Origin of the sequence: Shewanella sp. HL-SH8 (assembly GCF_051165765.1) — a bacterium.
In the GTDB taxonomy this organism is placed as follows: Bacteria; Pseudomonadota; Gammaproteobacteria; order Enterobacterales; family Shewanellaceae; genus Shewanella; species Shewanella glacialimarina.
This window is the reverse complement of record NZ_CP195039.1, coordinates 3,323,500-3,381,170: the sequence shown is the minus strand read 5'-3', so window position 1 is coordinate 3,381,170 and position 57,671 is coordinate 3,323,500. Positions and strand designations below refer to the sequence as shown.

Below are 57,671 nucleotides of genomic sequence, written 5' to 3'. Positions count from 1 at the left end.
ACTATTACTGTAAACAATTGCGCCAACTGCTCCGGCCGTTTTACAGGCTTTGGCTGCATTTATTTCAGGATAGCTTGTACCTTGATTGCCAACACGCTCAACTAAACAAATTTTGTTGCTCATATTGCCACAGTTAAAGCTAGTTCCACTTACGGTACATTCAGCTAAGGTGGCGGTTACTTGGCCATTAACAGGGCTAGGGGCATAGCTAGTGCCTGAAGGTGTTAAACGATTGTGTGGAACGACGCCATTATTGAAGTATGATTGTCCGCCGATAGTAATGTCAGCCAAACGCCCTTCACCTACGGTTACAGTAGATAAAATTGCTTCACCAGGACCAGATATTTCTACTTGGTTAGTATATTGAGAGAAAGCAGCGCGATCTCGATTGCTATCAACAGCAGCAACAGACATAACACCGTCATATGAAGCTGGGTAGCTGTATGTGCTGTCGCCAGCGTTACCCGCAGCTGCAATCAGTAATACGCCATTGTTGTAATGTGCATTTAATGCATTACGCTCAGTAGTGGTTGAGCCGCTTCCACCCAAGCTCATAGTCACCACATTGGCACCATTGCTAACACAGGTATCTACTGCCGCCACAAGTGATGAAGAATAACCCCAGCCAGCCTCATTAAAGACTTTAATGACATGAATATTAGCATTTTGGTTAGGCATAACCCCAACAACACCTTCATTGTTGGCTATAGCCGCAATGGTACCAGCGACATGCGTACCATGGGCGTTGTTATTACCCGGTTGATACCAGTTACCTGTACCTGAATTGTTTGTACCTGTAACATTGTTACCACTTAAATCATTGTGGCTACGGTCATACCCTGAATCGATAATACAAATGGTACGGTTACCCGTTTGGCTATCGCTAAGTGCAGTAGCACCTACAAAGGTTTGCCCCCAAGGAGTGGTTTCAGCAAGCAAACGGCGTGGCATATCTTCTTCGACATATTCAACATCAGCGCGAAGGCGAAGAGATTGTACTGACTTTGGATCTAATTTAACGGTATAGCTATTACCACGGGATATGCGCTTCATCTCTTTGGCTTGAACACCGTTTAGTGCTCTAAAATGAGAGAATATTTCGTGTGAACGTGGCTGATAGCTAGCAGCATCATCCGATTGGTTTGTTGATTGAGCATTAAATTGTTGTGGATTTGATTGTATGTCACTGCCATTTCTAAACTTAACAATATAACGTTTAGGTAATGGCGAGGTATTATCTAAGCTAGTTGCTGAAATCCCATTTTGTGATGTTAAGTTTAGGGATTGAGGTGCGGCATATAAGCTAGTAGATACAGCAAGCGCTATACCTGAGAGGCTGAGTAAAACTAAAGGTCGTTTCTTTTGCATTTTTTATCTTCCATGTGATGTTTTTATTATTTATATTATTTTTATAGTTGAACTTTCGGCTTATTACTTAAGGGTAAACTTCGTTCAACAACTAAAATGTAACAGGATGAGTACATATGTAAACAAAATGTTACCGTTCGCTGTTTTGTATAATCGTTAAGTAGCTTATGTTTGTGAGTATTTATCCGCTAAAGTTGACCTTTTATTCTTTTTTGAATGTAGCTATACAAGGTTAATATTCCTGTTACACAAGCAATTACTAATAACCGAAACATAAAGTTAGCGGCGGTATAGTGTTCAATTATGCTTAATGGAAAGTCGGTATGGCGTCTTTAGTTGTATATAAATAAAAGGAATAACTTATATATGAATGGAATATTAAGGCGAGCCCATAAAGCTGATGCATCACAAGCTTTTATAGTCCGAAATCTTGCTATATTATCCCAATGTGTTGATTGTTATGGTATTGATGCAATGACTAAATGGACTGAAGGTCAGATGCCTGAGGCATATGCTGATAAGCTATCATATGATGGTTATGTCTATGTGGTTGACGGGCAGTCAAATCTATCTGAACAACAGTTAATTATTGCCTCTGGGATGCTTGATGTTAGTAGGGGATTTATTGATGCGCTGTTCGTCCATCCTGAATACATGAATTTAGGTATCGGCAAGTTAATGTTGGCTCATCTTGAGCGCATAGCAAAAAAATCAGGATTGACTTTTATTGCATTAGAGTCGGCGTTAAATGCTGCTGCATTTTATCGAAAATGTGGTTTTGTAGGTAATGAAATCAGTGTTTATCACTCCCCTAGAGGCTTTGATTTAGACTGTATTGTGATGAAAAAACAACTGGTTTAGTTGACCTGTGGATAGTGTTTTTGAGGTTAAGTAACAGGGGACTATTGAATAAAAAATGCCTTTATTATTCACATAAAGGCATCTTGTAAGATGTGTAACCTGAACTCGGATTCTGTCGCTAACCGTTAATATTACTAACGAAATACCAAATAAATTCAGGGTTTTGACTGTATCAATGCATCAACACCACCCGCGTTAGCAGTATTGCTAAATCCTGCTTGGGTTAATGCATCATCTGCAATGCCACTTCGGCGTCCACTTCGGCAATATAAAACAATGCTTTCATCATTTTTAAGCCCTAGTTTTGCCACGCCTGCTACAATTTGTTCAAAAGGAATATTAACAGCTCCTTCAATATGTCCTTCATTAAATTCTTCAGCAGTGCGAACATCAATCACTAACGCTTGCTGATCAATCATCTGCCACGCTTGTGTTGGTGTGACATCTTTTGCAAACCCCATAGGTACAAATGAAACTAAGCTGGTTGCTAATATCGTCAACAATGCTAATTTGCTGTTTAGCTTTTTAATGGCTCTCATTAAACTTTATATTCCTTATATTTAGTGTAACTGATTGCCAGAAAATAGTATTTTTGGTGGCAATCTCTTATTTTTCGGTGGCAATCATTGCTTCAGTTTTCAAGCCTAGTTTTTTCATTACCATTGCAGCTGGGCAAAAACCGGTAAATGCGCTTTGAAATAGATTAGCACCTACAAATACGGTCAGCCAGATAAAATGATGGCTAACAATAGCGGTCAGCACTACTGATAGCAGTACCATAAAGCCAGCAAAGGCCATGATAGTACGTTCGACAGACATTGTGTTCACTTTGTTAATGGTTTTATTGGTCATGGTATTGCTCCTTTATTTTACGGTTAATCGGTTGCGCATCACTGCAAAGTACAACACAGGGATCACCACCAAGGTTAAAATGGTTGAGATAAAGATGCCAAATATAAGGCTAATAGCAAGACCGTTAAATATTGGGTCATCTAAGATAAATAAGGCGCCAATCATTGCTGCTAAAGCGGTTAACATAATTGGTTTAGCTCGAACTGCCCCCGCGTTAATAACCGCTTTATCGAGTGCTACGCCCTGGGTTAATTGCTGGTTTATAAAGTCCACCAGTAGTATCGAGTTACGCACAATAATGCCGGCTAAAGCGATCATTCCTATCATTGATGTTGCGGTAAACTGTGCTCCTAATAAAGCATGTCCTGGCATAACACCAATAATGGTCAATGGTATAGGTGCCATAATAACCAATGGCACTAAATAAGATTTAAATTGACCAACCACTAACAAGTAAATGGCTATCATGCCAACCGCATAAGCAATGCCCATATCGCGGAAAGTCTCATATGTGATCTTCCACTCCCCGTCCCACAATATCGCCACTTGCGATAATCCATCAGGCTGATTAACAAAGTGTTGTGCTATGGGGTAGGGCTTATCAATATTGGCATCATCAATTTGAGCTGAAATATCGAACATGCCATAAAGTGGACTATCTGTTGGTCCCGCCATATCCGCCACAACCATGATCATCGGCACCATATTTTTGTGCACTATTGGGGCATTAATACTGCCTTTATTAATGCTGGCGACAGAGGATAAATTAATTGACTCGCCAGCTGGATTGATTAGTTTTAGATTAAGCACTTGCTGCAAATCCACTTTTTCAGCGTCATCTAATTGCAACCTGATAGGTGTGGGATATTTATTGGTTTGGGAATGTAAATAGCTGACATCTTTGCCACCAATGCTGGTGGCAAAGGTATTAACGATTTGCGCGTACGATAGCCCAAGCAGGCTTGCTTTCGCGCGATCGATGTTAACTTGCCATTGCTGTTGTTGGGCTGGTAAATAAATATCCACATCAACCACATGTTCAGTATTTTTAAAGCGTTGCCCTAAGGCATTAGCCGTTTGCTCGCGAAGTGCTGTTGTTGGCGCGTAAACTTCCGCCAAAATTGGCGACCATACAGGCGGTCCTGGAGGCACTTCGACCACTTTTATGTTGGCGTTATAACGATTGGCAATCTCCTTTAGTGGTTCCCGCACAGCTAATGCAATACTGTGACTGTCGCGGCTACGGTGTGACTTATCAACCAAGTTAACCTGAATGTCGCCTAGCTCCTGGCTGCTGCGTAAAAAGTAGTGACGCACAAGCCCATTAAAGTTCATTGGTGCGTGGGTTCCTGCGTACCACTGCTGGTGGTTAATTTCTTCTACTGTGCTGAGGTACAGGCTCATCTCTTGTAATACGCGCTGGGTTTGTTCCACAGGCGTGCCTTCAGGTAAGTCGACAATGACCTGAAACTCGGATTTATTATCAAATGGCAGCATTTTAAGCACAACAGCCTGCATGACGGGTAATGCAAGTGCGATAGCAATCAGTGCGACAATACCAACGGCTAGGCCTTTTCGAGCTTTGGCGGCATGTTCACCAACTAAAAATGGTGACATTAGACGACTGAACAATTTAGCCAGTTTGTCATTTGCCTGATCTACTTCCGCCAAACTAGCGTGTTCAGCTTTTGGGTGGTGAGCCAGTAACTTGTAGGCTAGCCAAGGCGTTAGAATAAAGGCGATAGCCAGTGATAATAGCATGCCCATACTGGCGTTTATGGGAATTGGGCTCATGTAGGGCCCCATTAGACCAGACACGAATGCCATTGGAAGTAATGCCGCAATAACGGTGAATGTGGCTAATATGGTCGGTCCGCCAACCTCATCGACCGCTTCGGGAATAATTTCAAGTAACGGTTTATTGCTTAACGCCATGTGCCGATGAATATTTTCTACCACTACAATGGCATCATCGACCAGAATTCCGATAGAGAAAATAAGCGCAAACAGTGAGATCCGGTTTAGGGTAAATCCCCATGCCCACGAGGCAAATAAGGTTAGGGCTAAAGTGACAATAATCGCAATGCCAACTACAGCAGATTCACGCGCCCCCATGGCAAAAAGTACCAATAATACTACTGCAGAGGTAGCAAAAATTAGCTTAAAAATAAGCGTGTTAGATTTATCTCCAGCGGTTTGGCCATAATCTCGTGATATGGCAACCCCAACATTATCGGGGATCAGCAGGTTATCCACTTTTGCAATGCGGCTGAGCACTGCATCAGCAATATCAACCGCATTTTGGCCAGCTTGTTTACCAATGGCGATAGTGACAGCAGGGTAATCACCTGTGCTATCAACGTGACGAACATTGTGTTTTGGCGTATCACTTTTTAAGGTGATCTCAGCAACATCGGATAGATATACCGCAGAGGCGATACCTTGACTATTGGGGGCGGTATTGACTTTCACAAGTAAGTTTTTGACATCATCAATTGTATTGATAAATTGTCCTGCACGGACTTTAATTTCTTGGTTTTGTTGTACCAAAGACTGCAGCATAGATATTTGATTATTATCTTGTAAGCGCTGAGATATTTGATCAATAGTGACCCCAAAACTATTCATCTTGGCACTATCAAGACGGACATTTAGCACCATGTCATGACGGCCCTGGGTGTAAATTTCTTTGGTTCCGGGGATACGCTTAAGCTCGGTTTCCAATCCGTTAGCGACTTGTGTGAGTTGCTCAGCGGTCATGTCGGCGGACTTAGCATATAAGGTCAGGCTAACAATAGGGACATCATCAATGCCACGGGGTTTAATCAGTGGCTCGCCTATACCCGCAGCATGATTAAATTTGTCCCGGTTTGAGTATAGCTGGTTGTATATATTGACCACAGCTTCGTCACGGGGAATACCCACTTCAAAAATGGTAATAATTAATGCGCCATCGGGTTGAGAAAAAGAGTAAAGCGTATCAACGCCTTTAATTTCGGAAATAATCTGTTCAGCGGGTAAAGTGACTTGGTGTTCAACTTCACTTGGGCTAGCGCCGGGGTAGGGAATAAAAACGTCTGCAAAGGTGACATCAATTTGCGGGTCTTCTTCCTTTGGGGTCACGATGACAGCAAAAAGCCCTAACAATAAACCTAATATTGCTAATAAAGGCGTTATTGCACTGGCTTGGAAGGTTTTAGCAATGCTACCCGAAAGGCCAAGAGCAGGTGTATTCGATGGTTTCATCTGTTTATTCCTGTTTAGTTGGCTGTAGCTTGACCAAGGTGGAGCACATAATTGGCCGCGTTTAATACTATATTGTCCCCAGGCATAACACCGGCAAGCACCTCTACCATAGCCACACCTTGATCATCTTGATAGGCATTGCCTAAGCGAATTTGAGTTTGTAAATAGTGCTTTTGTTGCTTGCGGTAAACAGTGGTCATTTCTCCGACTTGATAAAATGCAGATTGAGGGATACTAATCACATCTTTAGTCGCAACAGGTAAGGCGACCTTTAACCATTGCCCTGCCTGCAAAGTGTTGTCGGGGTTATTGATAATAGCCCTTACCTTAAGGCTGTGGTCTTGTTGAGTACTAAATTGAAATGGATTGAGCTGTTCACTCATATATTGATAATTACCATCTAAAAAACTGAGTTGAGTCAGTAAATTAAGTTGCTTGCGATACTGTTGTGGAACATAAAAAACGGCTCTAAGCTTATCGGTAGCATAGCCTGAAAGTAGCGCTTGGCCATAGCTGATGGTTTCACCTTCTTCTATCATTTTAGCGGTTAATCGTCCGGAGAATGGAGCACTGACAACGGTGTAATTAACGCTTTCTTTGGCGCGAACTAAACGTGCTTGGGTTGCGCTGACAGCCTGTTTAGAGCTTTTAGCATTAGCAGTGGCTTCATCCATTGCACCTTTGGATACCGCTCCTTGAGGGAATAATGTTTGGTAACGTTGAAATTGAGCCTGTGCTTCCACATTCATGGCTTGTGCTTTAGCCAGATCGGCTTCAGCCGCTGCGAGTTCAGCGCCTTGCTCTTTGCTAGTTATTTCCAGTAATGCAGCGCCCTCAGGGACTAAATCATTGACATCATAATGAATCGCTAATACTCGGCCGGACGTTTGTGCTGCCACGGTTGCTGCTTTTACCGGTTCAACTTTTGCGTCAAGTTGTAAGTAACTTGTTTGCTGATTTAATTGGATCTCAATGGTGTCAAAATCAGGACTTTGTGCAACGACTATGCAGGGGGCCATGAGGCCTGCGATGAGCAATATGCTCTGACTGAATGATGTAGATAATCGAAGTATTGATGTATGCATAATAGTAGCCTTATAAAAGTCCATAAGAAAATTCTAATGGACTTTGGTGATGCTTGCAAGGTGTTTATTAGTAAAAGTTAATACATTAGACTTCACTTAAGTTACACACTCGTTACATCGAAAGCCAGACGTAAAAAAACCGCTCTAAAAAGAGCGGTTTAAGTATTCAATACCTAATATTAAAACCTATATGTATTAGAACTTATAGTTGTATTGAGCCGAATAGTAGGTCGCACCTGATTCAGTAAAGGCATTAACAGTCGAGCCCAGCCCGCTTTGTTCAATAACATGGACCTTTTCGCCAACAACCTTAGTGATACCGAAATCGAGTGAAGATTTTGGCGACAGATTATATGTGAAACCTGCTGAATACCACATGCGATCTGAGTCAGGAATAGATAATGAAGAGACTTCACCTACTACGCCATCATCACTGGCAATACCGGTTCTTACCGTCCAGTTGTTATTAATGTCATATGTTGCCCCTAAGCTAAGAAACCAAGAGTCTTTCCAATGGTATTCTTTTAAGCTATGTGACGCTGTACCTTTGTCACCTTGGTTTAGTGAGATCTGGTCAAAGCTGCTCCACTGAGTCCACTGCGCCGTATAGTGCACAGCAAACTTTTCAGTTAACTGATGAAAACCAGCAAATTGGGCTATATCAGCAATAGGGATATTAATTTCATCAAAATTTTCAGCTAAGTAACGCACATCGCCAGTGGCATTCATTTCTGGACTGAAACGATAGCTTAAACCAAATCTGTTATTTGGATTAATTTCATATGCTAGACCAACAATGCCGCCTAAAGCCCAACCATCGGCTTCAACATCAACTAATGAGCCAAGGATATTACTGTTTCTGGTTAACGTACCAGAAGCTTGGATCACGTCTAAACCTAGGCCTAGGCTAAGTGATTCATTAATGCGATATGACACACTGGCATTTAAGTTTACTGTGGTTACTTCAGTATTACCGAGTAAATCCGCTGGCGCTGGAATGGTATTTGGGCCCAGTGAGCCATGGTTATTAGCTAATGGGGTTAAATCGGTACCCGTGCCATAGTTACTGAATGCAGCAAAACCATAAGCAAAGGTGTCATTAACTGGGTTGATAAAGTAGGCATTAGGGATAACTTTTGCTTCAGCGGCGTTATCAATATGGCCTAATTCAAATGTTCGCCCCATGAAGTCCATTTGTGCATCACTAACCTCTACGTTGACATCGGCATATGACACACCAACAGAGAGTGCTTTTTGATCAAACAAAGCCATTGCGGCAGGGTTACGTGCTAAAACCGATGCGTTGTCAGCTATTATGGCATCACCCGCCATCGCACGGCCAATACCTGCAGCAGATTGGCTATTAAGCTGAAAACCAGCAGCAGTTGCCTGAGCGCTTGTAAGTACTACCGCAGCTGCTAGTAATGTCTTGTTGAATTTAGTCATTGTTTATTACCTATTTTGAGCTGTTATTATGATTGAAATTATGACTGGATAAGCCAATTTCATTGTGCAGCTTTGAATGTGCAGGCATCTTAGGTAACAGGGGAGAGGCTAACAAGTCCGACCACATGTTAGTTGTTGTTAATATTGAGTTAATTCAAAAGGCTGGGTTTTTGTGTATTAAGATTGTAGTCGGTGGTTTTTATTTAAATTTGTTGTTTAACAGTAGGTTGGATTGTATTTTGGCTGGTTGCGTTGTTAATGTTATGTTACTTTCAAACGCGGGTGTTAGATGAAGTTAAAATGTAAGAAAGCGTACACTTGTACGCTTTTTTACACAAAGGTTGTTTATTTGTTCTGTTTGATCTATTTCAGACCTAAGCTGTTATTTTAATCGATAACTATTTCTGGCTTTGTAGGTTTTGTTCAAATGCATTGAACTGGCCTTGCACTTCAGTCGATGGTGGGAATAATTTACTACATACAACCCCAAAGATAGTCGCGAAAAAGAAGCCAGGAATAATTTCATATAAATCGAAAATCCCACCTTTTAATTGCTCCCAAGCTACAACGGTTACCGCACCGACTAATATTGTTGCAATTGCACCGTTACGGCTAAATCCTTTCCAGAAAAGCGATAGAATCACCACAGGACCAAATGCAGCACCAAAACCTGCCCATGCGTAACTGACTAGGCCTAATACACTGCTTTGTGGGTCAAGGGCAATAATACCTGCGATAAGTGCGATACTAATAACGCCAATTCGACCCACTAACATTAATTCTTTACTGCTGGCTTGAGGGCGTAGCCATTTACGGTAAAAATCTTCCGTTATCACACTTGAACAAACCAATAGTTGCGAATCAATCGTGCTCATTATGGCCGATAAAATAGCCGCAATAAGTAAACCACCCACCCACGGATTAAACGCTGCACGGGCTAAGTGAATAAACACGGTTTCAGGATTTTCTAAAGGTGATTGGGCGAAATATAATGTACCTGCAATGCCGGTGGCCAGTGCACCAATTAATGCAACAATCATCCAACTCATGGCAATACGTCTTGATAAACGTAAATCTTTCGCACTGCCAATCGCCATAAAGCGAGATAGGATATGTGGTTGACCAAAATAGCCAAGTCCCCAGGCCAGTAATGACACTAGGCCAATAACTGTGGTTTTATCACCCACAAATGTCAGCATAGCAGGATCTAAACTGTCCATGTTTGCCTGAGTGTCGGCGTGATTAAATATGGCGACAGGTACAATAATTAACGCAATTAGCATTAAACAGCCCTGGAAAAAGTCTGTCCAGCTGACGGCAAAAAAACCGCCAACAAAGGTGTATGACACAATAATTACCGAGCCAATGACCAAGGCTAGGGTGTAATCAAGGCCAAAGACTTTTTCAAATAGAATGGCGCCGCCCACCATGCCAGATGATGCATAGAAGGTGAAGAATATTAAAATGGTCACCGCTGAGACCAACTTAAGGACACCATGATTATCGTTAAATCTATGTTCGAAAAAGTCGGGTAGGGTGAGGGAGTTATCTGCAAGTTCAGTATAAATTCGTAAGCGTTTTGCGACAAATAGCCAGTTAAGCCATGCGCCAAATACTAAACCAAAGCCAATCCAGGCTTCACCTAGCCCACCTAAATAAACTGCGCCTGGCAGGCCAAGTAACAGCCAACCAGACATGTCGGAAGCGCCGACACTTAATGCGGTAACTGCTGGGCCCATCTTGCGACCGCCGAGAATGTAATCATCGACAGATTCCGTTTTCTTATATGCCCAAAAACCAATCCCCATCATAACGGCTAGATAGCCTATGAAAGTGATTAAAATAGGTGCTTGAATTTCCATGATTGTTCCATATGGTTATTTTTATGGAGCAATGCTAGCAGAAGATTGATGTAGTTCACACTTTCGCGGGGGGAGGATAGGGAAAAAATACTCAGCCGCACTGTAAAGTACGGCTGAGTGCTATGTTTAGTTTGTCGTAATTACCTTAGATAAACGTTTGCTCAATTTCGCGTTTAATGTAATTTAGATCAGATTGCTGTTCACCGACAAGTAGCATATAGGTTCCGGCAAATTTGAATCCTTGTCCTTTGTATTTTGCATCGGCAAAGGCGTCATCTAAGGTTAATCTGTTCTCTGCTGGCACAATAAACAAAGTTACTTTGTGACCATTTTCATCTTGCATAACCAAATGCAAAGATTTAACCCCTTGAAAGTCGCAGTAGGCAGTATAGAAGACTCTTCCTGGCTGCTGAATAAATTTAGACTGTTGTAGGCCTGATAGACTGGCTAACTTGAAGTTTACGTCATTAAAACCGATGTTTTGTTCCATCTGTAGCGCTTTGGTTTCATGGTAAACATGGGCTAAAGCATTTTCAGATAAATCAATTGGGGTAAAACGTAGCATACTGAAGCTAACCCCAACAACAAACGCAATAGACGCCGCCATCGCCATTAAATAGCGAGTACGCTTTTGGGTTTGATGATGTTGGCTTAGCTGTTGACGCAATAATAACTTGTCCGCTAGGTCATCAGGTACCGGAACATTAAGCGCCTGTGTTAGCCTGTCATCAAGTGCTTGTAAATCTTTAACCAATTTCGCATCAGCTGAGTTATTTGCGATATGCTGCAAAAAGTCATCTGACTGAGTATTGGGATCGCCATAAGCTTGGCGGCGAAATTGTAGATCATCCATTTGATTGACCTCTTACTTCTGGGCTGTCTAATGCATCTTTTAATTGGTTTCTGGCACGAAATAATCGTGTCATTACCGTGTTGCGATTTAATTCAAGCATCTCGGCGATTTCATCTCCGCTAAATCCACCAATGAGCTGTAATAACAAAGGTTCACGATATTCTAAATCAAGTTTGCCGATTTGCCTGCGTAGCCAATATTGCTCGGTTTCATCTTCAGTGCTACTAGAGATAACATCTTCAAGTAGCTCTTGCTCTACATCACTGTAATCAAACTGCTTACGTTCAAAGCGTCTGGCATTTTCCCTACGTAAAATAGTAATAAGCCAGGCTTTTGCGGCTTTATCATCTTTCAAAGAATCTAACGCACGCCATGCCCGTAAAAAGGTTTCTTGAGTGATATCTTCAGCCACATGTTTATTACCGCATAACCAATAGGCATAACGGAAAATGTCGGTATGAAGTGCCCTGACAAGGCTATCGTAACGTCTTTGTTTATTTACCATGTCAGATAAGACCGTAGGGTCGGACTTTTTCTTTCGCAGAATTTCAAACATTTTTATATTTTTCTCATAATAATTACACTTAGCTTACTAGGTCAGCGCAAGAGTGCAACGACTATTGTGGAGGTTATTTTATTACTGGTCTTCATTATTATCAGTGATAGATCACTAGTGGCAATTATTATAAGTCGCTACAAAGTGCCAAATAACATCTCCCTTTTATGGTATTTCACAAAAGGGAGGACAACCCATTTGATAGGCCTTAAGGATTCAGTTTAGCTATAATTGAATCAGTCTGTTTATTGCTATTAGGTTGATATGATTGGATTGCATCAATAAGCTGTTTTTTATTCACAGGGGTTGTATGTTGGCTGTAGCGGCCGGATTGCAAAACGCTAATTGCTTGTGAAAGTAATGTTGAAAGCTGACTAATTTCCGCCAAAGTGACTTTACGCTTCAATATCGCTGAAAAATACTGTTGCAGCGTGCCTATCACATCGCTGACATTATTACGATCACAGGCATCCACTATGGCTGCTAAGTTAGCCATATTCGTTGTCGGACGTGCGGTGATTGTTGTGTCACCAGCCTGATTTTGATGACTTCGGCCTGCGGCTTTTCGCCATAACACTAAAGTGATTAACCATAGTGCTGCAAATAATCCGGTCAACCATGGCCAGTAATCCGCGCTATTGTTAGATTGAGCTTGAGGCGTAATCAGTAGTGCATTATCGGCCATTTGCCCTGCGATAACGGTAATGGTTTTGGCAGGTAAAATGGCATATTCCTGCTGTTTTAATTGAATATTCCACCAAGGTATTTTTATTTCTGGCAGGGTATAAGTGCCCGGTTTAGTGGGCACCATAGCGGCAGTTAAGCTGTATTGCGAAATCACTTGTCCATCACGAATGCCTGTTTGGCGTAACGGCTTCTCAGGATAAATCTTCATTCCTTCTGTGGCGGGCATTGTCAGCTCGGGGAGGCTATGTTCATCAACATTAATCGCAATTAAGCTGATGGTCCGAGTAATGGGGCTGCCTGCTTCAAAGGTAGTTTTATCATCGGGCCATACTTCGCGTAAGGACACTAAATCACTCACTAACCACTCACCTTGATAACTCGGTGGGTAGCTGTTTATTTGAATCACTTTCCGCTCGGCTTCAGTTTGCATCGGAATGCTTTCATTAAAACCAAACATGCCGCCACGGTTTTGTGTTTCAATTAATACATCACCAGAAAAAGTTGCACCGTTAATAATAATTTCACCAGGTAAGCCTGCGACAATACCGTAGTTGCGCTCAATCACTCTAAAGCGGCGACCATTGACGATTTCAGTGCTGTCGGTATCTTCACCAATTTGTTTTATTTGTGCACCTTGGACGACAGGGGCACCCAGTACACCGCGTTGCAATTCTACGGCTAAATAGAGTTTTACCTTGTAGTTAATTAACTGACCAACGTAGGCTTCATCAACATTAGTGCTGACTTCAATATACAAATTTTGAGCTTCTTGAGGCTGACTTCCTGCTGGATTAACCTGCAGGGTAATGGGCGATGAACTTACTCCGCTGATAGTGAACGCTGGAATAGTCACCTTACCGGTATATTTAGGTGATAACAGCACTTGCCATCGAGTTTCTTTGGTGGTGCTGAAGTTTATCATTTGAGTACTTCTGCCCACACTTGTGCGACCAACAATAAAGTTATCCAGTAATGAAGATGTATCTAATGCGCCGGCATTGAGATCGTCATCGGCGCTGATGTTCAACACAAAGTATTCACCTTCACTCACCGGATTTTTGTCGATACTGGCCTCTACTTGGGTGAGCGCCATAACCGAAGGGGCCAAAATAATAAGGATTAGGCTTAATAAAATTCGAATTACCACTGTTCTTTTTCCTTGACCTGTTGACGACGTTTTTGATATTCCAATTGCATTTTATTGCGGATCAATACTTGTGGATCCTCATTTATTGCTCTTAATGCTCTTTCCATATCTTCTGGCAAAGGTTGTTGGCCTATCGTTGTTGGGCTAATAACCTGATTTATAGGCTTGCCATCCTCATCTAATGTTTCTTCTAAAGGTGTTGCTGAAGTCGTTGGCTGATTTGATTGCTGAGCATTTTTAGCATCCGTACTTTGCTCAGCACTTAGCTCAGTATTGGCTTGCATACTGGCTTCATTACTTGGTGCAGGTTCATCTTTCGCGGTTGAGTTTTCTGAAGAGCCTGATTTAGACTGAGCATTATCGGCATTTTCTTCTGCTTGATCATTAGGCTTATCATTGGGTTGACTGCCAGATGATTGTTGCTGATTTTCGTCTTGGCTATCTTCAGACTGTTGTTTGTCTGGTGTTTCATTGCTTTTAGATTGTTTATCCTGCTCAGCATTCTCAGGCTGCTTGCCTTGTTGGTCCTGGTTAGACTGTTCAGAGCTTGAATCTTGAGAGTCTTGTTGCCGATCATTTGGTTGACTGCTGTTTTGCTTGTCCTGATTTTGTTGACTGTTCTGCTGGTTATTTTGATCATTTTGTTGTTGATCTTTATCCTGCGAGTCATTTTTCTGCTCACCATTTTGATCGCTATCTTGTTTATTTTGCTGTGACTCTTGTTCAAGTAATTCTTGTGCTAGGGCTAGATTTTCTTCTGCCTCAATAAAATCAGCTCGTAATCCTAAAGCTTGTTGGTAGCGCTTAATGGCTTCAGGTAAATCTCCTAACTGCATCAAACTATTGGCTTGGTTATATAAGCCTTCGGCGCTATTGTCTAATTCAAAACCTTCAAGCGCTTGTTGGTAATTTCCTGACTTATAATGGGCGCTAGCCTGCCAATTAGGTTGACTGAAATTTGCCGCCGCTTTGGCATACTCTTCTTTATCAAAAGCCTGCTGGGCTTGTTGATCCGCTGTCAGCCATAAGTCATCCCAAATATTGGCCTGTACAGGCTTGCTATAGCCAGTACTGAAGGCTAACAAACCCATTAGTCCAGCTAAAGGTAGCCAGGCTGTAGGTAACATAAGGTTAGCTAGCACACCGTGTTTAAAGCTTAATAACACAGGTAGCAATAATAATAATGCTAAATAGGGACCTAAATCTTGCCATGATTCACCTTCAAGTTCAGTGGCTTTTGCTTGGCCATCTTCAGCAAGCCATTGAATGAGTTGTTTGATATCGCTGCCATCTGACTGCGCTGCAATTAACACTCCTGAACCTTGTTTAGCCAGTTTTTGCAGCAAGTTAATATCGGTTTTAGCGACCACCACTTCATTGCTGCTATCGCGCATTAATTGGCCATCAGATAGCTTTATAGGGGCACCGGTTTTACTGCCAAAGGCTAATATGGATAAACGGTAGCGGCTATTTTTTAATTCATCATATACCTGGTTAAATTGCTGATCTGAAACCCCATCTGTCATTAGAATAATATCACCAGTAATATGGCCGCCCTGGGCTAAAAGCTGCTGTGCTAATGTGATGGCTGAGGATAAATTAGAGCCTCTTACAGGCATAATATCCGGTGATAATGTGGGCAAGAGGTTCAACAAAGTGCCATTGTCACGGGTCAAAGGACTAATGGTAAAAGCATCACCCGCGTAGGCAATTAAGCCCGTTTCGCCTTCTTTTATTTCAGACAGTAAATCCGTCGCGCGAAAGCGAGCGTGGGATAATCTATTTGGGGTTAGATCGGTCGCGTACATGGAGTAAGACATGTCCATAATCAACACTCGGCCTTGATCCGTCGCAAAAACAGGTAAGTTTTGTTTACTGATAGCAGGACCTGCTAATGCTAATACTGCAACAATCCAACAAAATGCCAGTAACCCCTTAGGTTTATTGCTTTGCTCGGCACTGTCGCTGATCAGCATGCGGGTTAGATGCGGCGCAATATACGCTTTCCAAGCAGATTGTTGCTGATGACGGCGCCAAAATAGCAAGCTTAATAAAATAAGCGGCACTAAACCTAATAGCCACTCTGGGCGGATAAAGTGGATCATTCTATTTTGCCCCCACGCTTAAATGAAGGTAATACCAGACCAGCTTGAAAGTGTTGCTGGGCACTAATTAAGATACTGAGCAATAAAGACATTAATAAAGGCCAATAGAATAATTCTTTCTTCGGGCGATAACTTAATTGATCGCGGCTAACCGGCTCTAATGTATCTATGGTCTGATAAATTTTTGCCAGATCTTCACTGTTTCTAGCGCGAAAATACTGCCCATTGGTCATATCGGCTAGCTTTTGTAACTGAGTTTCGTCTAAATCCATTGATGGGTTAATGCGCTCTTTACCAAAAATAGTACGGCGCTCAAGTAACTCGGCGCCAACACCTACCGTATAAATAGTAATGTTTCTTTTTGCAGCTATTTCTGCTGCCATTTCGGGTTCAATATTACCAGCATTGTTTGAACCGTCAGTTAACAACACCAGCACCCGATTACTTTCATCAACCATTTCAAACCGTTTTACCGCTAATGCGATGGCTTCGCCAATAGCCGTTTGTTTGCCGACTAAACCAATTTGTGCATCGGTTAAAAACTTTGCCACCGAGCGTCTATCTTGGGTCAGTGGCGCTTGTAAATAAGCGTGATCAGCAAATAATATTAATCCGAGGCGATCGCCTTTGCGGCGTTCAATAAAGTCGGCTAACACATGCTGAATTAAGGTGAAACGGTCGACGATTTTGCCATCAATCACCATATCTTCAATTTGCATACTGCCTGATAAATCAACAGCCATCATTAAATCACGACCTTTTGACGGTAGCTCAATCGGGTCGCCCAGCCATTGGGGCCTTGCTACTGCACACAATAAACATACCCACATTAGCCAATATAATTTGCGTGAGCGTTTTACCGTTTGTTGGCTTTGGTTTTTGATGGCTTGACCGACACCGGGAAGTTGCAGGTGTCCACCTTGGTCGACGATTTTTGTTTGTCTAAAAAATAACGGCAATGGCAATAAAATAAACACCAAAGGCCAAGTGACACTTAACATGCAGCCTCCTGTTTATGCTGTTTATCAGTATCTTGAATGCTGACGGGCTCAAACGGATGTTTATTGGCTAGCCACAGACTCGCCAGCATTAATAATTGCTGATTATCTTCAAGTGTGAGCCCTTTAGCCTGGTGGCGTTTGACTAATAACGTACCTATAAGCTGTTGTTTGGTTTTTGGTAAACGTTGATCTAGCCAATTAAACCACGGTTGACCATTTAAATGTGCCAGTGATTGTCTTGGTAAATAGGTCATTGCGGTACGTTTTAGTAAGCTATTGACCTCTGAGGCAAAGTTATCTGCATTACTGTCCATTGATTGTAATATTTTCAGCGCGGTTTTTCGGGGCGCATGATAACGGCGCTGCTTGAGAATTTTACCCATAATCCAGCTCAGTATTAGGATAGATAGCACAAGTAATAGCCAATAGCCTGGTGCGATTGGCATAGCTGAAACCATGTTAGGCAATAAAATGTCATGCATTTGAGCTAAAGGCGAAACACCTTGGTTAGCCACCGCGGCAGGTGCGGCTGCCGGCGCTATGATTGAGTTAATTAAAATAGGTAACATTTAGCGTAATAATTCCAATTGGTCACTCAGTGGTTTACCTGCATCGATGAATTTAGGCTGCACATTAAGCTGCTTCATTAATTGTACAAACCCTTGTTGGGCAACTTGCTGCTCTACTAACCATTTTTGATAACTGTCGCGGGTTAATGTTAATTGTTGCTTGCCATCACGTACCGGAAAAGCAAACTGCTTAGGCAAAATCAGTGTCCCCTGGCGAAGCGGATCTGTTATTACAAATGCACCTATATCACAGTGACGTTTTAGTTGTGTTAGCGGCGCAAGGCATTGCGGACTGAAATGGTGGCCATCGGTAATGATCCATACTAAAGAGCCCGGTTTTGCTATCCGCTGTAATCGCTGGCAAGCTTTGAACATATGTTCGGGGTCTTGCGGCAAATTATCAAATTGATTGAGCTGTTTTTGATGCACATCAATTAAACCTGAAGACAGTTGTAACATGCCTTGTCTACGGCTACGGGGCTTGAGCTCTAAATGGGTTGTTTCACTGGCAATTAATGCACCGAGTTTATCACCATGCTTTACCGCACTCCAGGCTATGGTTGTGGCCACGTGGGCAGCCTGAACTGCTTGTAATAGTAATTGTGAGCCAAAATATAAACTGTGGCTTAAATCGACTAATAATAGGATAGGGCGTTCGCGTTCTTCAATAAACAATTTAGTGTGAGCTACGCCGGTACGCGCGGTAACTCGCCAGTCAATAGAGCGCACATCATCACCATTTTGATAATGACGTACCTCAGCAAACTCCATACCGCGGCCCTTGACTAAACTTGCCCTATGACCAGCCATAGCCGCTTTTGTGCGTGTTTTACGGTCAGCTACAACATGCGACAAGCTTTGGCAGGCAATTAATTCCTGCTCGTTCAAGTTTATGCCATCACTAAATAACGGCAGTGATAATTCTGCTGTGCTCATTGCTTAAGGTACTGCTACTTGAGACAAAATGGTGTCAATAACGCGATCTGCCGTTATGCCTTCAGCTTGCGCTTGATAGCTTAGTAGTAGACGATGACGTAGCACATTAGGCGCGACGGCTTGAATATCTTCTGGTGATACATAATCACGGCCATAAAGCCAAGCTCTTGCACGGGCACAACGTTCTAATGAAATAGTGGCACGTGGACTAACGCCATACTCTAACCATTTAGCCAATTCAGGGCTGTATCGTTCAGGCTGACGGGTTGCCATAACGATTTCAACAATGTATTGCTCAAGGGGGTCTGCAAGATAAATTTCAAGTGCTTGATCCCGCGCGGCAAATACATCTGCCTGCGCAACAGGCTCAGTAGTGGGCAATTGATGGCTAATCGCTTCTTTACGTGACTGACGTAAAATAAGGCACTCAGTTTCTGCATTTGGGTAATCCAGATTAATGTGCATTAAGAAACGATCTAACTGAGCTTCGGGTAATGGATAAGTCCCTTCATTTTCTAACGGGTTTTGGGTTGCCATCACTAAAAACAGTTTAGGTAAAGGGTAACTGGTTTTACCTACCGTGACTTGACCTTCTGCCATGGCCTCTAATAAGGCTGATTGTACCTTAGCCGGGGCACGATTTATTTCATCAGCTAGAATCAAGTTATGAAAAATAGGACCTGCTTCAAATTCAAATGTGCCAGTTTGCTGGCGATAAATGTCAGTACCGGTTAAATCTGCTGGCAATAAATCTGGTGTAAATTGAATACGATGAAACTCACCTTCAACCCCATCACACAGAGCTTTAACTGCGCGGGTTTTAGCTAGGCCTGGAGGGCCTTCAACCAGTAAGTGACCATTAGCTACTAAGGCAATTAAAAGATTTTCAGTCAACACAGGTTGACCTAAAATAACAGTGTCGAGATAAGTTCTTAAAGAATGAAATCGGCTTAAAGGCATACGGTTACTCAATCATTTGCTAATAACATAAACACAATGCGGCTTATGTTATGAATTCTATATGGATTTAGCTAGTAGGATTAACAGATTTTAACCCTTAATGAAACCAATAAGCGTAATAAGCTACACTAAGGGGATTTTATCGGTTAGTTGTCGGTTAATAGCTAAAGTCAGTCACGGCAGATATAGTGCTATTGCAAGATATATCTAAACAGGTGTTTAAAACTAGTAAATAAAAAGTTAGAATCAAATCACACTTTGATGGTCTGACCACTATGGTCGGGCGAAACGGATATTAACAACTTGAGCTTGTGTCGCCAGGTTAACTATAAAAAGAGGGTGAAAAATGAGTGATAGACAACAGGTAACAAATGCCCGCGGAGAGCGTATTGCAATCGTCGCCGGCTTAAGAACGCCTTTTGCAAAGCAGGCTACCGCATTCCATGGCGTATCAGCATTAGATATGGGCAAAATGGTAGTTAATGAGTTGTTGTCTCGCTCAGAATTAGATCCCAAAACTATTGAACAATTAGTCTATGGCCAAGTTGTTCAAATGCCAGCGGCGCCAAACATTGCCCGTGAAATCGTGCTAGGCACAGGTATGGATGTTTCTACCGATGCTTACAGTGTTACTCGCGCGTGTGCGACATCCTTCCAATCAGCGGTTAACGTTGCTGAATCCATCATGACCGGTAATGTTGAAATCGGTATTGCTGGTGGTGCTGATTCTTCATCTGTATTGCCCATTGGCGTGTCTAAAAAGTTAGCTCATGCATTAGTTGACTTAAACAAGGCGCGTACCTTCCAGCAAAAATTTGCCATTATGCGCCGTTTAGGTTTGAAAGATTTAATGCCTGTACCGCCTGCCGTAGCAGAGTATTCAACCGGTTTATCTATGGGGCAAACCGCGGAGCAGATGGCTAAGACCTATGGTATTAGCCGTGCTGATCAAGATGCATTAGCCCACCGTTCACACACGCTTGCAACTCAAACGTGGAACTCAGGGGTGTTGCAGCAAGAAGTGATGGCGGCGCATATTCCACCTTATAAGCAGTTTATCGACCGTGATAACAATATCCGTGAAGATTCAGTACTAGAGTCTTACGCCAAGCTTCGTCCAGCTTTTGACCGTAAACACGGTACAGTCACCGCGGCTAACAGTACGCCATTAACCGATGGTGCATCAGCGATCATCTTAATGAGTGAAGGCCGAGCTAAAGCGCTTGGGTATCAGCCTATTGGTTACATTAAAAGTTACGCCTTTACTGCGATTGACGTTTGGCAAGATATGTTAATGGGCCCGTCATATGCTACACCGTTAGCGCTGAAACGCGCTGGTATGGAATTAGAAGATTTAACCTTAGTTGAAATGCATGAAGCATTTGCTGCCCAAACTCTTGCCAATATGCAGATGTTTGGTTCGAAGAAGTTTGCTCAAGAAAAGTTAGGTCGTAATCGCGCAATTGGTGAAATCGACATGAGTAAATTTAACGTGTTAGGTGGCTCATTAGCTTATGGTCATCCTTTTGCGGCAACCGGAACTCGTTTAATCACCCAAGTGTGTCAAGAACTTAAGCGCCGTGGTGGTGGAACTGGTTTGGCAACGGCGTGTGCCGCGGGTGGTTTAGGTGCTGCAATGATCGTGGAAGTGGAGTAATTACAATGGAAAAGACATTTAATTTACAACGTCGTGACGAGCGGTATCGCTATTTTGACTATGGATGTTCCTGGTGAAACCATGAACACCTTAAAAGCTGAATTTGGTGCTGAGATTTCAGAAATACTCATCGAAATAAAAACCGATGCTAGCATTAAAGGGCTAGTTGTTGTTTCTGGCAAAAAAGATTCATTTGTTGCCGGTGCTGATATCAGTATGTTGGCCGCTTGTAAAAGTGAACAAGACGCAAAAGACTTATCACAGCAAGGGCATGTGGTATTTAATGAGCTAGAAGGTTTGACTATTCCGGTAGTTGCTGCGATAAACGGCGCGTGTTTAGGCGGTGGTTTAGAGCTGGCTTTAGCGTGTCATTTACGTGTATGTAGCGATGATAGCAAAACCGTACTTGGTGTACCTGAAGTACAGCTAGGCTTGTTGCCTGGTGGTGGTGGAACACAACGTTTACCTCGTTTAGTGGGCGTAGCAACAGCCTTAGATTTAATGCTAACCGGTAAGCAAGTTCGTCCAAAACAAGCATTAAAAATGGGTTTAGTGAATGATGTAGTGCCTAACTCAATATTGCTTGCTACCGCAATTGAGCTTGCTAAAAAAGGTAAAAGCGCTGCCAAACCGATTAAGCAGTCAAAGTTAAATCAATTTTTAGAGTCAACCTCATTTACCCGTGACATCATGTTTGATCAAGCGCGTAAACAAGTCGAAAAGAAAACAGCCGGCAATTATCCAGCTCCTGGAAAAATTATTGACTGTGTTCGCCAGGGCTTAAATAAAGGTATGGCAAAAGGCTTAGAAATCGAAGCGACTCATTTTGCTAATTTAGTAATGTCCAAAGAGTCAGCTGCACTGCGCAGTATTTTCTTTGCGACCACCGAAATGAAAAAAGAAACCGGTGCTGAAGGTGCTGAGCCTCGCATCGTTAAAAAAGCCATGGTGTTAGGCGGCGGTTTAATGGGCGGCGGTATTGCTTCTGTCACCACAACTAAAGCTAAAATACCGGTACGGGTAAAAGATATTTCAGAGCAAGGGCTAAGCAATGCTTTAGCTTATGCCTATAAGCTGTTAGATAAAGGTGTTAAGCGCCGTCATATGACGCCTGCTGCCCGTGACAATGTGATGTCTCTTATGACAACTACCACTGATTATAAAGGTATTAAAGATGCTGATATCGTAGTTGAAGCTGTATTTGAAGACTTAGCATTAAAGCATCAAATGGTTAAGGATGTTGAGCGTGAATGTGGTGAAAATACTATTTTTGCTTCTAACACTTCATCATTACCTATTGGTCAAATCGCTGCTGCTGCAGCGCGTCCTGAAAATGTGATTGGTTTGCATTATTTCTCACCGGTTGAAAAAATGCCGTTAGTGGAAGTGATTGCCCACAAGACCACTTCACCTGAAACTATCGCCACTACTGTAGCATTTGCCCGTAAGCAAGGTAAAACACCTATTGTGGTTCAAGATGGGGCGGGATTTTACGTCAATCGTATTCTTGCGCTTTACATGAATGAGGCCGCGCAATTATTACTTGAAGGTCAGCGAATTGAACATCTTGACCGTTCATTAATTAAGTTTGGTTTTCCGGTCGGCCCAATGACTTTATTAGATGAAGTGGGCATTGATGTTGGGGCTAAAATATCGCCTATTTTAGAAAAAGAGTTGGGTGCGCGTTTTTCAGCACCAGCGGCATTTGATAAGTTACTTGCCGATGATCGTAAAGGGCGTAAAAACGGCAAAGGTTTTTATCAATATGGCCCTAAAGCGAAAAAAGCCAAGTTGGTTGATGAATCGGTTTATGGCGTATTAGGTATTAAAGCTTCATCTGATAAAGAAGCAAAAGAAGTTGCCGAGCGCTGTACTATTCAAATGCTTAACGAAGCGGTTCGTTGCTTAGAAGAAGGCATTATTGCTAACGCAAGAGATGGTGATATTGGTGCTATTTTTGGTATTGGTTTCCCACCATTTTTAGGCGGTCCTTTCCGTTATATTGATTCATTAGGGCCTAAAAACCTGGTTGATACCTTAAATCGTTATCAGAAACTTTATGGTGATCGTTTCGCTCCCTGTGAAATGCTAAAAAATATGGCAACTGAAGGAACTCATTTTCATACGAACTGATGAATACTGAGTCACTAGATTTAGTTGAGATTAAAAAAGCGGCAATCATTTGCCGCTTTTTATTACCTTGCCGGAATACTTTTGCCTGAATTTTAATCGAAGTGAGTGGTACTTTAGGCTATAATGCGGCTAGTTTGTAATCTTTTAGTATTATTAAGATGTATCAATTTGGGCGAAACTAAAGGATGTTTTAATAATACAGATAGCCTAGGCTGAAAATGGAATGCTGCTGTGCAGTGTTTTTAGCCATTATTATGATGGAATGCAGTTAACTGAAGATATAAAGAGGTTTCAGTGATTTTTCAATTAGATTGGTTATTACTCGCTTTATTGTTTGTATTGAGTAGCATTTTTCTTGGCTTCTCTGCTTATTATGCAGGTTTAGCGGTTAAGCGTTGGGCATTGGTTGGCGTGGTTTTAGGGCCTGTGGCATACCCATTATTCACTACTCATAAACATTTAGCTTATCGTAAAGTAGAAGGTTTAGGCGCCCATAGAGCGAGTTTTTGAGGCTTAGTGCGTACATAATATATGTTGGCTTGATTAATTAGATAGCAGAATTGGCTAGATGATTTCGCAATAAATGATTATTTAGATTGATAAAGGAGCCTGTAAATCATTATCTGCATGTTTAATAAAAGTAAATGTCTAGACAACAAAAAAGGAGCTCGCAGCTCCTTTTTTATTAATACCCGCTTAATTATTTCCACCAGGCTTTAGCTTGAGTCACTTCTAAACGTTCTAAGCCTGCAGGCAATTTTACTTTCTTACGAGCTGGTTTGGCTAAACCCAATGCAATTTTTAATGAATTAAACATAGTTATATTCCTTATGCAGTCTGAGTATTTAGTACTTTGATGCCTGGAAGCTTAGCTGTTTGAGTCTCAGTTACTTTAACGCCTGGAAGCTTAGCTGTTTGAGTCTCAATTACTTTAACGCCTGGAAGCTTAGCTGTTTGAGTCTCAAGTACTTTAACGCCTGGAAGCTTAGCTGTTTGAGTCTCAAGTACTTTAATACCTGGAAGCTTAGCTGTTTGAGTATCAAGTACTTTAATACCTGGAAGTTTGGCTATTTGAGTCTCAAGTACTTTAATACCTGGAAGTTTGGCTGTTTGAGTCTCAAGTACTTTAATACTTGGAAGTTTGGCTGTTTGAGTATCAAGTACTTTAATACCTGGAAGCTTAGCTGTTTGAGTATCGAGTACTTTAATACCTGGAAGTTTGGCTGTTTGAGTATCAAGTACTTTAATACCTGGAAGTTTGGCTATTTGAGTCTCAAGTACTTTAACGCCTGGAAGCTTAGCTATTTGAGTTTCGAGTACTTTAACATCAGAAATGTCCGCTAATTTTACAACTTGATTACTATTTTTTTCTATCGATAGTAGATCCGCAGATGCTGTAGTTGAAAGTATTGATAAAACAGATAGTGCAATTATTCCTTTAATCATTTTAGTCTCTCTTGGCTCAGGGTTATTATTGAATTGTTATTTTTGACAACTAACAATTCAATAGCAGTTCCTGTGCCAATGTTGACTAAAAGTAGTATTTTTGTATTTTTATGGTTTTTTACGCAGCCTTACTTTATTCACATCTGCAGTTAACAGAGCTTCAAAGTCTTTTTCAGGAACAGGTTTGCTAAATATATACCCTTGTATTTCCTCACAATTAAGAGCTTTTAAAATATTAAGCTGAGCGGCCTGCTCTACACCTTCGCCTACCACAGTTAACCCCATATTGTGGGCAATAGTAATAATAGAATCGACCATTTTTAAGTCGCGATCAGATTTGTCTATATCATCGACAAATGATTTGTCAATTTTTAAGCAATTGATTGGAAAGCGCTTAAGATAGGATAATGATGAATAACCCGTACCAAAGTCATCTAAAGCAAGACTAACGCCCATTTTAGCGAGTTGTTGCATCACTTTTATGGCATTTTCAGGGTTTTTAATTACGGTTCCTTCGGTGATCTCTAACTCTAAATGGTGAGCCGGTAGCTTGGTAAGCCGTAAAATTGACTCTATTCTTTGCTGTAAATCTGGGAGAGCAAATTGACGTGACGATAAATTGACGGCAACGCGGCCACTAAATAAGCCTTGCTCCAACCACCTCTGCGCAGCAAAACATGCTTTTCGCAACACAACATCACCAATCTCAACTATTAAGCCGTTTTCTTCAGCAAGTGGGATAAAATCATTAGGCGGAATAATGCCATGTTTAGGGTGGTTTAATCTGACGAGTGCTTCCATACCTGCTAAGCAATCATTTTTTAAATCGACTTTAGGCTGGTAGTAGACTTCAAAAAAATCTTCCTTTAATGCTTCACGAATTAAATTTTCAACTTCTAGTTGTCGTAATGCATTCTGATTTAGAGACTCAGAATAGAATTGATAGCGGCTACCACCGGCAGATTTCGCATGGTACATAGCAATATCAGCTTTGCGTAACAATGCTTGCTCGTTTTGCTCGTCCTCTGGATAAAGTACTATGCCAACACTAATGCTTAGCACTAGAGAATCCCCATTTATTTCGAATGCGGGTTTCAGTGACTGAATAATGTTAGAGGCAATCATGGCACTAGAGCCAATATCGGGGTTCTGGTCAATAAGTAATGCGAATTCATCACCACCCAGTCGATATAAACTGGCATGGCCTGGAATTGAGGTTTTGATGCGCTCTGCAACGGATATAAGCAACTCATCGCCCACTTGATGTCCCAGAGAGTCATTTATACGTTTAAAATTATCTAAGTCTAATACCATCAAAGTATGGTGAATATCTTTCTTCACTAGGTTGTTTAAAGTGACTTGTAAACTTGAGCGATTTGGCAAACCAGTGAGTAAGTCGTTATTGGTTAATTTACGTAATTCTTCTTCTTGTTGCTTACGGCGGGTTATATCTGAAAAAACCCCTACATAATGGCTTGTTTCACCTTGCTCGTCATACATAGCATCTATGGTCAATTCCATCAAAAAGAAGCTACCATCGCCTTTATTGGCTTCTATTTCACCATTCCAACGTCCTTGCTGGCGTAATGCGCTTCTAATTTGTTCTGAATATGAATTAGGATAACGAGTAAACTCAAGTTGCTGCTGTAAAAATTTATCGCGGCTACACTGTGCGATATCACAGCATGCTTCGTTAACTTCAACAAATACATAATCCTGGTTGAGAATGAACATCCCCTCTGAAATATTTTCAATTGCGCGGGCAAAAAGTTTAAGCTGTTCTTCAACCTGTTTAATATTATTAATGTCTTTAATTGTTCCTGTCATACGAACTGGATGATCTTTCTGGTCGCGTTCAACTATTTTTGCTCTGTCTAAAATCCACATCCATTGGTCATTGCGACCCTTTACTCGATAAGCGATTTCGAAGTGATCTGTGATACTGCTAAAATGATCATTAAGGGCTTTTTGCACTCTAGGTTGATCTATAGGATGAATATTACTTTCTTCACCTATTGTTCCTGAGCGATGTCCATCTTGAGGGAAGTCTAGTGTGCCCCAAATATTGGAGCGAAATATTTTTCCGCTTTCTATATCCCAGTCCCACATTTCATCGCCGCTTCCCCAAAGTGAAAGTTTAAGACGCTCTTCACTGAGTACAACTTTTTTCTGTATCTCTTGGCGACGCAAAATAGATTTTATTATTATTAATAATAAAATTATAAATATAAAGCTATAAACAATTTTTGCTCGAATGGATAGCCACCATGGAGGCGTTATTGCAATCTCAAGTGACTTTATCTCTGATTTTTTTCCTGTTAATTTGTCTTCTGCAAAAACATTAAATGTATACATACCATGAGGTAGGTTAGTGTAAGTCGCAGAATTATTTCTGGTAGGTAACCAATCAGCATCTATTCCATCAAGAAAATAAAAAAAACTAAATTTAGATACATCTTTTCCAATAATATTAAAGTTTAACGAAAAAGGGTAATCTGAGTTTTTTAGTGTTATTTTATCGGTATATTTAATTGGGCTATTTAGTATGTTTGATTCCAAACTTACTGCTTTGTTGAAAACAGAAAGTTCTGTGATAGAAACTTTATTTTTACCTTCATTATTAATGACACTTTTTATTTTCTCAGGTGTGATTATCGTTAAGCCTTCTACTCCGCCGATGATTAAACTGTCACCTATTTGTAATGAAGACTGAGTACTATAATCCTTCAGACTACCATGGTCACTGTTGACTTTGAGTAGTTTTTTTGTATCTAAGTTGTATACATTTATCTCCATGTTAGATGGTGATACCAAAAGGTTGTTAAATAATGAAATTGAATAGATTATTTTGTTTGTGTGAATAATAGTTTTTGTTATTCCATTGGTTAAATTAAAACTATTTATTCCGGTTCTAGTTCCGAATAGTATTTCGTTATTTTCAAGTAACAAGCTGAATACTAAGTCTTCATTGTACAGTGATTTAGTTTCATTGTTCTGGTGGGTTAACAACCCTTTTTGAGATGCTATATATATAGTGTCTTTAATGTAAAGAAAGTCATAAATAGGATGGTTAGTCCCAGTGTTTATAACGTTTGTTTGGTTCCCCTCACTATCGAAAGATATAATTTTCCCATCAAAGGTTGATGCTGAAATGTATTCGTTATTGATAGTGTTAACTCTTAATATATTTTCATTTGAAATTTTTAGCGTTTGATCTAGTATTGTATTTAAAATGTATAGGCCTGCTGACGTACCAATAAATATATTGTTATTGATTTTTGAGATGGTTTTGTGACCATCAGGCAAGTTTGAACCAATTTCATTAATAAAATCTAAGTTTTTATTTAAGACTAGTATTTTTGGGGAAGAGCTCCCTATATATATATATTCTTTATCATTAGTTATAGACCAAATATCTTCAATCTTTAATGTGCTTTTTTTTGCTAGATTATTTTTTTTACTTATTATCTTGAAGCCATCTTGTAAGTTGGAAATAAATACTTCATTGTTATTGCTGAAAACTGATAGTTGTTTGTTTCTAGGGGAAGTTAACTCGAATGCTCCAACTTTTGTGGTGCTAAGTGTTGTTGTGTTATCATGTACAATACTATTTAGTTCATAAATGTGAGTTTTAGAAAAAAATTGAATGTCAGTGTTGTTTCTATAAATAGTTGAAATGACATTTTTGTTATTTATCGTTTTTACTCTTTCTTTACCCCAATACAAACCCGATGAGTTTGAATGTAATATTTTCCCATTATAAATTTCAAAGTCAAAAGACTTTTTATTTAATATATTTATTTCTGAATTCGTTATTTCTATGATATCTCCATCATAGTTTCTAATTATTATGTCATCTCCTATGGCTCTGATTTTTTTTATTTCTTTTAGCTTGGGGTTTTCAATTTTTCTTATTTGCTTACTTAGATCGTGGTTAAATATATATAGTGTATTGTTTAAACCTACGTATAGTTGTTCATTTGCAATATGGGTAGACCAAATTGCTTGTGTCCAAATTGGATGCTTAGTAATTTTAGTTTTAAATTTTTCATTTTTATTATTATATAAAGCTAAACCGTTATCTGTACCAATTAATATTATTCCTTCTTCATTTATAAGTAGGTTTCTAATAAATGAGCTTGGTAGGCTGTCTTGTTGTGAACCATTATAATAAGTCTTAAATTCAGTTCCATCAAATCTGTTTAGCCCGTTAACGGTCCCCAGCCAAACATAGCCTTCACTGTCCTTTATAATGCTAGTTACAGTATTTTGTGATAAGCCATCAGCAACGCTATATTGTTTGTAATTAAGCGTGATATCAAATTGTTCAGGATTGATATCCGAAAAAGACATCGACATAGCGAATGATGCTTGAAAAAAAGCAAAAAGAAATAAGAGTAAAGATAAGATTTTAGGCATAATTTTTATTTTTCTTGTTCTCGTAGATGCCAAGCAGAAGCGTTGATTTGCCTACTTTTTCAGAATCCATGGGGTTTGTCAAAAGTCTGTTAACACAAATGAGACTAAGTGTTGTTTTTTTACCCTTCTTGAGGTGGTGTAATTTTATACGAGTTAGTTGTTTTGTTTAACTAGTACTAAGTAATTAGTGATTTATACTCCACATAGTAATAAAGTTAGTTTTTTGTATGGTTTAAGTTGATGTTAAACATTTACAAAGTAATTTAATGTTAACAGACATAATCTCTAAAAGTTAAATTTTTCAGCAGCTTGCTTAAATGTTCTTAGATCTAGAATCATATTTTTAGATCCGAGTTGCTGTTGAGAATGTTGCTCACCACAACTGAATAAGACTAAGCGGTCACAATGCTTGCTCCGCATCTGTTGCATCATGAATTTGATTAAGTCTGCTCTGGTGAGTGTTTCGACCTTTGCGGCAACATTTTCACGTTGATCAAATTGATAATCCCTATTACCTAGACTAACCCAATAGCGCTGTCCACGGGTTTTGAGATTAGAATCGTGTTCCATAATTTGGCTAATTAAACCCTGTTTAGTACTTTCCCATTGCTCATTGGTTATTTGCATTACCGCATAGCTAAAGTCGGCTATAAACTCATCAATGGCTTCAAGCAAAACTCGGGGACCAGTAGAAGGGGATTGGATATAAAAAATCAGCCCAGGATGTCTGTTGAGTGGCAGGTAACCTGTGCCTACCATGTAACCTAATTGCTGTTTTGTACGCAGTTCATGAAAAAAGGTTGATGACATTGTATGGTTTAATAAACTGAACAGTGCCATCTTATCTGTAGTTGCTTCACTAGATTGATAATAAACAATAATAGCACTGTCTTGATGCTGGATTGCTTTCTCACGTAGCAAGGTACCAACACCTTGTAAGTTAACTAACTCTCGTGATGATTCATGGCTAGGTTTTGTCACCAGGGATAATAAGTGTTGTAATTTCTTACCCAATGCTTGAGCTTCTGAAACTAACCAATCACCGTAGACTAGACCTTCCAGATAGATTTTTTCATAAAATTCACTTACATGATTGTGAAGTTCATCTAAGGTAATTGTTTCGAGCTCTTCTGCCATTCTTACCGGTTCAAAACTACGCTTTTGTAATGTGACTGTTAAGCTGGTAAATAATTGTGAGATAGGTTTTGCTTGAGCAACATTATTCCAGCTTCTTAAAATCTGCTTACGGATCATGTTAAAGCGTTCTTGGGTAAATTGTCGCTCACGCCCTTTATGAATAATCAACGCAAGCAAGGTTTCCTGATTGCCCGTAAACCCAGTAAGGTGGAGGGTAATGCCACCTTGATGCGGATAAATATTATAATTTAATCCAGCAACTTCAGCCTGATAGGTTGATTCAGTTAAGTAGTCTAGCAAGAGCTCAACATATAAACGGGTTAAGGTTGCATGACGCGGTGACATACTGGCTTTTTGTGAATCAAGTGATAAGTAAAGGTGCCCTTTGGGCACATTAAACTCGTCATCTTTTCTATGCCAAATTCTATAGCCTTCGCCTTCAGCCACTACCACAGGTACTGGATGTTGACTTGCTTCATTTCTTGATTGTGGATCGGGCACAATAAATGGATTAGCTTGGGGCAGTTTTAAAGCTTGTCTAATCTCAGTTTGTTGCCAATATGCTAATCGTGATAACTCAATATTCGATACCTTGTAAGGTGTGTGATACCAGGCCGCTTGCTTGTCGGTATCAAGATCTTGGGCAACAACCTGCAAGCGCATATTGAGCGGATGCATTAATTCAAGTAGCGACAGTGCTTCAGCCACATCCAAGTTATCCATTCTATAATCACCATAGACCACATCCTCAATATCATAGTGATGCATGTTAATGCTGAGGTGGCTGGCGAGATCTAATGCTTTAATTTGTTCTTGAAACCGAAAAGCGGTGTTTAATAAATTAGCGCGTTCTTGGTAACGCCAATCTTCAAGTCCATGTATTTTGATGAGTTGGATATATTCAAAAATACACTTAACGACTTCATCGATAGCATTAAAACCTTGATCAGTTAATTGAATACTGACTGAGTAATCCTTAAAGTTAAACCCATTGATGCCACCGCCAGCTGATAAGTTATTAGCTAAGCCTTGCTCTTTTAAGTAAGACAACAAACTTCCTGGACTTTCATTGCCTAACAGGTGACTTATAAAGGTTAATGGTTTGCGTTTATAGAATTGGTCAATTCCGGGTAGTGCAAAATTTACACTGATTCGTTTTTGTTGTTTTAAAGGGATAATTGAAATCTGTTTGAGGCGTTCAGTATCTGTAATCAGTGATTCAGAAGGGTAGTGTTTACTTACTCCTCGATTGACGATGCCTTCAAAATAGGTTTTAGCCCATAATTCTGATTGGTCCAGGGAAGCAGGCGAAACCAAACACAGAGTCATAATGTTTGCGCAATATTGCTGTTGATAAAACGACAGTAGTTCTTCACGTAATTCCGACTGCGGCCCAGATAATGTGGCGAGATTACCCACTGAGAATTTAGAAAAAGGGTGGGCTTGGTTAGTGGTCTCTTTTTGCACCTGATATACACGGCGAATATCGTCTTTTAGCTTTAAACTATACTCAGACTCAATAGCATGACGCTCTCTATCGACCAATTCGATATCAAATTTAGGCGCAATAAAAAACTGACTGAAGCGATCTAATGACTCTTCAAAAACATCTGCATTAATGGTGTAAAAAAAGTTTGTTTGTTCAGTGCCTGTCCAAGCATTGTTATTACCGCCATGCTGATTAATAAAAGCATGGTACTCACCTGAGTCAGGGAACTTTTCTGTTCCTAAAAATAGCATATGTTCTAAAAAGTGTGCCATACCTGGGCGATCGACAGGATCATCAAAGTGACCAACTTGAACAGCCATTGATGCCGCTGCTTGGTTGGTTTGTACATCTTCAACCAGTAATACCCGAAGTTGATTCGATAAGCGGATATAACGGTATAAACGATGATCATTTTGACTTGCATGTATTGCTGGAAAATCGGACAAGTGAAGGCTCCAAGTAACGGTTCTAGTTACATATTGATATTGTTATCGGCTTTTAGCAAATAACTCGTCAAACTTTATGACCACTATCGACTAAAGTTGAGTTAATTTTTGTTTGGTGACGGTTTCGCAAGTGCTTTAATGACGCTACAATTGACGTATTAGTAAAATAAGATTGATAATGAGTTAAGTATGCAGCTATTTTTGATGCGCCATGGTGAAGCCAGTTTTGATGCGCCATCAGATCGTGAAAGGATGTTAACGCATCACGGACGTTACCAAACTGGCCAAATGGCTAACTTACTCAATAGTCGCATTTCTCAGCTTGATTTAGTTTTAGTCAGCCCTTATTTGCGCGCCCAACAAACGTGGCAAGTCGTCAGTAAACACTTACCTAAAGTAAGAAAATGCGTTGTGTTAGACAATATTACCCCTTCAGGTGACCCTAAAATGGCCGCTGATGCTATTTTAGCTTATGCTCAGCAATACAAAGCAGACACTGTGTTAGTGATTACTCACATGCCGATAGTAGGTTTTTTGGTGAGTGAACTAGTTGCGGGATTAGAACCGCCTATTTTTGCCACCTCTGCTTTTGCACAAATTGACAAGCATTCAGAACAAGCAAGCTTTGTGGGCATGAATTACCCTAGTGGGGTGTAACGTTTATTTCTACAAAGTTTCAGTAAATGATAGGGCTATTCATCTTGTAAGATTAATAGCCGATTATCTCTCAATCTATCTTCGATGTGGCTGATCGCCAATATCAATCAAAATCAGTAGTGCTGCATCACCGCCCCATTCTTTAGGTGCTTGATGAAAAGCCTTTACTTTGGGGTGTTGTGCTAACCACATGGGCAGCTGCTGCTTTAAAATCCCCATACCATATCCATGCATTACACTGCAGCAAATGCTGTTTTGCTTTACGCATGCTTGAATAAGAGCGGCAAGCTCTAGTTTGGCTTCTGATTGTCTTAATCCATGCAAATCAAGCAATAGGTCTGGTACGTAATCGCCACGGCGTAAACGTTTTAACTCTATTTTATCAACGCCGTCGTTCGTCCAGCGCATTGGCCCTGTGACGGGCAATAACGGTTGATAGGTGTCAGAAAAGTAGCTACTTGAATGAAGCTGTAGCTCTTTTATTTCCACTTGCTGTTTGTTTTTTACGGGTTGTTTAAAGTGATGGGCTTGTTGCTTAAGGGGTTTTATCCCAGCAACTAAATCACTAAACGACTCGAAATCAGTGATATTTTTGTCATTCATGGCGATATTGTATTGAATTCTAGCCCATCTTAATAGACATCAGTTACAATGCAGCAGAACTATTTTTTAGGAGTGTGTTTTGGATAAAATTTTTGTAGATGAAGCGGTAACCGAGTTACGTACTATTGGCGATATGCTCCGTTGGGCTGTTAGCCGTTTTAATGACGCCGGAATTTTTTATGGCCATGGTACAGATAATGCTTGGGATGAAGCCATTGCATTAGTTTTTCATGCATTACACCTACCGGAAGAAATAGGCCAGCAAGTTATTCAAAGCAACCTAACCAGTAGCGAAAAACATAAAATAGTTGAGCTGATTATTCGCCGTGTTCGTGAACGATTACCGGTTCCTTATTTGACTAATAAAGCCCATTTCGCAGGATTAGAGTTTTTTGTTGATGAGCGTGTGTTAGTGCCACGTTCACCTATTGCTGAAATGATTAATAATAATTTCAGCCCTTGGTTATACAACAAACCAGTACATCGTATTATGGACTTGTGTACTGGCAGCGGCTGTATTGCCATAGCCTGTGCTTATGCTTTTGAAGATGCTGAAGTTGATGCGCTTGATATTAGTGAAGATGCCCTAGAAGTGGCGCAAATTAATATCGAGACTTTAGGCGTGTTAGATCGTGTATTCCCAATTCAGTCAGATATGTTTGCAGCAATTGAAAAAGGGCCACATTACGATTTGATCGTATCTAATCCTCCTTATGTAGATGCTGAAGATATTGATGATATGCCAAGTGAATATCATCACGAGCCAGCCATTGGTTTAGCATCGGGCCGTGATGGGTTAGATTTAACCAAGCGTATTTTAGCTAACGCAGCCGATTACTTAACCGAGAACGGTTTATTGGTGGTTGAAGTGGGTAATTCTATGGTGCATTTAATGGAGCAATTCCCTGATGTACCCTTCATGTGGGTCGAGTTTGAATTTGGTGGTGACGGGGTGTTTGTATTAACCCGTGATCAGCTAGTTGAAAATCAATCACTTTTTGCCATCTATAAAGATAGTGAATAATCATGCTGTAATAGTGTAGCATTACGCTATTCAGTTTTTTATTGGTAAAGGGATAAATGGCGCATGTCAGGAAATAGTATTGGGCAAAACTTTGTCGTCACCACCTTTGGTGAAAGTCACGGTGTGGCACTTGGGTGTATTATTGATGGTTGCCCGCCGGGGCTAGAATTAACCGTTGAAGATATGCAACATGATCTTGACCGTCGTCGTCCCGGCACATCACGCTATACAACAGCTCGTCGTGAAGCTGATGAAGTGCGTATTTTATCTGGGGTATTTGAGGGTAAAACCACAGGGACTTCGATTGGTTTATTGATTGAAAATACCGACCAACGTAGCCAAGACTACTCCAACATAAAGGACTTATTCCGCCCTGGACATGCTGATTACACTTACCAGCAAAAGTATGGTCTGCGTGATTATCGTGGCGGTGGACGTTCGTCAGCCCGTGAAACCGCGATGCGTGTTGCGGCTGGTGCTGTGGCTAAAAAGTATTTGAAAGCGGTGCATGGTATTGACATTCATGGTTATTTATCACAGCTGGGTCCGATTGCTGCTGATTCAGTTGATTTAGCACAGGTTGAGCAAAATGCCTTTTTCTTTCCTGATGCGTCAAAGCTTGATGCACTAGATGAATATATGCGCGAGCTTAAAAAGTCAGGCGACTCTGTCGGTGCAAAAATTACCGTATTAGCTACAGGTGTGCCAGTGGGTCTTGGTGAACCAGTATTTGATCGCTTAGATGCAGATATTGCCCACGCACTAATGGGTATTAATGCGGTAAAGGGTGTTGAGATTGGTGATGGATTTGGTGTGGTGACACAAAAAGGATCTGAAGGGCGTGATTTGATGTCACCGCTTGGGTTTGAGTCAAATCATGCCGGCGGCGTATTAGGTGGCATATCCTCAGGCCAACCGATTGTGGCTAATATCGCCTTAAAGCCAACATCAAGTATTAGTGTGCCAGGTAAAAGTATGACCGCTCAAGGAGAAGTGGCTGATGTTGTCACTAAAGGTCGTCATGATCCCTGTGTCGGGATCCGTGCAGTGCCTATTGCTGAAGCTATGTTAGCGATTGTATTGATGGATCATCTATTACGTCATCGTGCTCAAAATCAAGATGTTCACAGCCTAACACCTGTAATCGGAATGCGCTAAATGCCAACCAATTCTAGCCCTGAGTTTCAGCTTCGCTGGCTCAGGGCTTGTTATTTTTTCTTCTTTGCTATTCTTGGTGTTCTAGTCCCTTATCTTGGGGTGTTTTTTGACGCCCGTGGGTTTGATGCCCAAGAGATTGGTTCATTACTTGCCATACTCATGGCGACGCGGATTGTTGCGCCTAACCTTTGGGCTATGGTTGCTGATAGAACAGGGATGCGGGCAGGGTTGATCAAGCTAGGGGCTTTTTGTGCAGCACTGACTTTTATCAGCTTTTTCTTTGAAGGTGGTTTTTGGTATTTAGCGATTAGCTTGACCATCTATACCTTTTTTTGGAATGCCATTTTAGCGCAACTTGAAGTCATCACTCTTGAGACCTTAGGTGACAATGCCAATCAATATGGCGCAATTCGAAGTTGGGGCAGCGTTGGTTACATTGTTTTAGTTGTGCTTACTGGCGTGAGTATCGAACGTTTAGGGGCTGAGGTGTTGCCGTATATTGGCATGGTATTATTTATTGGATTATTAATATGTTCAATGCCGCTACCTTCAACTAAAGCCGCTGTGTTAAGCGGGTCAGAACGACCTAAATTACGACTAGATAAATCAATCATTCTGTTTCTATTGTCAGCCCTGTTATTACAAATGAGTGTTGGACCTTTCTACGGTTTTTTTGTGCTCTATCTTAAGCAAGTTGGTTATTCAGAAACCTTCGCTGGGATCATGGTGGCCTTTGGGGTATTGGCCGAGATAGGCATCTTTTTATACGCTTCAAAATTGATTGGCAAATATGGTTTACGCCTGTTGCTTATTGTTAGTATTGTGCTGACCTCTGTGCGTTGGCTAATTTTAGGGTATTATCCCGATGTGGTTATTATGCTGATTTTTAGCCAAACATTGCATGCATTTACTTTTGGTTTGACCCATGCCGTGTCTATTCAATTTATTCACCGTCACTTTGGTATCCATCATCGCAGTACTGGCCAGGCCTTATATGCTAGCTTAAGTTTTGGTGTGGGTGGTGCGTTAGGAACTTGGGTTAGCGGCTATATTTGGGGCGATGGTAGTGGCGCTGCGCAAGTTTGGTTATTCGCAGCAACTTGTGCGATAGCCTCTGCCGTGGCCGTTATGTTTATTCCCGATATGAATGGTAGAAGCCAGCACAGCTGATGTTGTGGATTCAAATATAGATTAATTGTTTCATTCAACTGCAATTTATAGAGAAGGAGCCAATGTGAAGCCGTTTCGTTTAGGTTTACTCATTAACCCACTAGCAGGTTTAGGTGGCAGTGTCGGTTTAAAAGGGTCTGACGGTGTTGCCGAAGAAGCATTGGCCAAAGGTGCTGAGCCCAAAGCGCATCTGCGTATGCAACAGGCTCTAGATGTTGTGTCCGCTTATAAAGACAGAATTGAAATCGTTACCTCGTCGGGCAATATGGGCGAGGATTTGGCGGTTAAAATGGGCTTTAATACTCAGGTTGTGCATCACTGCGGTGATAATCAAAATCAATCTGGTGCGGATCTAAGTGAAGTTAATAAAAGTACTCAAAGAGTATTAATTACCACACAGCAAGATACCCGTGACGCTGTAAAGGCATTATTAGATCAGTCACTGGATTTATTACTCTTTGCTGGTGGTGATGGTACTGCAAGAGATGTGTACTCTATTGTTGATGATGCTATTCCTGTATTAGGCGTACCTGCTGGGGTTAAAATTCATTCAGGCGTTTATGGCATAACGCCTAAGGCTTCGGGTTTAGTGGTTAAAATGCTGCTGGACGGTGAGTTAGTCAGTTTAATGACCGCTGATGTCATGGATATTGATGAAACGGCATTCAGACAAGGCACAGTTAAAGCCAAACGTTTCGGTGAAATGTTAGTTCCTGCTGAGCCGCGTTATGTACAAGCGGTAAAAATGGGTGGCAAAGAGACAGATGAATTGGTATTGGCAGATATTGCAGCCGATGTGATTGAATCTATGGATGATGAGATTTTTATCATGGGCTCTGGCAGTACTGTCGCGGCAATTATGGATGATCTTTATTTAGATAACACCTTACTTGGTGTTGATGTTATTCAAGACAAACAATTAATTGCCACAGATGTAACAGCCCAAGAGTTGCTGCAGATAACAAACGGCAAATCAGCCAAGCTTGTGATCACCTTAATTGGTGGCCAAGGTCATGTGCTTGGAAGAGGTAACCAACAATTGTCACCCGCATTGATAAAACAGCTGGGTAAAGACAATATTTTGATCGTTGCCACAAAAACTAAGCTAAAAGCACTTGAAGGACGGCCATTAATTGTGGATAGTGGCGACCCAGAATTAGATGTAGCCCTTACAGGCTATTATAAAGTAATAACTGGTTACCATGATTACGTCATGTATCAAGTGGCTAACCCAGATTTGGTGGAATAAACCCATGTTAGAAAAGTATGATGTCGCGATGGAATCTTGGATACAAGAAACCGTTAGCAATGGTGATGATGATGCATTATTTGCCAGTGGTTACTTACAAGGCCATATTGCAGTGGTTTTAGCAAAACTTGAAGTACAAGCTGATCAAGGTATTGATGCACTCGACAATCAAGTGATTCAGTGTCTTGCGCTGGCAAATGAAGAACTTAATGATGCTGATTATGTATTAGTTGCCCAAGCTTGGCAGCAATTACGCAGTCGTATTGTATCTGCAGTAGCATAGTTAATGTCACTTACTATATTAGATGATAAACAGCTCGAAACAGCATTTGAGCAAGTATCTGCTCACGTTGCAATTGGGCTGGTTAATCCCAAAACCCCAGTGAATGTGGGCGGGATTATGCGCGCATCGGGTTGCTATGGTGTCAATCAAGTATTTTATACTGGTAGACGTTATGATTTTGCGGTTAAAGCGGATACTCAATATGAAGTTGATAAAAAGCAAGCTGCCAAAACCATTCCACTGAAAGGCGTTGAATCATTATTAGCCCAAGTGCCCAAAGGCAGTAAGGTCATTTGCGTTGATCTTGTTGTGGGTGCGATTCCATTACCGCAATTTATCCATCCAGAGAATGCCTTCTACATTTTTGGCCCTGAAGATGGCACCATTCCCCAGCAGCTTATCGATGCCGCTGATGACGTAGTTTATGTGCCGACCAAAGGGTGTATGAATCTTGCTGCTTCAGTAAATGTGTTGCTCTATGACCGATTAGCCAAATCAACTGAGCATCAAACGGATGATAAGCTGATTATCAAAAATCGCGATACTAATAACCGTACCCGCGTGAAGCACTGGTTAAAGAAGTAACCAATAAGTAGGGTGTTTTGCTGTTAATCATCAAGGCACTTTGTTTCTATGTTGTTTTAATTCCACGTTTTAGTTTTCTTACTTCATCCATAAATATCTATTTTTTATCTTCCTAAAAATCCGCAACAATCATCACTAACTCATTTTCCTAGCGAAGCTTAATCAGCGGTTTTCTTTTGGCGGGCATAAAGTGATTATCCCCGATGAGTTGCTTTTAGGTTTTTGTTTTATCAGTGGGAGTGTTAAAAATAAAGAGGGTGGTGATAATAAATAGATTGCGGGAGCTGGATTACTGTTAATAACTTAAGCGACGACATTCGTTGGCTTGTATAAAGAGTCGAGCCGGACGAGTTGCTTTAAGATTTTTTACTATTGTGATAGTGAGATTTTAAAAAAAAGAAAGGGTTGTGATTATAACTAAGATTAATAAATTGGTTGCGGGAGCCGGATTACTGTTAACAACAGAAGCGGCGACCTTCGTAGGCTTGTATAAAAAGTTGAGCCGGACGAGTTGCTCTAAGGTTTTTTTACTATTGTGATAGTGAGATTTTTAAAACTGGAAAGGGTTGTGATGATAACTAAGATTAATAAATTGGTTGCGGGAGCCGGATTTGAACAGACGACTTTTGTAGGTAATAAGAGCTGAGCCCGACATATCTACAAACTAAACAACACTATTAAATTGGTTGCGGGAGCCGGATTTGAACCGGCGACCTTCGGGTTATGAGCCCGACGAGCTACCATACTGCTCCATCCCGCGACTGTATTTGTTGCTTTTGCTGGGTAAATCTATTTCTTCATTAGTTATAAATTGGTTGCGGGAGCCGGATTTGAACCGACGACCTTCGGGTTATGAGCCCGACGAGCTACCATACTGCTCCATCCCGCGACTGTATTTATCGCTTTTATTACTTGCTCATCAAATTGGTTGCGGGAGCCGGATTTGAACCGACGACCTTCGGGTTATGAGCCCGACGAGCTACCATACTGCTCCATCCCGCGACTGTATTTGAATCGCTTCGTTTATCGTAATTATTTAAAGTTCTATTAAATAATTATTGGTTGCGGGAGCCGGATTTGAACCGGCGACCTTCGGGTTATGAGCCCGACGAGCTACCATACTGCTCCATCCCGCGTCCGATAAACGCTGCTTTGTTGACTCGCATCCTTAAGAAAGTTTGCTTTGCCCTTCAAAGCGGAGCGAACTATAACGACTGACCTTTGGCTTTGCAAGCGTATTTTTAAAATATGCACCTGTTTGCAGGTAAAGTGCTCGGTTTGGTTGTTTAAATAGCGATTTTTAGGCTTAAGGGCTAAAAGATGAGGTTGTCTCATTAACGTTAGGCAATAGAAGCACTACCAAATTAGATAAGTCGTTGGGGATATCCGTTTGAGCAGGTATAATGCGCCTCAGAATTTATTGAGTAAAGATGACTAGCCAACCCATGTTTAATTTTTTTGCTGCCTCCCCGAAAGGGTTTGAATATAGCCTTGCTTGTGAACTGAAAGAATTCGGTGCGCAAGAGGTAAAAGAAAGTGTTGCAGGTGTTTATTTTTCTGCCCCCCTTGAACTCGCCTATCGGATCACTTTATGGACAAGGTTAGCAAGCCGAATTGTGTTGGTTATCTATAAAGGTCCTTGTGAATCACCGGAGCAGTTATATAACGCTGCTTACTGTATTGACTGGCCGTCGCATTTTTCTAATAAGAATACCTTTAGTATCGATTTTCACGGTACCGGCGGTTTTATTAACAACACCCAGTTTGGTGCGTTAAAAATCAAAGATGCTGTCGTTGACCGTTTCCGTGATGATGGTGACAATCGCCCCGATGTTGAAAGGGTTAACCCTGATTTTAAAATTGATGCACATTTCCGAAATGGACAAGTCACTATAGCGATGAACTTTTCAGGTTCGTCTTTGCATCAGCGTGGTTACCGCTCGACTACCGGTGAAGCGCCATTAAAAGAGAATTTAGCTGCCAATATGTTGGTCCGTTCAGGTTGGCAACAACAACCTGTTACCTTATTAGACCCATTTTGTGGTAGTGGCACCATACTAATTGAAGCGGCGTTAATGGCTTGCGATATTGCCCCAGGTCTTAAGCGTGAACGCTTTGGTTTTGAGTGTTGGCGCAGCCATAACAAAACCATGTGGGCATCTGTTCTAGAAGAAGCTCACGCACGTGCAACCTTAGGTAAAAGCCGTTGTAACATTAAGTTTTATGGCTCTGATATCGATTCTCGTATCGTGTCACTGGCACAGCGCAATGCTGAAAACGCAGGTGTCGATGATCTTATTGAGTTTAATGTTACCGGCGTGCTGCAATTAACCCCACCTGAAGCGGAAGGTTTCTTAATTTCTAACCCACCGTATGGTGAACGTCTTGGCAGTGTGACTGAGCTACTACAGCTTTACTATCAACTCGGCGACAAGTTCAAAAAAGAATTTGGTGGTTGGAAAGTGGCCATGCTGTGCAGTGATGTAGAGCTTATCTCATCACTAAAGCTTAAAGCCGATAAACAAATGAAAATGTTTAACGGTGCACTTGAGTGTGTGTTTAACCTTTATACCCTGCATGCAACAGACACCCGTCGCATCGCGCCTGAGTTACCTGAAGGCGTCGATATTGTTGATATTGCCCCCGCGTTTTCTAATCGTATTAAAAAGAATATGAAGCAGTTAGAAAAGTGGGCAAAGAAAGAAAATATCAATAGCTACCGTATCTACGATGCCGATTTGCCAGAATATAACGTTGCTATCGACAAATACGTTGATTACGTTGTGATTCAAGAATATTCAGCCCCTGCGACTATTCCAGAAGCGATTACTAAACGTCGTGTTAGTGATGTTTTACTGTCTTTACCAGGTGCACTAGGCATTAGTGCTGATAAAATTACCTTGAAAACGCGAGAGCGCCAAAAAGGCACTAATCAATATGAAAAGTTGGATGAGAAAAAGTTAGAAGTTATCACCCAAGAATATGGCGCACGTTTCAAATTAAACTTAACCGGTTATTTAGATACAGGTCTGTTCTTAGACCATAGAGTTACTCGCAAACTGGTAGGTGAAAAGTCACGAGATCGTAATGTATTAAACCTTTTTGCCTACACGGGTACCGCGTCAGTTCATGCAGCATTAGGCGGTGCTAAATCGGTTACTACCGTTGATATGTCGAACACTTATATCAGCTGGGCGAAAGAAAACTTCAGCTTAAACCGCCTAGCGGGTAGACATTACCAATTTGTACAGGCCGATTGTTTACAGTGGATTAAAGAAAGTAGCCATAATAAATATGAGCTTATATTCATAGATCCGCCAACGTTTTCTAACTCAAAACGTATGGAAGACAGCTGGGACGTTCAGCGTGACTACGTCAATATGTTAGGTGATGCAATCAAATTGTTGTCTCCAGAAGGTGAAATTATCTTCTCTAACAATAAACGTAAATTTAAAATGGATATCGATTTATTAACCAAGATGGGCATGAATGTTGTCAATATTGATGACCAGTGTTTGCCGCTTGATTTTAAACGTAATCCTCATATTCACAATGTTTGGCTAATTACCCATGCCAAATGAGAGTGAATATGTGTTGTATCACACCGAAGGCTGTCACTTGTGCGAGTTAGCATTAGCTTTGGTTGAGCAATCTAAAATCAATTTTAAGCAGGTCGATATTTGTGAAGTTGCAGAGTTAGCCGAGCGTTATGGCACTTCCATCCCCGTGTTTGCTGATGGCCAGCGTGAAATATGTTGGCCTTTCAATGCGTCTGAATTAGCGCGATTTTTAGGAGAGTAGTGTGAGTCTTGTTCGAATTAGTAATGGCTCATTAGCCTATGGTTACACGCCATTATTGCAAAATGCCGATTTTACCATTGAACCCGGAGAACGGGTGTGTATTGTTGGCCGTAATGGTGCTGGAAAATCGAGTTTAATGAAAATTTTGTCGGGTGATGTATTACTCGGCGATGGCGAATTTAACATCACTAATAATGTTAATGTCAGTCGCTTACAGCAAGACCCTCCTAAAGCAGAAACAGGCACTGTTTATGCTTATATTGCCGCAGGTTTACAGGAAGTTGGTGAAGCATTAGAGAAGTATCATCAATTGTCTCACGACATCGCCGATGCATCGCCTGACGAAATGGATCGTATGCTAAAGGAAATGCAGCCTCTTCAGGACATTCTTGATCATAATAACGGTTGGCAATTAGATTCTCGCATCATGCAAACCTGTGAACTACTTCGCCTAGATGCGGATAAGCCATTATCTGAATTGTCAGGTGGTTGGCAACGTAAAGTCGCGTTAGCGCGTGCGTTAGTTAGCGAGCCAGATTTATTGTTACTTGATGAACCAACAAACCATTTAGATATCGATACTATCGAATGGCTTGAGCAGTTCTTAATGAGTTTTAAAGGCGCTATTGTGTTTGTCAGCCATGACCGTGGTTTTATTCAACGTATGGCGACTCGTATTGTCGATTTAGATCGAGGTGTGGTGACATCTTGGCCTGGTAACTATCAAACTTATCTTGATGGCAAGATTGAATGGTTAAGAGTTGAAGCAGAGAAAAATGCTCAATTTGATAAAAAACTGGCAGAAGAAGAAGTCTGGATAAGACAAGGTGTTAAAGCACGTCGTACCCGTAATGAAGGACGAGTGAGATCACTTGAAGCATTACGCCGAGAGCGGGGAGAGCGCTTAAATCGTCAAGGCAATGCCAAAATGGCCGTGTCAGATGGTCAACGCTCAGGTAAGTTGGTGTTTGATATTCTTAATGTTGATTACAACATTCCTGAGAAAAATTTAGTTAAAAACTTCAGCTCAACTGTCATGCGTGGTGACCGTATTGCCTTAATCGGCCCTAATGGGTGCGGCAAATCAACGCTAATTAAATTGTTAATTGATCAACTGCAACCGCAATCTGGTGAAATTAAAGTCGGCACCAAGTTAGAAGTGGCTTACTTTGATCAGTACCGTGAAGCGCTTGATCCTGAAAAAACCGTTGAAGAAAACGTCGGTGAAGGTAAAAGTACAGTAACAGTAAATGGACAAGATCGTCATATTTTAAGCTACTTACAGGATTTCTTGTTCTCGCCTATGCGTGCAAGAACGCCGGTTAAAGCTTTATCTGGCGGAGAGAAAAACCGGTTATTGCTTGCTCGCTTACTCCTACGTCCAGCAAACTTAATTATCCTCGATGAACCAACAAACGATCTTGATATTGAGACCTTAGAGTTGTTAGAGTCACTACTAACTGATTTCGAAGGTACCTTATTAATCGTCAGCCACGATAGAGCATTTATCGATAACACTGTGACAAGTAGCTGGTGGTTTACTGGAAATGGCCATTGGAGTGAGTATGTTGGCGGTTACCAAGATGCGGTATCCCAAGGTGCAAAATTTTATTCTGAGGAACCTGCGGCAGAAATCGTTGTCCAAGCTCCAGCGGTTAAAGAAGTGGCTCCAGTTAAGGCTGCTGAAAAGCCTGCAAAAAAGCTATCTTATAAGATGCAACGTGAACTGGATGAGTTGCCCGCTAAGATGGAACAGTTAGAGCAAAAAATTGCATCTTTACAAGCAACGACGAACAATGCTGACTTTTATAATCAGCCTCAAGATACGGTTAATAATGCATTACAGCTATTAGCGACAACCGAACAGAATTTAGAAAAATGTTTTGAGCGTTGGGAAGAGCTTGAATCATTAAAATAAAGAATAATAAAACAGGAATAGTTTACATGAAGTTAAAGTTAGACAGAGCCTTATCATTGGTTGCTATCAGTGTATTAAGTGTTATTGGCAGTGCGCAAGCAGCACCTGTATATGAGATTGATAACCTAGATGAAGTGACTTACGATTTACGCGGTACGCTCACAGGCACTCGTTCAGGTTATGCGTTAGGTGTTGATAATAACGATGAATTAGTCGGTATTTCTAAGGGGAAAAAGAAGCTCAGCACTGAAGACATTGAAGGCGGCATCATAGATGTTGAAGATGGTATAGCACCAGCCGAACAAATTACTTATTCAATTTATACACCAATTGAAGCAAATAACTTTACCTTTACTGCTGCTGCAAATGCTGCTGAAGCATGGAAACCTGCTTTTTTTAGCATCGCAGGTACGACTGCTCCCGACACGTTAGATGCGGAAGGCGAGCAAGTCGTCAATTCAGTGGATAGCTATTTTTACGGCATGAATAGCAGCGGTATTAAAGTCGGTGCTTATAGTGCGCCAGAACAAAAAATACCTTATGAAGGTACCATAGAAGACCAAGAATATTGGTATATTCGTGATTTTGAACTGCGTGGTGTAGCGGTTCAATCGAATGAAAGTCCTGCAATTGAACTGCCTTTAATTCCGCCATATACCACCTTTACGCGTGAAGCTAGCGGTGATAAACCTGCCGCGACGGTTGAGTTAGGCGGTTGGTCATCGGCGTCAGCTGTAAATGAAAGTAATATTGCAACGGGTTACGGCAGCACTGAGCTGGCTTCATTCAGTAAAGACCGAGTCAACCTTTGTATTGATAATTATAATCCTGATGTGGATAACCCTGCACCGATCGATGTCTGTGTTCAAGCAGATCAATACCCTGTCAATAACCGCCGTAACATTCAATATCAAACCCGTGCCCTTGTGTGGGATTTAAATACTATTGATGCTGAAGGTAAGCCTTTAGTCACTGAATTACCTTTGGGGTTAACTCCAGGCGATTCAACTTTGGTATTTACTGCCCAAGGGCTAGGTATTAATAGTCAAGCAGATGTTGTTGGACGCTCCCATGTTTATCGCAATGGGGATACTAATAATTTACGGCAGGATGCCGCTTTTTGGAAAAAAGATGCAAATGGTGTGTATCAATATAATTGGGTTGATTTTAAAGATAACGATATTTTAGCCTCAATGTCATATGATATAAATGATGATGGTTTAATGGTTGGTAGTTACCAAAAGTACATTGGCGGCTATCTACGTAGTAAGTTTTTCATTTTTGACACCAATAATACAACAGAGTTACCCGTCACTCCTGATGATTTTAATATCGGACTTTCAGATCTTAGTAGCAAAGCGAAAGACATTAATAATAAAGGTCAAGTAGTGGGTCAAATTGAAGTGACTTACGATAAAGAAAAACCTAGGCCAAAAGCGGGTTTTTTATATAATCACGCAGATAAAGAGTTTTTAAACATTAACAACCTTTTGGTCTGTGAATCAAAAGGTTATGAAGCTTCTGGTGATTCGTGGGCTCGTAAGAAAATCACTATTCAAGATGGCACAGGAGAAGAGTTAACGTACGATTCAGAATTTTATGTCGTTGAAGCTAATAGTATCAATGAAGATGGTACTATTGTGGGTACCGCATTTATTCGAAAACCACAGTATCAATTTGATCTTCTGGGTAACTTAATCATCAATGAAGAAAACGGCCTACCTTATTTTGCGCTAGACGGGAATGGTAATCCGGTTACATCTTATCTTCCTCGTATGGTGGTGTTAAAACCGACTAGCGGTGAAGCGTGTAGTTACACTGATGTACCAGAAGAAAAACCTTATGTGCGTCAAGGTGCTGCAAGTTTGTCATGGTTATTTGCGCTGCCACTATTATGGTTAAGACGACGCAAAGTCAAATTAGCTAAGTAAGCGTTAATCACTCTAGCAGCTTGTTGAACTCAGTTAAACGCTGATTTACGCTATGTGCTGATACTGTTATTGAGTAGACTATGAAACATAAAAAATCGAGAAAATATTCTCGATTTTTTTTTATTTTTATTCTCAATATGTTAATTGACCTTCACTCTAATTGATGATTTTTTGTGTTGATCTTGTTTGAAAAACGAGCTATTTCTATTTGTCTGGCTTGTTTAATACAACGGGTTTTAAGTATAGCGAGTCAGTTTAATCACAAACGAGGACGCTTACATGAAAAGACAAAAAAGAGATCGTTTAGATAGGGCTTTTTCAAAAGGGTTTCAAGCAGGGATAGGAGGACGCTCTAAGGAATTGTGTCCCTATGCTGGTTTAGACCCTCGGTCGCAATGGCTTGGCGGTTGGCGTGAGGGCATTGATGGCAGGTTGAATGGGCTGTTTAATAAATGATCTGAATCATTTGTGGATTATATAGACCAAAAAATGCCCTCACTTTGAGGGCATTAACATAGTCAGGTAATTAGACTTGTTGAGATCATTAATATTCAATTCTAATTGAGTTAGAAAGTAGAAGTGTCGCTAAATACACCCACTTTTAAATCTTTCGCTGAATAGATTTGACGACCATCCACTTCTAATGTGGCATCTGCAATACCCATAACCAGTTTGCGATGAATAGTGCGTTTAATATTAAGTCTGTAGGTCACTTTTTTTGAATCGGGTAAAACTTGTCCTGTAAATTTAACTTCACCGACGCCTAATGCACGGCCTTTACCATCAGCGCCTTCCCAGCCCAAGTAAAATCCAACCAATTGCCACATAGCATCTAAGCCTAAGCAACCTGGCATAACAGGGTCAGTGATAAAATGGCAATCAAAAAACCATAAGTCTGGATTGATATCGAGTTCAGCAACGATCTCGCCTTTACCAAATTCACCGCCATTATCATTAATAGTGACAATGCGATCCATCATTAACATGTTGTCTACAGGTAAACGTGGACGATTAGGACCGAGTAAATTGCCGTGACCACATGCGATTAGTTGTTCCTTGGTAAAACTGTTTGCTCTTTCCATTTTTCTCAATACCACTAGAATGACTTTTTGATGCAGACAAGATAGCGAACACGTGTAAGCTAAACAACTCCGATCACTAAATAATGCCTAATTTTGCTAATATTTTTGCAAAAAAGTTAAGTTCGACCTCGTCTCCGTGCCCTGCAAGACGATCGAGTCGTTGTTGTACCATGCCGTATAAGGTTTCTGGTGGAAAATCATTATCTTCATTTGCTACACCGGCAGGGATCGTCATCAATAATTCAACAGCTTGATCCATGTGCTCAATGGCGTAAATATGAAACTTTTCCTCGGCAATTGCAGCTATTACCTCTGGTTCAAGGTTTAACTGCAAAATATTCGCTTTAGGAATAATCACACCTTGCTCACCTGTTAAACCTCGGCGAGAACATAAATTAAAGAAACCTTCAATTTTCTCATTCACGCCGCCGATAGCTTGTACATTACCAAATTGGTCTAATGCACCAGTGACAGCTAAAGATTGTAAAATCGGGTGTTCTGCAATGGCAGACATTAAGCAGCAGTACTCAGCTAATGAAGCACTGTCACCATCAATTTCTTGATAAGATTGTTCAAATACAATATTGGCATTTAAATGAAGCGGCGCATCACGGCCAAATATGCGATACAAACAGGACGAAAGGATCATCATGCCTTTTGTATGAATATTGCCTCCAAGCTCAGATTTTCTTTCAATATCCGCAATTTCTCCATCACCATAGTGAACTGATGCCGTAATACGGGCAGGTTCTCCATATGAGTAGTCGCTCGTATCGATAACCGTTAATGCATTGATTTGCCCAACCATAGCCCCTTCGGTAGGGAGGTTAATAAAGTTATCATCAAAACTTTGGGCTGAATAAATTTCTGAACTATTGTGACGAAATTTGAGTTGCTGTAAAGCTTTAGCCACAGCATTACTGTTAATACCATTACCCTGTTTGTTACTTGTCAGGCTAGGAATAAAAGCCTTAGCTTGAAGCATTAAAGATCGCATGCCTATCATGTTCAGACTTAATCTTTGTTGATGCTCAATGAGTCTAGAACTGTACCAAAGTAACGGTAATATGCTTGATGTTTCTAGTACTACACCTTGTTTATTGGCTAATGTCGCTAACCACTGCACATATTGCGTTTCTGAATGTTTGGTTAAATCTAACTCATAACTGATTTCAGCTAATATTGGAAAATGCTGACTAAATAATCTGTCCTCACTTTGTAAGTGACTAAAAGAGATACCCGAGCCCACTAGTATAATCTTGCAGTTTAATGGAATAGGGGCTAAATCTTGATTAATACGATACTCTCCATCAGAGAGAATTTGTAACAACAACTCCCATAGACCTTCTCGTTTCCAAATTGACTGCAAACAAATAAACACAAAATGATTAGATGCTAATGCCCCTGCTTTATATTGGCTATTTTTATCGGTCTTTTGCATTTTCCCAATAAGGTCATTACGTCTTATAGGACCTTGTAAATAACAAAACAATGATTGTTGTTTAGCGATTGTGCCAACATTTTCAGGGGGACGCTGCGGCTGCCATTTAAATTTAACCGGCTGGAGATCTTCTGTTGATTTTGTTGCAACCAGGTATTGATCCGCAGGAGTATCAGCCTGTGTACATAATGCTTCAATAAAATCGACACGGTCCACACCTGGGAAATCAGCTAGAAACAGATTTTGCCCGCTCACTTTATTCATTAATTTAAAGCTATCAACAACTCTATCCTGACCCAGCAATAAGTGACTTGGATAAAAAGTACTTGGTACCTCTTTAGGTACATGAAATTGTGGTGCCAGTTTGGCACTAGGAAGCAATGTTAGATTCATAAATTAATAAGTGGACGATATACTGGAAAATAATGACTCAAATAGTAGCATAAAGCGCTGTAAAGTCTTTAAATGAATCGTCTAGCAAGTTAACTGTTATAAAGGGATGTAAGCCCAAGTAGGGCGGTTTTATCCATTTTTGCATAAAAACACATCATAGTGGTCAAATGGTAAACATTTAGATTTTTTTTTAAAGTTTATAGTTTACAAGCACCAGAGATACTTATATTATTCAGCTCGTTCGGAGGGATGGCAGAGTGGTCGAATGCACCGGTCTTGAAAACCGGCAACGGTTTATCCCGTTCTAGGGTTCAAATCCCTATCCCTCCGCCACATTCTAAGAAGTCGCAATCATTGAGTAATCAAATGGTTGCGGCTTTTTTCGTTATAGAAGTATTCGCTGGTGTACCAACAAGGTGTACCAATGGCGACTTATCTGCATAAAAATCGAAATGGCAATTACTATTGCCGAATACCATACCCATTAAACCTAAAAAAATTAGGCTTCCCTCCAGAAGTTCGTTTCTCGTTGCATACAAAAAATAGAAAGTTAGCAATTTTGCTAAACCTTGATGTTGCATTGTATGTAAAAACGTTAATTGGAGAATATGAATTGGCACCTCTGTCAGATGCTTTACAGCGGAAAATAATTGAGAAACGATCTGTTTTGAAAGAACAAATTCGTAATGAAGAGCGTGAAATTAGAAAAGATGAGATGTTTAGGGATGTTATGAGGCAAAAGTGGGCGAGTGAGTCCTTGGTTAAAGACTTACAGACAAATTTAGATGCTGCCAGAGCAGAGTCACAACAACAACGCGCCATTTCTGAGAAACAACTTGTTGAAGTAGATGCTAAACTTGAATTAGTGAAGCAATTAAGTCAGTCTGTGGATTCTTCAAATAAGCCTGCCTTAACAGTTACTTTAGCCAAATTACATGAAGCATTTAGCCAAATTAGTAAGCTTGATTCTATACGGCCTAAATCAATTCAACAGAAATTATCTAGATCATTATCGTTAGTTGAATTTTTGGGTGGGGAAACTCTTATTAGTAATATTAACTATGAGATGGTTCAACAGTATAAAGCTTCATTTAAAGGCCGGATTGGAAGCAAAACAATAAATGAATACATAACGGCTTGCCGTCAAATGTTTCAGTTCGCGTATAAAATGAATTACGTAACTAAGAATCTTTTTGCTGACGAAAGGGTTAAACCAGCGAAAAGCGAAAAGTCTAACAAACGGTTCAGATGGACTTCTGAGCAAATGACTACATTGTTCAATACAGAATGCTTCACATCACATAAATTTAAGTATATTGAAGATTTTTGGATCCCAATAGTTATTTTGCATACAGGTGCTAGACCCGCTGAAATCTGTCAACTCGAAACAAATGATTATGTTGTGGTTGATGGTATTCATTGCCTAATGATTACAGGTGAATCTGATTACGAAGATAACAAAAAACGTTTAAAAACAGATTACTCTGAGAGAGTGGTTCCAATTCATAGCACACTTATCAAACTTGGTTTTATTCAGTATATCCAACAACGAATGGCAGACGGGCAAAGGCAAATATTTAATTGTAAGCCGGATCAAAAAGATGAGGATTGGTCTAAAGCATTTACTCGACGATTCGCTAAAGTACTAGATAGAATAGGGCTTGAGAGCAAAAATAGACCGACTGCATATAGTTTCAGGCATACGGTTCGTGATGAATATAAGCTCAGTGAAGTATCAAAAGATGTTGTTAATGAGATCTTTGGTCATGCTCCTGAGACATTCGGTGAAAGGCAATATACTCATTCAAACTATAAAATGGATAGGGTAAAAGAGGTTCTTGAAGATGGTATTAATTTCGAGTCTGAACTAACAAATGTTCTTCCTTTTGCCTATGTTAGTGGCAATTAAAATTATGTTCGCAAACACTTGGTTTATATTTGGTGTGAATTTTCAAAAAATACATCTAAAACTTTCAAACGTTCCGATACCGGTAGGTCGTTTTCTTCTAGGACTATTGCTTTCTAGAGGCTCGTTAGGGCATCAAATATAAACTGGTTTTGTTTTTTAAGTGATTGAGGCGTTCCGTATGAAGCCGGACGCCTCGTTTATGAAGTGGTTTTATTTTTTATTATTTGCTAGTGGACTTGTACTTCTGCTTGAACTCTCTTGTTGCTTGTATTCGTTCTCTTATTTTCATTCCGCGTAGGTTTCCAAAGTTAATAAAACCATACCTTTTAGCAGCTTGCTTAGTGCTTAACTCTTTTGACAAGTAATCACAGCAAGCAATGTTTACAGGTACACGTCTTTTTACCTCATTACTGTCTGGTTCGCGCCATGAGCTTAACCAATGTGGATGCTCTAACCCTTCTTCCGTGGGTAATGTCCCAAATTGCTCTTCTTCTAGCTCTATCAGTTCCGTGTATGGTTGTTTAAAGAGATAATTAGGACTGACTAATACAGCGTTTGAGCTTGTAGAGTTATCTCTCTTTAAAAGCGATTTAAGGCGCTTTAAGTCCGATTCAGGCGTTTCCCTTACGATTGTAATGATATGCGCGTGAGTGATTGTTTTAGAGCCTTTAGAGCCGCTCTCAAGCACAATAATTGTAGGTTCATGCCAGTTACGTTCTCTTAGGAGCTTTCCATACGCATAAGCAAGATCTGAGGTACTGTTAATTTTGATTCTAGTCTTGAGTGAAAAATTGACTGTACCGAATACTATCGTGGCTTGATTTTCTTTAATTTGAGCTATGTCTTGCAGAGCTAAAAAAGCTGTTTCTAAATCTCTTGAAAACCATCTGTTTGCTACCACTTTTTCATATAGATATATTTGTAATTCGCTATGCTCTTCTACTGACAATGCCTCAAACAGTTCTTCTCCCACTTTTACTGGGTATGGCTGTTTACAAACCATAACCGTCGGTTCATTCAATTTATGTTCTTTTAAGACCTTTTCATACGCGTCGGCATGATATGAGCTGCTATCAATTCGTATTTTAACCTTGCCTGACAAACTGACTGCATAAGTTACTTTCGTTGCTTCATGCTCTTTGATTTTGGCTATGTCTTGCTGTACTAACGAGGCTGTGGCCAAATCTCTTGAAAACCATTTTTTTACAACTACTTTTTCATAGAGTGGTTGTTGTAATTCTCTATGCTTTTTTACTCCTTTCTTAGAGTCAGTAAATAAGGGCTTTATATCCCCATTAAAAGCATATACTGGTTGACCGTTCATTCCGGCCGCATTTGAATACTCTATAGCCTTACAGAGCACTGGGCATGCGGGGGGGTTATCAGTAAAAAAATCACTTTTAAAAATCGTCTTTTTTGCGCCTTTTTTTATTGCTGTTTTTTGTGCCATTTCTGATGGCATTTCTAGACCAATTTTAGCCAATTTGGTATACTCTTTTTGCACTGTTACATGTTTAGTAGCGCCTCTCGCATGAGGTGCTTTTTTTTGCCTTAAGATCCTACTTTAGCGGCTCTCACTTCTAAGACTTCAATCTCTAGCATTTCCCTTACTATCAGCTCCGGTATGTCCTCATTCACATCTGGTTTATCACCAAATTTAAAGCTAGCTCTCAATGTGTCATTAGACAGCTTTAAGCTTGAAGCTATTCCGGTTAATGCTCTTGCTACTTGAACAGCTTGTTTTGTATCTGTGGGCTTATCTGGTAGCTCGTCTAGAAGACAATGAAGCTTATCTCTGAGCTTTGATGCTAACGCTAAATCATCCATAAGGAGTGATGAGGCTTGTCCTCTTATCGCATCATTTGATAGTGATATTTTAAGAGCGTTTTGGTATTTGGTTATTAGTTCTTGTTTCATCGAACCAGCTTTAACACCAACTCTCTTCTGTATAGTCCTGACTGTGTGGTAACTCAGATCAAAGTGCTTCGATACTGCAGCGAGCGTATAACCCGCTGCAATCATCGCAATAATCTCAGCCTGAACGTTTGGCAAGACTCTGTTACCCAATAGCATCACCGCTTGGATCATCCATCACTCTAGCTCTTTGCTTTAGCGTTTCGAGTCCCTCAACGAGTAGGTATTGGACTACATGGCAGTACTTTAGACCTGATTCACGGGCGATGCCCTCAATTGTTGGCTCAAGGCTTTTAGGCACTCTGATTTGCATGGTCATATTATCTAATCCCTAGCATTGGTAATGTTACTAACTTAGCCATACTGGCTTCTCTTTCTATGTGAGCGGCATAGGTTGCTTGTGATGTTCCATGCCCTCGAGCCGCAATGTTGCAGCCAACCAGTATTAAGTTTTCTAGCGTCTTCAAGTCATCTACGCCTGTGGCTGCTGCAATTTTCTTGATAACTTTATTGACCCCCTCATCACCTGTGTTCATATTGTCTAATATGTTCTTTAGTGCCTGTAGATTAGCCTTTGCAGACTGAGAGTCACCAGCTTCAACTGCTTGCATAGCGGTATCCACTAGCTTTGAGCAAAAATACATACGTTCTAACATGATTCGGTTTCCTGAACTGGATTGGCATTAGCTTGGTTTGAGGTATCTGCAATTTCAAAGGCTGCAGCCATACGATGTATACCTCCTAGATGAGCATAGCTATGGATTTGTTGTTTTCTTTTTTTAGCTAATGCTTCCTGCATTTCTTTGTTGGCAGTGTATAGCGCTGATAATGGCCTAGCTTTAGCCGTCTGAGTTTCACCTTTTAGTATCTTGAACAGCGATACATCACAGTATTGTTCTGCGACATGCCTTGGCATACCCTGATTGGCTAGTTCATCAATCATTTCTGTTCTATCTAAAACGTTGAACATTATATATTTCCCCCACCTACGTATAAGTTTCTTCACTGCTTTCAGTAGCTTACTTCATGTATTTTAACTGTAAAAAAAAGTCTTGGCGACATATTATGTCGACAAAACTTTGCTTGGAGGTTTATAACGCTGTAAATAATAGGAAAAATGGGGTAATTTATTTTTTAGTGTTATTGGCTCTTTTTAACCCTTTGCACAGTCGATACTGAACAACCAAGTTCTTCGGCTGTCTTACGGATACTCATCGTTTGTAAATGAGTTAAAATTGCTTCGTGTAGCTTAATGTCCTTGTTTTGACCGCCCCACGTTTTGCCCTCTGCTTTGGCCTTCGCAATACCTTGGGCTTGTCGCGTTCTTCTTGTCTCATAATCATCCCTTGCCATACCGGCAGCTAAGTCGATCATGAAGTTTGTAAGAGCTTTTTGAATAAACCCCGAGTGTTCATCATTGTTTGATAATGCTGTATGAGTTTGTGGTTGATCAGCGATTACGATAATGATCCCTTTACTGGCAATCTTGGCTTTGAGCGTTTGCCATATTTCCCAAGGTAACCGGCTAAGCCTGTCCATTTTCTCAATAAGTAGAATGTCACCGTCACTAGCCTCATCTATCAACCTATCAAGCTCTGGCCGGTCTGGGGTGTTACCTGATACGTTTTCTTGATAGAAGGTCGTAATCTTTACGCCCTTTGCTGTAGCGAATGAAATTAACTCCGGCTTAGCTCGAGAGCTATCTTGCTCTTTAGTCGATGCTCTTAAATATGCGCGAATGGTTAGGTAAGGTGTATTCAGCATGTGGTATCTCATTCAATGATTAATAGGTGTATTCATTTGGCTCTCTAGGCCGCATTCCTACATTCTACCAAGTGTATTCATCGAAGTATACATGCTGACTTTGTTTGTTGAGAAATATTTACTTGAAGTATTGAGTAGGCTTTTCGATAAAGACCATTATTTACTGGTTAGATTGTGCTTAACCGAATGGACTGATTTTTTCTACAGGTTTAAATAGATTTCACTTAATTAAAATCAACTATTTTCATGAAGCATGCCAAAGGCTCATGAAGTAAGCCTAAAGTCGTAATATGGATTTATTTCGAAAAGTATAATTGATTGATAATATTACAAATAAATTTCACCGCTTGTTTTTTGAACGACATTAACGTGCAACCTCGGTTTGTTTTGGGAGGTTGAGAGTGTTTTATCACTTTACATCAAAGACATAGAGAATGTAGGATGATTTAAATCAATAACTTGAACAGCCGACATTATCGGGCGAGCCGTTCAATAAGCTGTTATATTTCACGGAGGATTTGTGCGTAAATTGCTAGTAGGGCTTTTACTGCTTGTTGTCTCATTTCAGAGTATTGCTCAGTCGGATGTTAAAGAAATTGCTCTATCTGAATTAAAGGGCTTTGGTGTACTTATTACTCAGATGGGTATTAAAGAAAATCGTGAGCAATCGATCAATCTACGTTTTGGCGTGCCTAAACTTGATATCAATAACTGTAGTGTTTCTGATATCGAACTAACTATTGAGAAGGATGGCCAGTTCATTGCTCATAATTTCCTTTCAAATATGTCAGAGTCAATCGAGCATTACTCAAGTCATATTATCGCTGCAAAAACGGAAGGTTTGGCTTTAAGCATTGGCGCTAGATATAGTTGCGAAAATCAAAAAATACGCTCAACATTTTATACGTTTGGCGACTTGGTTAAAATTGAAAAGTATTTTATAAACAATGGTTTATTAAGTGAAATATAACAAGTTGCTTAATTTCGTTCCGGCCACAAAAAGCGTGGCCTCCACGGGACTGCCTACGCTTTGCTGCGGCAGCCCATTAGCAAAGCGTTATATGGCAAGGTGATTATGTGGGAATCGTTCGATCCAAATGATTGGGAAAGCTTGCCGCACTTGTCTGGTAGAGTTGCGACCGAAGATGATGTGAAAAATGGTGTTGCGGTTTTTTACATCCCCGAAGGAAGTTTTGCACTGAATGCCATGTTGCCAACATGTGTTATTCAGATTGATGAAGAAACTGGAGAGAGAACGCCAGCAGTTGTAATTCAGGCAGAACAAGCTGGGGAACAAGTCTACTTGGGTCTGCGTTATTTAACTGGCGGCAATGGAATTTGCGGTTTAGATGAAGTTGAGCAATTGGAAGAGCCAAATGAAGAGTTTGCCATATAACAAGGCCAGTCAGCAACGCCCCAACAAGTTGGGGCTGGACCTCGTTTCACTCGGCCGCTGCTGGCGGCGTTATACACCTAAGGAAAGTTTGGCATGAAGCTAACCATTATTTCACTAATCACTTTGTTTTTACTCGGCTGTGCTGCGGCAGGTGTTCCATATACAAGTGATCCTATGACTAAACTTAATTACGCATATCAACTAATGGGAACTCAGGGCAGAGGGTTAGCTGCCGAAAAACTTGGATTAGAGGCGCTCGCTGATCTTGAAAAATCAAATAATATTTATGGTATGGCTGAAGCTCATACCTTTCTAGGTTTGTTTTATAAAAATAGAAGTTACCGTGAACACAAAGACTTTTATGTGAAACACAATGAATATGATCCTACAGCATCAAAATCAATTAAGCACTTTGAATTAGCCGCAGAAGCATTTGAAGCAGACGGAGATTATTGGGGTGTTTCAAAGGCTTTGTTCTCTATGGGTAATGCCTACGGAACAGATAATGATTATGTAAATGGCTGCATTAAGTTTAAAGAATCACTATCAGTATATATAAGCGATAAAAATGTGTTTAAAGGTCGAACTCACCCACACAATCCAGCGTTTAAATCATTTGACGCAATGATTGAATCTTTTATCTCAAAGTATTGCGAAAGCGGTGTATAACTAATAAGGATAGGCCGCGCGAAGCCGCGTCCTTATCCCAAGTGTTGAACAAGCCCGAACACCTGAGACTAACATCATTCTTCTGACGATAAAAAAACAACAGTTTGGTGTAACAACCAACTAATTCAAAACTCGTACAACCCGCGTATACAGGCGTCTTAGAAATAGGGGGAGGGTTCAAATCCCTATCCCTCCGCCACATTCAACGAGAAAGCCTCATCATAAATGATGAGGCTTTTTTGTTTTGGCGAAAGATAAAACTTTAAACCCTAGGTTCCTCTTTATTACAAGCAATCCCTCCGCCACATTCTAATGAAGAGGCCTTATCGAAAGATAAGGCTTTTTTATTTGGGCTAAAAATAGGAATTTAAACCTCTGGGTTCCGATTTGTGACAAGCAAGCTATCCATTCGCTACATTCCAAGGTTGTTTCATTTTTGACTTTATTAACTTGGCAGTGATTT

At 40.6% G+C, this 57,671-nt stretch carries 46 protein-coding genes, 5 tRNA genes and 1 pseudogene (1 of these 52 running past the window's edge); 21 read left to right on the top strand and 31 right to left on the bottom strand.

The window, feature by feature from the left end; genetic code table 11:
• A protein-coding gene (locus ACRWQN_RS14855) for a S8 family serine peptidase (protein WP_434938595.1) crosses the window boundary here: on the bottom strand, positions 1-1,368 show its 5' portion. Its footprint begins 1,080 nt before the window's first position; 1,368 of the gene's 2,448 nt are visible here — the first part of the coding sequence; the start codon lies at positions 1,366-1,368; its stop codon lies beyond the left edge, outside the window.
• 366 nt (positions 1,369-1,734) lie between these two features.
• Here ACRWQN_RS14855 and ACRWQN_RS14850 point away from each other — a divergent pair, with 366 nt between their 5' ends.
• On the top strand, positions 1,735-2,229 hold the full coding sequence (locus ACRWQN_RS14850) for a GNAT family N-acetyltransferase (RefSeq protein ID WP_434938593.1): 495 nt from the start codon (positions 1,735-1,737) through the stop codon (positions 2,227-2,229).
• A 155-nt stretch (positions 2,230-2,384) separates the two neighbouring features.
• Here ACRWQN_RS14850 and ACRWQN_RS14845 read toward each other — a convergent pair whose 3' ends face one another.
• The 14 genes from ACRWQN_RS14845 to ACRWQN_RS14780 form a co-directional block, all read right to left on the bottom strand.
• Complete coding sequence (locus ACRWQN_RS14845; protein WP_434938591.1) at positions 2,385-2,768, bottom strand: rhodanese-like domain-containing protein; 384 nt, start codon at positions 2,766-2,768, stop codon at positions 2,385-2,387.
• A gap of 67 nt (positions 2,769-2,835) precedes the next feature.
• Positions 2,836-3,048, bottom strand: coding sequence for a YgaP family membrane protein (locus tag ACRWQN_RS14840; RefSeq protein WP_226415871.1), 213 nt, complete (start codon positions 3,046-3,048; stop codon positions 2,836-2,838).
• A 45-nt stretch (positions 3,049-3,093) separates the two neighbouring features.
• Positions 3,094-6,327 carry an efflux RND transporter permease subunit gene (locus tag ACRWQN_RS14835; RefSeq protein WP_434938589.1) on the bottom strand — a complete coding sequence of 1,078 codons (3,234 nt, stop codon included), beginning with the start codon at positions 6,325-6,327 and terminating at the stop codon, positions 3,094-3,096.
• 14 nt (positions 6,328-6,341) lie between these two features.
• Positions 6,342-7,412: an efflux RND transporter periplasmic adaptor subunit gene (locus ACRWQN_RS14830; RefSeq protein ID WP_434938587.1), complete on the bottom strand. Its 1,071-nt coding sequence runs from the start codon at positions 7,410-7,412 to the stop codon at positions 6,342-6,344.
• A 195-nt stretch (positions 7,413-7,607) separates the two neighbouring features.
• Positions 7,608-8,858, bottom strand: coding sequence for an OmpP1/FadL family transporter (locus ACRWQN_RS14825; protein ID WP_434938585.1), 1,251 nt, complete (start codon positions 8,856-8,858; stop codon positions 7,608-7,610).
• A gap of 398 nt (positions 8,859-9,256) precedes the next feature.
• Positions 9,257-10,720, bottom strand: a complete 1,464-nt coding sequence (putP, locus tag ACRWQN_RS14820; protein ID WP_434938583.1) for a sodium/proline symporter PutP — start codon at positions 10,718-10,720, stop codon at positions 9,257-9,259.
• 145 nt (positions 10,721-10,865) lie between these two features.
• Positions 10,866-11,573 carry a DUF3379 domain-containing protein gene (locus ACRWQN_RS14815; RefSeq protein WP_434938581.1) on the bottom strand — a complete coding sequence of 236 codons (708 nt, stop codon included), beginning with the start codon at positions 11,571-11,573 and terminating at the stop codon, positions 10,866-10,868.
• On the bottom strand, positions 11,566-12,129 hold the full coding sequence (locus tag ACRWQN_RS14810; RefSeq protein ID WP_226414235.1) for a sigma-70 family RNA polymerase sigma factor: 564 nt from the start codon (positions 12,127-12,129) through the stop codon (positions 11,566-11,568). The genes ACRWQN_RS14815 and ACRWQN_RS14810 overlap by 8 nt, the downstream gene beginning before the upstream one ends.
• A 208-nt stretch (positions 12,130-12,337) precedes the next feature.
• Positions 12,338-13,963: a BatD family protein gene (locus ACRWQN_RS14805; protein WP_434938579.1), complete on the bottom strand. Its 1,626-nt coding sequence runs from the start codon at positions 13,961-13,963 to the stop codon at positions 12,338-12,340.
• Positions 13,957-16,068, bottom strand: coding sequence for a VWA domain-containing protein (locus ACRWQN_RS14800; protein ID WP_434938577.1), 2,112 nt, complete (start codon positions 16,066-16,068; stop codon positions 13,957-13,959). The genes ACRWQN_RS14805 and ACRWQN_RS14800 overlap by 7 nt, the downstream gene beginning before the upstream one ends.
• Positions 16,065-17,069 carry a vWA domain-containing protein gene (locus ACRWQN_RS14795; protein ID WP_434938576.1) on the bottom strand — a complete coding sequence of 335 codons (1,005 nt, stop codon included), beginning with the start codon at positions 17,067-17,069 and terminating at the stop codon, positions 16,065-16,067. Before ACRWQN_RS14795 ends, ACRWQN_RS14800 begins: the two co-directional genes overlap by 4 nt.
• Entirely contained in the window at positions 17,063-17,638 is a 576-nt protein-coding gene (locus ACRWQN_RS14790) for a DUF4381 domain-containing protein (RefSeq protein WP_434938574.1), read from the bottom strand. The genes ACRWQN_RS14795 and ACRWQN_RS14790 overlap by 7 nt, the downstream gene beginning before the upstream one ends.
• Positions 17,639-18,574 (bottom strand): DUF58 domain-containing protein, encoded by a 936-nt coding sequence (locus ACRWQN_RS14785; RefSeq protein WP_434938572.1) that lies wholly within the window; start codon positions 18,572-18,574, stop codon positions 17,639-17,641.
• A 3-nt stretch (positions 18,575-18,577) separates the two neighbouring features.
• Entirely contained in the window at positions 18,578-19,534 is a 957-nt protein-coding gene (locus tag ACRWQN_RS14780) for an AAA family ATPase (protein ID WP_226414250.1), read from the bottom strand.
• Between the two features lie 346 nt (positions 19,535-19,880).
• Here ACRWQN_RS14780 and fadI point away from each other — a divergent pair, with 346 nt between their 5' ends.
• From fadI to ACRWQN_RS14765, 3 genes and pseudogenes are all read left to right on the top strand, one after another.
• Positions 19,881-21,191 carry an acetyl-CoA C-acyltransferase FadI gene (fadI, locus tag ACRWQN_RS14775; protein WP_434931468.1) on the top strand — a complete coding sequence of 437 codons (1,311 nt, stop codon included), beginning with the start codon at positions 19,881-19,883 and terminating at the stop codon, positions 21,189-21,191.
• A gap of 5 nt (positions 21,192-21,196) precedes the next feature.
• Positions 21,197-23,324 (top strand): annotated as a pseudogene (gene fadJ / locus ACRWQN_RS14770) (fatty acid oxidation complex subunit alpha FadJ).
• A 330-nt stretch (positions 23,325-23,654) separates the two neighbouring features.
• Positions 23,655-23,834 (top strand): hypothetical protein, encoded by a 180-nt coding sequence (locus tag ACRWQN_RS14765; RefSeq protein WP_404830044.1) that lies wholly within the window; start codon positions 23,655-23,657, stop codon positions 23,832-23,834.
• Between the two features lie 318 nt (positions 23,835-24,152).
• Here ACRWQN_RS14765 and ACRWQN_RS14760 read toward each other — a convergent pair whose 3' ends face one another.
• The 3 genes from ACRWQN_RS14760 to ACRWQN_RS14750 form a co-directional block, all read right to left on the bottom strand.
• Positions 24,153-24,770, bottom strand: a complete 618-nt coding sequence (locus tag ACRWQN_RS14760) for a hypothetical protein (RefSeq protein WP_434938570.1) — start codon at positions 24,768-24,770, stop codon at positions 24,153-24,155.
• Positions 24,771-24,878: 108 nt separating this feature from the next.
• Positions 24,879-29,189 carry an EAL domain-containing protein gene (locus tag ACRWQN_RS14755; RefSeq protein WP_434938569.1) on the bottom strand — a complete coding sequence of 1,437 codons (4,311 nt, stop codon included), beginning with the start codon at positions 29,187-29,189 and terminating at the stop codon, positions 24,879-24,881.
• A gap of 285 nt (positions 29,190-29,474) precedes the next feature.
• The gene (locus ACRWQN_RS14750) at positions 29,475-32,261 is read right to left on the bottom strand and encodes an insulinase family protein (protein WP_434938567.1); all 2,787 of its coding nucleotides are present in this window, start codon (positions 32,259-32,261) and stop codon (positions 29,475-29,477) included.
• Between the two features lie 189 nt (positions 32,262-32,450).
• On the opposite strand from ACRWQN_RS14750, the gene sixA reads away from it, so the two are divergent.
• A complete protein-coding gene (gene sixA, locus ACRWQN_RS14745; protein ID WP_434938565.1) occupies positions 32,451-32,918 on the top strand; it encodes a phosphohistidine phosphatase SixA in 468 nt (155 codons plus the stop codon).
• 75 nt (positions 32,919-32,993) lie between these two features.
• Here the strand turns inward: sixA and smrB are convergent, their stop codons facing one another.
• Positions 32,994-33,521 (bottom strand): endonuclease SmrB, encoded by a 528-nt coding sequence (gene smrB, locus ACRWQN_RS14740; RefSeq protein WP_226414271.1) that lies wholly within the window; start codon positions 33,519-33,521, stop codon positions 32,994-32,996.
• Positions 33,522-33,600: 79 nt separating this feature from the next.
• Here smrB and prmB point away from each other — a divergent pair, with 79 nt between their 5' ends.
• From prmB to ACRWQN_RS14710, 6 genes are all read left to right on the top strand, one after another.
• The gene (gene prmB, locus ACRWQN_RS14735; RefSeq protein WP_226414274.1) at positions 33,601-34,545 is read left to right on the top strand and encodes a 50S ribosomal protein L3 N(5)-glutamine methyltransferase; all 945 of its coding nucleotides are present in this window, start codon (positions 33,601-33,603) and stop codon (positions 34,543-34,545) included.
• Positions 34,546-34,608: 63 nt separating this feature from the next.
• Positions 34,609-35,703 carry a chorismate synthase gene (aroC, locus tag ACRWQN_RS14730; protein ID WP_434931472.1) on the top strand — a complete coding sequence of 365 codons (1,095 nt, stop codon included), beginning with the start codon at positions 34,609-34,611 and terminating at the stop codon, positions 35,701-35,703.
• Positions 35,704-36,873, top strand: coding sequence for an MFS transporter (locus ACRWQN_RS14725; protein ID WP_434938563.1), 1,170 nt, complete (start codon positions 35,704-35,706; stop codon positions 36,871-36,873).
• A gap of 64 nt (positions 36,874-36,937) precedes the next feature.
• The gene (locus ACRWQN_RS14720; RefSeq protein WP_434938561.1) at positions 36,938-38,122 is read left to right on the top strand and encodes an ATP-NAD kinase family protein; all 1,185 of its coding nucleotides are present in this window, start codon (positions 36,938-36,940) and stop codon (positions 38,120-38,122) included.
• 4 nt (positions 38,123-38,126) lie between these two features.
• Positions 38,127-38,405 carry a YfcL family protein gene (locus ACRWQN_RS14715; RefSeq protein ID WP_226414285.1) on the top strand — a complete coding sequence of 93 codons (279 nt, stop codon included), beginning with the start codon at positions 38,127-38,129 and terminating at the stop codon, positions 38,403-38,405.
• A gap of 3 nt (positions 38,406-38,408) precedes the next feature.
• A complete protein-coding gene (locus tag ACRWQN_RS14710; RefSeq protein ID WP_434926725.1) occupies positions 38,409-38,990 on the top strand; it encodes an RNA methyltransferase in 582 nt (193 codons plus the stop codon).
• Positions 38,991-39,673: 683 nt separating this feature from the next.
• On the opposite strand, the gene ACRWQN_RS14705 is transcribed toward ACRWQN_RS14710, so the two are convergent.
• The 4 genes from ACRWQN_RS14705 to ACRWQN_RS14690 all read right to left on the bottom strand — a co-directional run bounded on the left by ACRWQN_RS14705 (position 39,674) and on the right by ACRWQN_RS14690 (position 40,126).
• Positions 39,674-39,750 (bottom strand) — tRNA-Met (locus ACRWQN_RS14705).
• A 52-nt stretch (positions 39,751-39,802) separates the two neighbouring features.
• Positions 39,803-39,879, bottom strand: a tRNA-Met gene (locus tag ACRWQN_RS14700).
• A 36-nt stretch (positions 39,880-39,915) separates the two neighbouring features.
• A tRNA-Met gene (locus ACRWQN_RS14695) sits at positions 39,916-39,992 on the bottom strand.
• 57 nt (positions 39,993-40,049) lie between these two features.
• Positions 40,050-40,126 (bottom strand) — tRNA-Met (locus tag ACRWQN_RS14690).
• A 309-nt stretch (positions 40,127-40,435) separates the two neighbouring features.
• Between ACRWQN_RS14690 and rlmKL the strand changes: the two genes are divergently transcribed.
• The 5 genes from rlmKL to rmf all read left to right on the top strand — a co-directional run bounded on the left by rlmKL (position 40,436) and on the right by rmf (position 47,096).
• Entirely contained in the window at positions 40,436-42,571 is a 2,136-nt protein-coding gene (gene rlmKL / locus ACRWQN_RS14685; RefSeq protein WP_434940670.1) for a bifunctional 23S rRNA (guanine(2069)-N(7))-methyltransferase RlmK/23S rRNA (guanine(2445)-N(2))-methyltransferase RlmL, read from the top strand.
• The gene (locus ACRWQN_RS14680) at positions 42,561-42,791 is read left to right on the top strand and encodes a glutaredoxin family protein (protein ID WP_434926724.1); all 231 of its coding nucleotides are present in this window, start codon (positions 42,561-42,563) and stop codon (positions 42,789-42,791) included. The genes rlmKL and ACRWQN_RS14680 overlap by 11 nt, the downstream gene beginning before the upstream one ends.
• 1 nt (position 42,792) lies before the next feature.
• A complete protein-coding gene (locus ACRWQN_RS14675; protein ID WP_434938559.1) occupies positions 42,793-44,709 on the top strand; it encodes an ABC transporter ATP-binding protein in 1,917 nt (638 codons plus the stop codon).
• A gap of 26 nt (positions 44,710-44,735) precedes the next feature.
• Entirely contained in the window at positions 44,736-46,640 is a 1,905-nt protein-coding gene (locus tag ACRWQN_RS14670; RefSeq protein ID WP_434938557.1) for a DUF3466 family protein, read from the top strand.
• 279 nt (positions 46,641-46,919) lie between these two features.
• The gene (rmf, locus tag ACRWQN_RS14665) at positions 46,920-47,096 is read left to right on the top strand and encodes a ribosome modulation factor (RefSeq protein ID WP_226414298.1); all 177 of its coding nucleotides are present in this window, start codon (positions 46,920-46,922) and stop codon (positions 47,094-47,096) included.
• Positions 47,097-47,206: 110 nt separating this feature from the next.
• Here the strand turns inward: rmf and fabA are convergent, their stop codons facing one another.
• A complete protein-coding gene (gene fabA, locus ACRWQN_RS14660; protein ID WP_434931477.1) occupies positions 47,207-47,722 on the bottom strand; it encodes a bifunctional 3-hydroxydecanoyl-ACP dehydratase/trans-2-decenoyl-ACP isomerase in 516 nt (171 codons plus the stop codon).
• Between the two features lie 76 nt (positions 47,723-47,798).
• Positions 47,799-49,556, bottom strand: a complete 1,758-nt coding sequence (locus ACRWQN_RS14655; protein ID WP_434938555.1) for a S16 family serine protease — start codon at positions 49,554-49,556, stop codon at positions 47,799-47,801.
• A gap of 243 nt (positions 49,557-49,799) precedes the next feature.
• Here ACRWQN_RS14655 and ACRWQN_RS14650 point away from each other — a divergent pair.
• Together ACRWQN_RS14650 and ACRWQN_RS14645 are read left to right on the top strand one after the other, a co-directional pair.
• Positions 49,800-49,889 (top strand) — tRNA-Ser (locus ACRWQN_RS14650).
• Between the two features lie 91 nt (positions 49,890-49,980).
• Positions 49,981-51,465, top strand: a complete 1,485-nt coding sequence (locus ACRWQN_RS14645; RefSeq protein WP_434938553.1) for a tyrosine-type recombinase/integrase — start codon at positions 49,981-49,983, stop codon at positions 51,463-51,465.
• A gap of 220 nt (positions 51,466-51,685) precedes the next feature.
• Here the strand turns inward: ACRWQN_RS14645 and ACRWQN_RS14640 are convergent, their stop codons facing one another.
• From ACRWQN_RS14640 to ACRWQN_RS14615, 6 genes are all read right to left on the bottom strand, one after another.
• A complete protein-coding gene (locus ACRWQN_RS14640; RefSeq protein ID WP_434938551.1) occupies positions 51,686-52,948 on the bottom strand; it encodes a hypothetical protein in 1,263 nt (420 codons plus the stop codon).
• Positions 52,949-53,016: 68 nt separating this feature from the next.
• Entirely contained in the window at positions 53,017-53,553 is a 537-nt protein-coding gene (locus tag ACRWQN_RS14635; RefSeq protein ID WP_434938549.1) for a helix-turn-helix domain-containing protein, read from the bottom strand.
• On the bottom strand, positions 53,525-53,698 hold the full coding sequence (locus ACRWQN_RS14630; protein ID WP_434931024.1) for a hypothetical protein: 174 nt from the start codon (positions 53,696-53,698) through the stop codon (positions 53,525-53,527). The genes ACRWQN_RS14635 and ACRWQN_RS14630 overlap by 29 nt, the downstream gene beginning before the upstream one ends.
• Position 53,699: 1 nt before the next feature.
• Entirely contained in the window at positions 53,700-54,035 is a 336-nt protein-coding gene (locus ACRWQN_RS14625; protein ID WP_434931023.1) for a hypothetical protein, read from the bottom strand.
• Entirely contained in the window at positions 54,029-54,349 is a 321-nt protein-coding gene (locus ACRWQN_RS14620; RefSeq protein ID WP_434938547.1) for a hypothetical protein, read from the bottom strand. Before ACRWQN_RS14620 ends, ACRWQN_RS14625 begins: the two co-directional genes overlap by 7 nt.
• Before the next feature lie 170 nt (positions 54,350-54,519).
• Positions 54,520-55,143: a recombinase family protein gene (locus ACRWQN_RS14615; protein WP_434931021.1), complete on the bottom strand. Its 624-nt coding sequence runs from the start codon at positions 55,141-55,143 to the stop codon at positions 54,520-54,522.
• Between the two features lie 520 nt (positions 55,144-55,663).
• Between ACRWQN_RS14615 and ACRWQN_RS14610 the strand changes: the two genes are divergently transcribed.
• The 3 genes from ACRWQN_RS14610 to ACRWQN_RS14600 all read left to right on the top strand — a co-directional run bounded on the left by ACRWQN_RS14610 (position 55,664) and on the right by ACRWQN_RS14600 (position 57,208).
• Positions 55,664-56,113 (top strand): hypothetical protein, encoded by a 450-nt coding sequence (locus tag ACRWQN_RS14610; RefSeq protein ID WP_434938546.1) that lies wholly within the window; start codon positions 55,664-55,666, stop codon positions 56,111-56,113.
• 60 nt (positions 56,114-56,173) lie between these two features.
• Positions 56,174-56,539 (top strand): hypothetical protein, encoded by a 366-nt coding sequence (locus ACRWQN_RS14605; RefSeq protein ID WP_434938544.1) that lies wholly within the window; start codon positions 56,174-56,176, stop codon positions 56,537-56,539.
• 93 nt (positions 56,540-56,632) lie between these two features.
• Positions 56,633-57,208: a hypothetical protein gene (locus ACRWQN_RS14600; protein ID WP_434938542.1), complete on the top strand. Its 576-nt coding sequence runs from the start codon at positions 56,633-56,635 to the stop codon at positions 57,206-57,208.
• The last annotated feature ends 463 nt before the right edge of the window (positions 57,209-57,671 follow it).

Bases quoted from the DNA above. Each gene is read 5' to 3' on its own strand.
- ACRWQN_RS14615 (WP_434931021.1), bottom strand. From the start codon at position 55,143: ATGCTGAATACACCTTACCTAACCATTCGCGCATATTTAAGAGCATCG.
- ACRWQN_RS14625 (WP_434931023.1), bottom strand. From the start codon at position 54,035: ATGTTAGAACGTATGTATTTTTGCTCAAAGCTAGTGGATACCGCTATG.
- ACRWQN_RS14715 (WP_226414285.1), top strand. From the start codon at position 38,127: ATGTTAGAAAAGTATGATGTCGCGATGGAATCTTGGATACAAGAAACC.
- aroC (WP_434931472.1), top strand. From the start codon at position 34,609: ATGTCAGGAAATAGTATTGGGCAAAACTTTGTCGTCACCACCTTTGGT.
- ACRWQN_RS14760 (WP_434938570.1), bottom strand. From the start codon at position 24,770: ATGATTAAAGGAATAATTGCACTATCTGTTTTATCAATACTTTCAACT.
- putP (WP_434938583.1), bottom strand. From the start codon at position 10,720: ATGGAAATTCAAGCACCTATTTTAATCACTTTCATAGGCTATCTAGCC.
- ACRWQN_RS14815 (WP_434938581.1), bottom strand. From the start codon at position 11,573: ATGGATGATCTACAATTTCGCCGCCAAGCTTATGGCGATCCCAATACT.
- ACRWQN_RS14755 (WP_434938569.1), bottom strand. From the start codon at position 29,189: ATGCCTAAAATCTTATCTTTACTCTTATTTCTTTTTGCTTTTTTTCAA.
- fabA (WP_434931477.1), bottom strand. From the start codon at position 47,722: ATGGAAAGAGCAAACAGTTTTACCAAGGAACAACTAATCGCATGTGGT.
- ACRWQN_RS14795 (WP_434938576.1), bottom strand. From the start codon at position 17,069: ATGTTAAGTGTCACTTGGCCTTTGGTGTTTATTTTATTGCCATTGCCG.
- ACRWQN_RS14790 (WP_434938574.1), bottom strand. From the start codon at position 17,638: ATGTTACCTATTTTAATTAACTCAATCATAGCGCCGGCAGCCGCACCT.
- ACRWQN_RS14630 (WP_434931024.1), bottom strand. From the start codon at position 53,698: ATGACCATGCAAATCAGAGTGCCTAAAAGCCTTGAGCCAACAATTGAG.
- ACRWQN_RS14825 (WP_434938585.1), bottom strand. From the start codon at position 8,858: ATGACTAAATTCAACAAGACATTACTAGCAGCTGCGGTAGTACTTACA.
- rlmKL (WP_434940670.1), top strand. From the start codon at position 40,436: ATGTTTAATTTTTTTGCTGCCTCCCCGAAAGGGTTTGAATATAGCCTT.
- ACRWQN_RS14670 (WP_434938557.1), top strand. From the start codon at position 44,736: ATGAAGTTAAAGTTAGACAGAGCCTTATCATTGGTTGCTATCAGTGTA.
- ACRWQN_RS14680 (WP_434926724.1), top strand. From the start codon at position 42,561: ATGCCAAATGAGAGTGAATATGTGTTGTATCACACCGAAGGCTGTCAC.
- ACRWQN_RS14725 (WP_434938563.1), top strand. From the start codon at position 35,704: ATGCCAACCAATTCTAGCCCTGAGTTTCAGCTTCGCTGGCTCAGGGCT.
- ACRWQN_RS14830 (WP_434938587.1), bottom strand. From the start codon at position 7,412: ATGCATACATCAATACTTCGATTATCTACATCATTCAGTCAGAGCATA.
- sixA (WP_434938565.1), top strand. From the start codon at position 32,451: ATGCAGCTATTTTTGATGCGCCATGGTGAAGCCAGTTTTGATGCGCCA.
- ACRWQN_RS14840 (WP_226415871.1), bottom strand. From the start codon at position 3,048: ATGTCTGTCGAACGTACTATCATGGCCTTTGCTGGCTTTATGGTACTG.
- smrB (WP_226414271.1), bottom strand. From the start codon at position 33,521: ATGAATGACAAAAATATCACTGATTTCGAGTCGTTTAGTGATTTAGTT.
- ACRWQN_RS14835 (WP_434938589.1), bottom strand. From the start codon at position 6,327: ATGAAACCATCGAATACACCTGCTCTTGGCCTTTCGGGTAGCATTGCT.
- ACRWQN_RS14780 (WP_226414250.1), bottom strand. From the start codon at position 19,534: ATGCCTTTAAGCCGATTTCATTCTTTAAGAACTTATCTCGACACTGTT.
- ACRWQN_RS14850 (WP_434938593.1), top strand. From the start codon at position 1,735: ATGAATGGAATATTAAGGCGAGCCCATAAAGCTGATGCATCACAAGCT.
- fadI (WP_434931468.1), top strand. From the start codon at position 19,881: ATGAGTGATAGACAACAGGTAACAAATGCCCGCGGAGAGCGTATTGCA.
- rmf (WP_226414298.1), top strand. From the start codon at position 46,920: ATGAAAAGACAAAAAAGAGATCGTTTAGATAGGGCTTTTTCAAAAGGG.
- ACRWQN_RS14810 (WP_226414235.1), bottom strand. From the start codon at position 12,129: ATGTTTGAAATTCTGCGAAAGAAAAAGTCCGACCCTACGGTCTTATCT.
- ACRWQN_RS14845 (WP_434938591.1), bottom strand. From the start codon at position 2,768: ATGAGAGCCATTAAAAAGCTAAACAGCAAATTAGCATTGTTGACGATA.
- ACRWQN_RS14645 (WP_434938553.1), top strand. From the start codon at position 49,981: ATGGCGACTTATCTGCATAAAAATCGAAATGGCAATTACTATTGCCGA.
- ACRWQN_RS14785 (WP_434938572.1), bottom strand. From the start codon at position 18,574: ATGAGCACAGCAGAATTATCACTGCCGTTATTTAGTGATGGCATAAAC.
- ACRWQN_RS14710 (WP_434926725.1), top strand. From the start codon at position 38,409: ATGTCACTTACTATATTAGATGATAAACAGCTCGAAACAGCATTTGAG.
- ACRWQN_RS14800 (WP_434938577.1), bottom strand. From the start codon at position 16,068: ATGATCCACTTTATCCGCCCAGAGTGGCTATTAGGTTTAGTGCCGCTT.
- ACRWQN_RS14600 (WP_434938542.1), top strand. From the start codon at position 56,633: ATGAAGCTAACCATTATTTCACTAATCACTTTGTTTTTACTCGGCTGT.
- ACRWQN_RS14620 (WP_434938547.1), bottom strand. From the start codon at position 54,349: ATGTTCAACGTTTTAGATAGAACAGAAATGATTGATGAACTAGCCAAT.
- ACRWQN_RS14655 (WP_434938555.1), bottom strand. From the start codon at position 49,556: ATGAATCTAACATTGCTTCCTAGTGCCAAACTGGCACCACAATTTCAT.
- ACRWQN_RS14635 (WP_434938549.1), bottom strand. From the start codon at position 53,553: ATGATCCAAGCGGTGATGCTATTGGGTAACAGAGTCTTGCCAAACGTT.